Raw genomic sequence first — 54,324 nt, 5'->3', positions numbered from 1 at the left:
TCGTCTTGGTCGATGAACCATCTACCGGAGACCTCGCACATTCTTGATCACCGACACGCCGAGCACACCCAGATCACAACAACCACTTATGAAACAGGGCCTAGACTCCAAAGTTGCAGTAGAACCGTGTTCCGCTGTAGCGGGCGCGGCCTCGGGAGGGTGTTCCAGCACCCTTCCGGGGGCCCGCACGGCGCTACTCGCAGAAGATGCGGACTTTGGCGTCGGACTGTTCGACGTCGATGGTGAGCTCGTCGAGGTGTTCCACGAGCGACTCGAGCTGGTCGGGCTTGAGCTGTGCCAGGTCGACCGACACGCCTGAGCTGGTCAGTTCGGCGTTGGCGCGTTCGAGTGCCCGTGGCGGGATCAGCGCCGCCAGTTGTACGCCGGCCCGGAGCAGCTGCAGGGGCACCCGGATGTTGATCCGCCCGGGCTCGCCGTCCTCCATGGTTTCGGCCACCACCCGCAGGTACTTCGCCTTGCTCTTCGGCCGGGCGTCGAGGCTCGACACGTTCGGCGGCTGGTCTCGGTCGAGCGCGGTGAGGAGCTGGTCCGCCTCCGCCGTGGTGATCTTGTCCTCGGCCAGCATGTCGAGGATCTCCTTGCGCTGTTCGTTCATCGGAATCTCTCCTATCGGATGGTGACGAGGTAGGACGTACGGCCTTCCGCGAAGTCGACGCGGGTGCCGGGCAACGCCGAGACGATGCTCCAGCCGATGCCCAGTGCGCGCGTCACGTCGACGCGGTAGATGTGGCAGGCCACGATCACTCCCACGACGGCCAGGACCACGACCGGTGAGAGCAGGAGCAGGATCGGCAGTACGGGCAGCCAGATCCGGAGCGGGCGCCGGCCCGGGCGCATGACTCGTACGGTCAACAACTGCGGCATCACGCGCGACCCTCCAGTTCGGACACTGCCTGCTGTGCGGTGATCTCGCCGCGGCGCAACCGATCGATGATGTCGGCCCGCGACGGCGCCGGATCGGTCTCGACGAAGTCGAGCATCTGGGTGATCCGGTTGAGCCGTGACTTGATCGTCGGGTAGCTCACGCCGAAGATCCGCTCCATCTCCTTGATGGAGCCGTGGCACCGCACGAACGCGGTGACGAACACCTGATCCTCGACGTTGAGCTGGGCCAGTTGCGGTAGCTCGAACTGCCCCTCGATCGCGACGCCGTTGCCGGCCAGGCGCACTCGCTCGACGACGAACGGTTGCCCCCGGGTCAGGTTCGTAAGCTCCTGCCAGTCCATCGCCTGATCTGTCATATCCAAAGTTGTATCCGACGAAGAATCAATTTTCAAGAGGTTGACATTAAGATTTTTAAGATCGAGCCTCACGTGACTGAGCCGTCGTCGACACTGTCGACGACGGCTCAGGTCGTTACGGGCGGGTGTTCTGGTTCAGGTGGAAGGTGTTGCCGGGGTCGTGGACGCGTTTGACGGTCCGCAGCCGCGCGAGCTTCGCCGGCGGGTAGCAGCTGGTCAGCAGGCCGTCGCCGGGGTCGGCCACCGTGTTGACGTAGGCGCCGCTGGCGAACGGCTCGAGCCCCGCGGCGTAGCCCCGGGCGTCGGCGATCCGGTCGGAGTCCTCGGCGGGATCGGTCCACCCGGCCCCGGTGGTGAACTCGACGAGCGCGTCGCGATGGCTGTACGCCGACGCCTCGTCCGGCACGTCGGCTGTCGCGCCGCCGTTCAACGTCAGCCGGGCGTTCGGCCGGAACGGGTCGTCGCCCCAGTCGAGGAACGCGTCGATCGCGGCGTCTGGCAGCGACCGCAGGTAGTGCCCCTTGCAGTACCTGCGGAGCGCGTGTCCCTCGGCCTCGTCGTCGCCGGTCTGCAGGTCGAGGTAGCTCAGCTCCCGGACGTCGGCGCCGATCGGTGAGCCGACCCGGGCGTACGACGCGAGGAGCCGGCGCCCGGAGGCCGGGTCACCCACCCAGACGTATCCGATGCTCGCGACCGGGCGCCCGCCGAACTCCTCCCGCCGCCCGACCCTGGCCACAGGCGTCGCCGCCCGTGGTGCGGACTCGAGCAGGTCACGCCAGCCGCGCAGGGCGGTGCCCGCGTCGTCCAGGTCGTAGTAGAGGTTCGCGACCATCGCCCTGGTGCCGACCTGGTGCAGCCGGAACTCGAACTCCGTGACCACGCCGAAGTTCCCGCCGCCACCGCGCAGCGCCCAGAAGAGGTCCGGGTGCTCGGTACGGCTGACCCGCAGCACCTCGCCGGTCGCGGTCACCAGCTGATACGACGCCACGTTGTCGCACGTAAGCCCGTGCATCCGGGCCAGCCAGCCGGTGCCGCCGCCGAGCGTGAGCCCGCCGACGCCGGTGTGCGAGATGTTGCCCGCGGTCGTGGCCAGCCCGTACCGCTGCGCCGCCACGTCCAGCCCGCCGAGCAACGCGCCGCCACCGACCCAGGCCCGGCGGCTGCCCGGGTCGACCCGGACAGCCGCCAGACCGGACAGGTCGATCACCAGACCACCCTCGGCGACGGGATGCTCGAGGAAGCTGTGGCCGCCGCCGCGTACGCCGATCTCCAGCCCGGCCTCGCGGCCGTACCGGACCGCCGCCACCACATCCGCGGTGGTGGTGCACCGTGCGATCGCCGCCGGCCGCCGGTCGACGACCGCGTTCCACACTGTGCGGGCGTCGTCGTACCCGTCGTCGCCCGGCCGGATCAGCAGCCCGTCGAAGCCGCGAATGGTCAGCCCGGTCATCTCAACGCACCACCCGGAACCGCAGGTGTGTCACCAGCGGCGACGCGATCACGTCGGTACGCTCCAGCCGGACCGGCGCCGCGTCGAACAGGTCGAACAACCGGACGCCACCCCCGAGCAGGATCGGGACGAGGTGCACGAACATCTCGTCCAGCAACCCGGCCTGAAGCGCCTGCTGCGGGACCGTGGCGCCGTGCAGGGCGACGACCTTGCCCGCCGCCACCGCCTCGGCCTGCTTGATCGCGCTCTCCACGCCGTCGGTGACGAACGTGAACACGTCCGGCGCGGCGACCCGCTCGGGCGGCTGGTGCGTGACCACGAAGCACGGCACGCCGGCCACGGGTCCACCGTCGCCCCAGCCGCCATCGCCCTCGCACTGGTCGTAGGAGCGGCGGCCCATCACGACCGCTCCGGCGCCGCGAGCCATCCACGTCAACAGCTCCTCGTCCTGCTCCGTCCCGCTGACGATCCACTCGTGCAGAGGGTCGCCGCCGACACCGAGCGGGTGCTCGCGGCTGACGTTCGGTCCGGTCACGAACCCGTCCAGCGACATCGACATCGCAGAGCACACAGTCATCGCCGGACCGCCTTCCGAGCCAGCTCCCGTACCTCGGTCCGCCGGAGCCAGGCGACCAGCCCGGCCACGCATCCGAACGCCAGCGGCAGCACCGGCGACTCGCCGAGTACGACCAGGTTGGTGAGCACCGCACCGGCCATCAGGCCGATCAGCCCGAGCGCGGCCACGCCGCACAGCCGCGGCACCAGCAGGCCGATCGCTCCGGCCAGCTCGAGCCCGCCCACCAGGTAGCGCAGCCACTGCCCGGCGCCGATCTCGGCGAACATGGCCACCATCGCCGGGTCGCCGGACAGCTTCATCACCCCGGCGCCCACGAACTGCGAGGCCAGCGCGGCCTGCAGGACCCAGCGCGCCACCGCCGCCGGCCGGACTCGCCGGACTCGACGGACCGGGATCGTCGTACCACTCATCACGTCCTCCTTCGAACGCCTCGAACTTGATACGACGACGATCGCGACCGGCGGCACCGACACACATCCGCGCCGGCCACGGATCCACCACGGAACGGGTACGGAGCCCGCGCGGACTCCTCGGATCGGCGATGATGTGCCCGATGAGCGATGTGGAGATCTCGGCGCGCGAGGCAGAGGTGCTGGCGGCCATCGCCGAGCACAGGTCGAACGCGCAGATCGCCCGCGCGATGCACATCTCGGTGCGTACGGTCGAGAGCCATGTCTCGTCGCTGCTGCGCAAGTACGGCGTGACCGACCGCCGGGAGCTTGCGGGTGTCGCCGGGGGAGGGCGGGCGCCGGGGATGCTGGGGCTGCCGGCGAGCCGGACCACGTTCGTCGGGCGATCGGCGGAGACGGCCGCGGTGGCCGGTGCACTGCGGCAGGCCCGGCTCGTGACCCTGCTCGGTCCGGGTGGGATGGGCAAGACGCGGCTCGCGACCGTGGTCGCCGCCGAACTGGGGATACCAGGTGCCTTCGTCGACCTGGTTCCGGTACGAGACGGGCTGGTCGCGCGAGCGGTCGCGACCGCGCTCGGGGTGACCGAACGTCCCCCGCAGACGCTCGAGCAGGCACTGGCCGAGCGGTTGCGTACCGGCCGGACGCTGCTGGTGCTGGACAACTGCGAGCACCTGATCGAGGACGTGGCCGAGGTGGTGGAGCGGCTGCTGGCCACCGGCGCGGAGACCAGCGTGCTGGCGACCAGTCGCGAACGCCTCGGCGTGCCGGGCGAACACACCGTCGTACTGCCGCCGTTGCCGACCGACTCCGAGGCGGTTCAGCTGTTCACCGACCGGGCACGAGCCGTGGACCCGGCGTTCGGTCTCGAGCCGCACACCGACCCGGCGGCCCTCGCCGAGCTGTGTGCCCAGCTGGACGGGATGCCGCTGGCGATCGAGCTCGCGGCCGCCCGGACCGCCTCGCTCGGGATCGACGGGCTCAGATCCACGCTCGACGACCGGCTGCGGCTGCTGGCCGGTGGCCGGGGCACCAACCCGCGGCACCGCTCGCTCGCCGCGATGATCGGCTGGAGCCATGACCTGCTGGACGACGACGAGCGGCTGCTGTTTCGGCGGCTCGCGGTCTACGTCGGTGGGTTCGACCTGGACGCCGCGTGCGCGACCAGCGTGGAACGACCACGCGGCGACGTCGCCGACCTGCTCGGGCGGCTGACCGACAAGAGCCTGCTGGTCCGCCGCGGAACCCGGTGGCGGCTGCTGGACACGATCCGTGCGTTCGCGCTGGAACAGCTCGGTCCCGACGAGCTGGTGACCGCGCGCGAGCGGCACCTTGGCTGGGCGGCCGACGCCGCGGCCGCCCTGGAGAACGAGATCGACGAAGCCACCTGGCCGGCGGCGTACGACGAGGTGGTCGGCGACCTGCGAGCCGCGCTGGCCCACACGCCGGCGGCGGCCGCTCCCGTCGCGCACCGGCTGGCGCGGTCACTGGGCCACCTGGCGTTCGCCCGGCGCGAGTTCACCGAGGCGGTCGCGCACTACACCTCGGCCGCGGACCGGGCCGAGGACGGGGCGATGGCGGCCCGCGACCTGCGTGCCGCCGCCGACGCCGCGCTCGCGGTGGCGGACGGGCAGGCCGCCGTCCGGCTCCTGCTCGAGGCCGCCGACCGGGCCGTCGCCGACGGCAACGTCCGGGCCACCATGTTGGCCAGCGCCGTGATCGCGTACAACCGGCACCCGGCTGGGCCGCTGCTGCAGACGCCCGAGGCGGAGACGGCCCGGCTGCTGGCCGAAGCGGAGGACAGCGCTGTCACTGCTTCCGGGGACGCTCACGTCGAGGCGTTGCTGGCGACGGCCCGAGCCTGGGAACGCGGTCACGGGCGGGCCGTGGCCGACGCGGAGCTCGCCAGGCGGGCAGTCGAGGTCGCGCGCCGTTCCGGCGACCCGGTGCTCATCGCGGGGGCACTCGATGCCCGGCAGGTCGCGGCGGCTGAGGCGGGCCGGCTGCGCGAGGCACGCGGCTACGCCCTGGAGCGGATCCGGCTGACGGAACCGCTGCCCAGGCACGAGCCGTACGCCGCCGCCGAGATCGTCGACGCGCACCACAACACGTCCACCACGGCGGTGGCGATCGGAGACCTGCGTAGCGCGCTGGCCGATGCGCAGGCCGCGATGGCCGGCGACCCGACGGCCGATCATCCGTACATCTTGCTGCCGCGATTGATCCGGCTGTACGCGCTGATGGGCCGGTTCGACGAGTGCCTGTCGGAGGCCGACGCGTTGTGGGAACGCTGGCAGCGGGACGGCTCACCGCCGATGGAGTGGATGGCGTCAGCGCTGTCGGCGGCCGCCATGGTGCACGGCCTGCGCGAGGACGGCTCGTTCGGCGAGTGGCAGCAGCGGGCGCTCGAGGTTGCCCGGGTCTCCGATCCGGCGGCATCGCCTTCACTGGCAGCACCCTCCGCCTTCGCCGCGGCGAGGGTCGCGGTGCACACCGGAGACCTGGCAGGCGCTTCGGATCTCGTCACGCAGGCCTTCGCCGGCGTCGCGCGGGGCTGGTGGGCGCCGTACGCCCAGGCCTCGGCGGCTGAACTGGCTGTCGTAGCGGGCCTGCCGGACTCCGGGGCGCGGCTGGCCGCAGCCGCGCCCCTCGCAGCCGAGAACGACTGGGCAGCCGCCTGCCTGTCCCGAGTCGACGCCCGCCTCACCGGTGACGCGCAGGCCCTCTCCACCGCGGTCGACGGCTTCGCCCGCATCGGCGCACGGTTTGAACGTGCCTGCACACTGCTCCTGAGCAGCGACCCGGCCGCAGGCGCCGCCGACCTGAATGCCCTTGGAGTACCGCGCCGCTGAGTCCCGCGGTGAGCCTCTCCGTCGATCGGCCATGCTGCTGGGAGGTCTTGGGTGTCGGTGCGGAGGCTGTGTCCGCACCGGTTTGCGACTTGCAGGTCGGTGAGTCCGGCGGAAACCGCCCGGGTCCTGCACCCGCTGCACCCGCACAACCGCCACGACAAGTTCCCAGACCCTCTTCGGCATCATCACCCGCCAGGCCATCCGCCGCGGCAGCTTCGAATCCGTCGCCGACCCGACCGAGGCCATCGACACCTTCATCGACGCCCACAACAACCGCTGCCAGCCGTTCACCTGGACCAAGACCACCGACGAACTCGCGAAATCGGACGCCCCGCCCACACACAGCCGCAAACCAAACGTACGAACACGACATCTGGAGGGAGTGGACTGGGTGACCGAGACGTACGGATTGCCGCTGGACATCAGTGGGCTTCTCATGGATCTGCTGAAGGTCGACAGCCTGTCCGAGCTCAGCGTCGAGAGGATGTCGGCGGCGACTATGTCCGTGGTCTGGCGGGTTCGTCATCCCAAGAGTGCGGACAACGACCTCGCGGTTCGACTGACCAGGAAGCCCCGGTTGTTGATCGAACGCATTTCGGCTGTCGTGGATTCGGTCGGATCCGTGCCGTGTCCGCGGACGCTGGCCGTCGGGACAGCATCGTTCGAGCGGCAGGACTGGACGTTCCAGATCTGCACCTGGTTGCCGCATCGGCAGGACGAGACCATCCCGCCTTTTGATGTCGGGCGGGCGATCGCGTTACTCCACGAGGATCTGGCCGCCAGCACTGCGGACTTCTCCGATCGGCCGTTGAGCTTCGATCTCACCGACGTCACGTCATCGGGCCCGAGGCGGGCGTGGCGGCAGGTCAGGGACGTGTGGGGTGACTATTTCGCGTGCTGGCAGAGCGTGCACGAAAGTGGGAAGGAATCACAGGTCCTCCACGGCGACATGCATTGGGGGAACATCGTGATGACACCGACCGGATCCGGCTTCATCGACTTCGACAAGGTGATGGTCGGGCCGGCCGTGTTCGACCTGGCGAAGTTGATAACCACGGGAAATGTTCCGGACGGACGAGACCGGAACCGTGGCCTACCTGCATCGGGACGCACACCGACTCGTCGAGGGTTACCAGTCCGTGCGCGCACTGTCGACCGAGGCCTTGACCGCGGCCACCGGTGCCTGTGTCCTGGTGAACGAGGCCACCGGCCTGCTGGGCGAAACACACGGGACACCGGCTTTGACGCAAACGGCGGAGGCAGTCGGACAATGGTGGCTCGAGCACAACAAGACCGACCGCGAGGACCCGCTCGGGCTCATCCGCCTTGCCCGCGGCTGAGATCACAGGCGGCATAGCTATCCGCTCGAGCAGCCGGCCTAGACGATCTGTTCCAAGGGGTCGCCGGTCAAGCGCGCGGCGCATGGCGCCGCGCTGGGAAGGCGGAGGAGGAGCCAGGAGGGGCCTCCGGCGATCGACGACAACGCAGCCAGCGTGGATGCCAGGCGTCGCGCGTCAGGCGACCCCTTGGAACAGATCGTCTAGTGGGACCTCGTGGCAGCCTCGGGCCTCACCCAGCTCCGCAACGCCTTCGTATGTGATGCGCTAGCACACCTCAGCAGCCCGCTGAAGCGATAGACACTGAGTGAATCAGGCGAGCCTCACTCCCGTTTCTTGGATACGGGACGGAGATGTGCCGCTGACGGGAGGCCGTGGAGCGGCATCTCGCTTACCGAAGGTGAGCGCAACTCTCGGCGCACGAGGGTGCGCTTCGTAGATCAGTCGCGCCTGGTGTCGATCCCAAGCCGCCTGGGCCGGTCGCGCTCTGGCGTCGGCTTGGTGGGCTCAGGTGGGGTCTTCCACCACGCGCAGGCCGCTCGCCCTGAGCGCATCGGCCAACGGCTCGGGCAGTGGCTGCGGACTCCAAGTGGTCAACGCGAAGCCGTGCACGTCATCCGAGTCCGCCTCGACGAGCGCGGGGGCGAGCAACATTGCGAACAGCGCTCGCTCGTCGCCCTCGAGTTGAGTCTGGGCGAAGTCGTGCACTTTCGCCGCGAGGCTCCTTGCAGCAGTGGTCTCCATGCTCTACCAGTCGGGGCAACCGCATTCCGGTTACATTGATCACACCGAGTAACCACGATCGGTCACCGCTTACCGGGTTACCGGCGGCTTCCCGGAGTTCTTCGGCGGACAGGCAGGCTTGTCGGTGCTCGGACCTATCATGCGGAGCATGACACGCTACGTCGACGAGGATCTGCACGGTGCGGAGTTCCGCGAGTGCGACCTGACCGGGGCACGCCTGATCGGCGTCGTGATGCAGGATGCGGTGATCGACGGTCTCATCACCAACCTCGTGGTCAACGGCGTCGAGGTCACTGAGTACGTCGAGGCAGAGCTCGACCGGCGTCATCCGGTGCGGGTGCTGATCCGCTCGGACGACCCTGCCGATCTGCGGGAGGCGTCGCGTCAGCTCCATACCGCCTGGGCCGCCACGATCGAGCGGATCCGCAGTAGGCCCGGCATCGAGCGCCGCAGCGTCAACGACGAGTGGTCGGCGGTGCAGACGATGCGTCACCTGGTCTTCGTCCACGACTCGTGGTTCCGCCGCTGCTGCCTGGGCTCCACGGAGCTGTTCACGCCGATGGGCATCGGGACGACCGTCGGGCCCTACCGTGGGGCGCACGGGCTTGACCTCTCGCTCGACCCGGCCCTCGACGAGATCGTGAGAGTGCGTGCCGCACAGACCGCCGAGCTCGAGGCCTGGCTCGACGAGGTCACCGCTGAGCAGCTCGCAGCGCGAGCCCCGGTGCCCGATGACGACGTCTGGCCGCCCTACGCCAGGGGCCGCTCGGTGCGGCAGTGCCTCCGCACGGTGCTCAACGAGACCTTCGAGCACCACGGCTTCTGCGTCCGCGACCTCGACCTGATCGAGGCACAGGACGCTGAGCTCGAGGCACAGTCCGCCGAGTAGGGCCGGCGACGGGCTCAGCATCGTGCGGATGCGGGCGTCGCTGACCGGTTGTATCCCGACGCGGAGGTGCGGTGCGAGTCGTCAGCGTTGGAGCTTGCCAACGATGACGCGGGCAAGGTCGAGGGTGCGCACCAACTCGTGGGTTCTGCCGTTGGACGGGCCGCCGTAGAGGAAGAGGAGCCCGTAGTCGCCGGAGATGATCCAGACGGAGTTGTCGGTGGATGGAGGAAGTGAGTCGTCCGGAGTGATTGGCTGACTGGGTTGATAGCTGATCTCGCCGCACATCTGCTCGCCGAACTCGGCGGTCTCCGACGGTTTGATCAAGTCCGCTTTCGACTTCGCCATCGTCTGCTCGTTCCGGCAGGCGGCATCGAAGTTCTCCTTGTCGTCACCACTCTGGAGAAAGACCGAGAGATTCGCGCCCTCCGACTTGGCGGTACAGCTGACCGCGGATTCGCCGTCCTTGTGGGGCTGCAGCTCGGGCTTCGGCACGAACGTGGCGAGTGCTTCGTCGCCGATGAACGAGCAGAGATCCTCGGGAACCGCACTGGCACTGTCCTTCGGCCACAGGAGAAAAGCAGCTCCGGCCAGGACGACGATCGCTGCGACGATGGCGGCGATCCACTTGCGGTTGCCAGTCATGACCCCAGCTTCGTGAAGATCGCGTCCGCCAGCACGGAGTCCCGCTCGATCACGAGTTTCCTGTCACCTGGCTTCACGTCGTAGGAAATGGAGAGCCGATCGTTGGCCTGGACGACGTAGATGTCACCAGTGGCGCCGAGCTGGGGCGAGGCCGAGATCCAGCCGCACATCCGATCGCTGAACGTGGATTCGGCGGGCTTGACCATCTCCTCTTGCCTCATGTCCTCACGCGAGGCCATGCTCTGGCACAGCGCCTTCGCGCCGTCCGCACTGTCCTCACCTCGTGAGAGCTCGACGCGTAGGCGCTGGTCTCCAGACGCCGACTCCGCGACGCACGTGCTGTCGACACCCTCGATCTTGCTGTATCGCAGCCGAGGGCTCGGAACGAGCTTGGTGAGATTCTCCGTGCCGATATACGAGCAGAAGTTGTCCGGCAACTCCGGCTCGCCGTTCGGCCAGAGCAACGCGACTCCGGCAACAACGACGATCGCTCCACCGAGAACGACGATCCATCGGTTCCGGAGCCGTTGGAACAGGTTCACCCGCTGGGGCGAGGATTCGGCTTCTGGTGGCGTTGTCATCCTGACTCTCCTTCTCGATCGCCTGCGAGGGCGACGGTATCGGCCACGCGAGCCACTGCCAGGGCTTCGGTCAGCAAGAGGTCGTGCGACGTCATCAACGGGCCGCGGCTATCGAGCCTTGTCATCCCGCGACCGACGCCGACGGCGGGGAATCCGCCAGGCCAGTACGATCGCCAGCCCGCCGACGACCAGCAGACCCGCGCCCAGAACCTGGTTCGGCCCCACGAAGCTCGTCGCCGTCGCCCAGAGACTCTTGGTGGCCGCCGGCCTCGACTGAACCGGCGCGACGTCCGACCTCGGCGCCGGCCGGGAGCTGGTGGTCCCCTTGACGTACGCCTGACTGGCTGTGATCCGAGGCCAGCGGGACTCGAACTCGGCCTTGCTCACGCGCTGCTGCTCGATCCTACTGAAATCGACACCGCCGGAAGCGTAGCCATAGAGCGCTTCGCGCGTGCACGCCGAACGAGCAGGGCGTTCGATGCAGCCGCTGAATTTGTTGTAGTTGCTGACATACTTCTTGAACGTGTCGTCCGGCACCCACCGCTGGTTCGACTCCCAACGGGAGATGTCACCGCTGTCGATCACGTCTTCCAAACCGGTCGGACGAGCCTTCGCCCGCTGGCGGACCGACTCGGCGGCGATCCGGCTGTAATAGACCCGGCGCAGCGCCGCGAACTCAGCGTCGTTGTTCACGGCCTGATTGACTCCAGGCAGGATGAGCCGGTTGAAGACCTGCGAGTTGTGGCGATCGATGCGCTTCGGCTGGTGTGGGCACGTACCGTACACGCCGGTTCCGGTGTCCTGCGCATAGTCGGTCTCAGCTTGCACCTTCAACGGTGCGTCGAGGATGTAGAGCTGGTCGCCCTCGCTGTAGACCTTGGCGATTCCCGGCGTGATCCACATCCGTAGGGAGACGCACTTGCGACCCTGGTAGCTCTGGATCTGCCGCCAGAAGTCCTCCGCCAGTTTGGTGTCGCCGTAGACGAGCTTGCCTTCGATCTTCTTCAGGTCGAAGTCGGCGTCCAGCAGAATGCGGCCGGTTCGGGTGCGACCGAACTGCTTGTCCATGATCCGATCGGGTTCGTTGGGATTCAGGTTGACCCAGAACTTCGAACGGTCGAGCGCCAGCCAGATGTAGAACGAGTCCGCGGTGTCAACCAGACCCTGCAGATCCATCGGATTGGTTTGTGCGGAGCTCGGTCTCCCGACGATCCCGTAGTCGAAGCCCTGCTGACCATCGGGAGGCGTCGACACCTGCCGCAACTCGACCGTGCTGAAGTCGATCCCACCAGGATCGCCGATCGCCGCCTTCGCAGCCCGCTGCCGCAGCGAGCCGGTCCCTGGCGTAGCGGCATTCGATTTGCCACCGGATCCTCGTACCGGCGGTGGGTCGAACGGGCTGCCGCCTCCGTTCCGCCGCTCCCAGTCGATCTGACCCCGGATCAGCCCCTCCTTGATCCGCCTGAAGCTTCGCTTCTCCTCCGCGGTCGTGTAGCCGACCATGTAGCGCATGTCCTTGGAGTACCGGAAACACTTCGGCCCGGACGTGCTGCACGGTGCGAGCTCGGACTCTCCGCCGATGAACTGCGAAGGCGTGATGTCGACCCGGTTCTTGGGCGCCAGCTCCCTGTCAATCTGCTTCTCGGTGGCGCCTTCCGCGAGCCGTTTCACCCGGTATTCGTACTCTCCCGCCTTCCGGAGAATCACCTGCTCCGAATGCCCGCGGCGCGGCACGCTCCTGGCGCACGTTTGAACCACGACATCGCCGGGCCTCATACCGTCGCTGGTGAGCTCGGCGAACAAGTCCGGATCCGTCTGCTCGATCTCCGCCGCATCCCGCACGATGAACGACAACCTCGGCGTCGACTCGCCCCCCACAGCCAGCCGGCTTCGCGGCCCGAAGAAAGAATACGCACGAGACGACAGCCCGGCTCTCAGACTGACGGCTCTCAGAAACACGACGGCGTAGTTCGTTCCCGCCCGATTCACAGTCGCAGTCCCATCCGCGACCCGGCACTGCCAGATCAGCCTCTGGTATGGCGAGCCATAGGGCGGATTCCCTGACCCGGCCGGAGCCATCGCCGTCGAGGCCGCCGACGACAAACCAGTGAATCCAACCAGTCCAGCAAGCAGGACCACGAGACTGACCACACGCTTCGGCATGCCTCATTGTCGTATCAGCGGCATTCCACCCGTATCCGGCGTGCACACTCCTGCCAGTCAATGGCATCAACAGCGCCCGAAAGAACCCAACCTGCGAGGGAACTCCACGACATCGGATCCGCACCGGCGCTCGCCTACACGGGTTTCACCTGCCAGCCGTAGGACAGTCCGGCCGCACTGAAAGCCACGGCCCTCCGCGCAGTATCGAACGCCGCGGCAGCGAATTCCCCATCATCTCTGAGCCCCTGTCAGGCGAGATCAAGCCTGGCCATTTGGTCTTCATGCCCTCGCTCTTTCACGGGAGTTCATGCAGACAAGTCATATCCAGCGGGCGGTTTCAGGACGGTAACACTCGTCAGCGAGCGGTGTGACCAGCGCATCCGGGCCGTTGGTGTCACCGTGGCGAGGCCGGCCCGGTGGTCGTACGGACGACAAGCTCGGCCGGGAGCAGGATCTGCCGTTCGGTGACCGTGTCCGGTTCGAGCAGCATCAGCCCGACAACGCGACCGCGGTCGAGCATGGACTGGTGGACGGTGGTGAGCCCGGCGGTCGCGGCCTCGGGCACGTCGTCGAAACCGACGACGGACAGGTCGACCCCAGGAGTCAGTCCGCGTTCGCTTGCGGCGTCGAGTACGCCGAGCGCCAGGACGTCGCTGGTCGCGAGGATCGCCGTGGGCCGGTCGGTCAGGTCGAGCAACCCGTTCGCTGCGGCGTGCCCGGCGGCACGGGAGTTCCGGTCCGCCGCGACCGGCAGGAGTTCCGCCTCCGGCAGTGCCCTGCGGTAACCCCGGAACCTGGCCTGCGCCGACCGGCCCACGACCTCGAGCACCTGGTCGGCCGCCGTGCCGCTTGCGCCCGCCTGCGTGGCCCGGGGTTTCTGTCCTTGTGAGCGGTCGATGACCACGCCGACCCGGCGATGGCCGAGGCGTCCCAGATGCTCGCCGGCGGCGAACGCGGCCGCCTCGTCGTCGATCCCGACGTACGCGAGGTCGGGATCGGTGGGCGGGGTGGTGGTGACCAGGGGCAGGCCGCGGGCGCGGATCACCTCGGCGGCCGGGTGGTCCTCGTCGACGCAGTACAGGCAGAAGCCGTCGACCACGGCCTTGCGTACGGCGTCGACCGCCGTGTCGATCGGTACCAGCAGCAGGCTGGTCGAATGCAGTTCCGCGGTTTCGGCGAGGCCTTGCAGAAACCCGACGGCGTACGGATCGGAGAACGCGAACGACAGGGTCTCGGTGAACAGCAGCCCGATCGACCCGGCCTTGCGACTGCGCAACGACCGCGCCGCCGCATCCGGCCCGGCGTAACCGAGCCGCCTGGCCTCGGCGAAGATCCGTTCGCGCAGCTCCGCGGCGAGTTGCTCGGGCCGGTTGTACGCGTTCGAGACCGTCGTCCGAGATACGCCGAGCGCGTCGGCGATCGTCTGCAGCGTCACACCCGGCATCGCACGAGCACCTCCACCCTCTCCATATCCGTCGTCGTCGCGCGCGGCTCGATCTTATTGGCCGCGGCGCTCGCGGGGATCGGGCCAGGTCGGCGGGCGCTGGCTCGATTCTTCTGAATCGATTCTCTTGATCGGTTCACAAGAACGATAAAGTCGGCTAGGCTCCCGCTGCAAGCACATCGTCAGAAGCTCATCCAGGTCATCTGAGAGGACACCGATCATGCAGACCCTGACCCCGTTTCTCTGGTTCGACGGCCAGGCCGAGGAGGCCGCCAGGTACTACACCTCGATCTTCGACGACGGCAAGATCACTCACGTCAGGCGCCACCCGGAGGCCGGAACTGTGCTGGAGGTCGACTTCCAGCTGGCCGGCCAACAGTTCATGGCTCTGAACGGCGGCGGCCAGTACCAGTTCAACGAGGCCGTGTCGTTCATGATCCAGTGCGACACCCAGGACGAGGTGGACCGCTACTGGAGCCGGCTCACCGGTGACGGCGGGGCGGAACGCCCGTGCGGCTGGCTGAAGGACAAGTACGGCCTGTTCTGGCAGATCGTCCCGAAGCTGATGTTCCGGATGCTCGACGACCCGGATCCGGTCAAGGCCCAGGCCGCGATGGCGGCGATGTTGAAGATGCACAAGATCGACTCCACCGTTCTGCAGGCGGCGTACGACAACGCCTGAGGAGATTGACCTTGCTCCCGCTTGGGCCACCTTCGTTGTCTCGGCGTGGGAAGGTCTCGGCTGCTCACCGTGAGGTCGACCGCGGGCCAGCCAGGACTGGCCGGCCGGTCCCAAGAGCCTGCTCGACGATGTCCGCGGCACGCTCGACGCCGTTCAGGCCGGCCAGTTCGCGCTGGCACTCGCGGGCCTTCTCCGTAGGTGCGGACGAGGGCCTCCGCCCCCGCCGTGCAAGAGGGCCACCTCACCGGCGCGGGCTTACGGTTCTACTCCGTTCGTTCATGGGCGACGCGGTTCCGCGCCCGCATCCTTGACGAGGCGGTCGCCGACGTTGAGTTCCTTCCAAAGCCTGCGGTCGACCCGGATCTTCTCAGTCCCACCGGCATCCATCTCGATGGTGACCTGTCGATAGAGGTTCGAGCCGTCCAGCAGCCCGCGCGACTTCTTGACCACCGTGCCGCTCCAGGCGTCTTCACGTCCCATGTCGTTTCCTCCGTTTCGTTCGTCCCACCGAAGACTATCAGCGATAACCTTGCGTGCGAAACGCGATACTCTTCTGCCATGCCGTACCCGTCCCGAACCGACCGGCGGGCGATCGTGTCGGCCGCGATCACAGTGATGGACGAGCGCGGACTGGACGACGTGTCGCTCCGGGCGATCGCCACACACCTCGGCATCCGTCAACCGGCTCTTTACCACCACTTCGCCAGCAAAGCCGAGCTGCTGGACGCCGCCGCCGACGAAATCCTCGATCGCTGGCACACCGACCGCCTACCCGCTAACGGCGAGCGATGGGACGAGTTCGTCGCCAGGAACGCGCGGAGCCTGCGGCGGGCGATGCTCAGCGTCCGCGACGGTGCCCGGCTGATCGCGTCATCCGGCGCCCGAAGCCCTCGCCTGGACAACGCGATCGCTCAGGTGGCCCTTCTGGAAGGTGCCGGCTTCAGAGCGACGGACGCCGTCCTGGCTCTGATCGCGGTCTCGCGCTACACCATCGGCTCCGCGATCGAACAGCAGACGACTCGCGACAGCGGAGACATCGTCATCGACACCAACCGGGACGACGACGTGGCGGGCCACATCATCGACACCACACGGCAAGTCGTCGCACTCGGTCAAGACCACGAGTTCGAGACTGGTCTCGCCGCCCTCATCCGAGGACTCGACCCCACCACTTCTCGCTCGTAACGCTTGGGTCTGTCATCAGCGAGAGCCGTTACCCCTGTGTCATGGGGGTGAGGCCGAGGTCGGTGAGGATGGCGGTGCCGCAGACGGCGTGGTCGCCGCCGGCCAGGATCAGGGTTCGTGCCACCTGGTAACGGCAGCCGGCGGCGTCGAACGCGGCCGCCGTGGCCAGCAGCCGCTTCTGGTCGTTGTCGAGCAGCGCCGCGGCGCGTTCCACGATGGCGGCGGCGACCGGGTTACCGGCCACTGTGGTCCGGGCCTTGGCCAGCAGGTCGGCGGCTTCGGGGGCGCCGGCGAGAACGGCGGCCTCGGCGCGCAGCGCCATGTACCAGTGGAGCCAGATCCACGTGACCCATTTCCACACGTCGCCGGGTGCGGGGGCCAGCCGTTCCAGCGCCGCCGACGCGCGTCCCTTGTGGAGAAGCTTGATGGCGTCGAAGACGGCCAGGAAGCTGACGGTGTGACCGGGGAGGGGGTCGATGTGGGCCAGCACCGCATCCCATTCGCGGCTGGCGGCGGAATCGCCGCGCAGCTCGTGGATCATCGCCGTCCCCGCGGCGGCCGGGGCCAGGTGGCGTCCGGCCGGGCGGCCCGCCCGGCGCCACAGCTCCAGAAACCGGTCGCCGACCTCGGGTATCTCCTCGACGCCGCCGCCGAGCGCGTCGGTGACCAGCAGCCAGGCCGTCGGACGGTACCCGATCTCGGTCAGCAACGGATGGTCGGCGAGCCGCTGTACCCACCGCCGGGCACCGGCCAGGTCGCCCACGCCCAGAGCCGCCTCGATGGCCTGACTGAGCGCGTCCATGAGTTCCAGCGTGCGCTGCGGGCTTTCGGCGAGCGACGACATCAGTTCGATCCGGCGTCCGATCGTGTCGGCGGCGCCGAACGCGTCTCCGCCCCAGCTTTGCGCCCCGGTGAGCGCGTCGAGGGCGGCGGACTCGGCGAACGGGTCGCCAGTGCGGTGCGCGAGCTCGACGGCCCGTTCGGCGTGCGCCAGGGTGGTCGGCACCTGGTTTTCGGACGGGCCCTGCGCCGCGCCGAACGCGTCGTACAGCACTGCGGCCTCGGCCAGCGCAACCGCCGCGAGCGCGGTCGGGGCGTCACCGGCGAGTACGCGGGCCCGGTCGATGAGCGCGACCGCCTCGTCCAGGGACGGCGGCCGGCGGAACTCGCCGGAGAACCGGTACGCGTGGGTGGCGGCGGTCGCCAGGTCACGGGCGGCTCCAGCGGTGTCCCCGGCCCGCAGCGCGGCGTCGGCGGCCTTCTGGTGCAGGCGGTACATGTCGTCGCCGCGTAACCGGCACGCCGCGACGGCGGCGGCGTGCCGCAGCGTTACCGCTTCGTCGGCGGGGTCAGCTGCGAGCTCGGCAGCTTGCTCGTGCCGCTGCTGCGACTCGCCGATCAGGCCGCGAGCGAACGTCAGTTCCGCCAGCCGCTGTGCCAGTTGGCACGCGTCCGCGCGGTGCTCCGGCTGCTCGGCCGCCCACGCCAGGGCGGCGCGCAGGTCGTCGGCCACTGGGTCGAAGCGGGCGCGCCATTCGGTTCGCGCGTTCTCCTCGTCGGTGCGGTGGTCGTCGGCCGAGGGCTCGAAGCCGGTGTGCCGGTCCACTCCGGTGGCGGCCAGGCCCGCGGTGACGGTCAGGCACCAGCGAACATGCCGGGACCGGACGTCGTCCAGCTCGCCTGCCGTGGTGAGGTGCTCGATGCCGTACTGACGGATGGTCTCCAGCGCCCGGTACTGGGTGCCGCGTGTCGAGGACGTCATCACGAGCAGGTTCTGTTCGGCGAGCCGGGCGAGTCCGTCGGCGACGATGCCCGGTTCGGCCCCGGTCAGCCGTGCCGCGGCCGCGACGGTGAACGGCGACACGAACACCGAGGCCAGGTGCAGCAGCCGCCGATCGGCGGGGTCCAGCAGGGCGTGACTCCAGTCCAGTGCCGCCCGTACCGAGCGGTGCCGCTCGTCGGCGCGCGAGCCGCCGGACAGCATTCGCAGCGGATCCGCCAGCGCGGTGGTGACGCCGTCGAGCCCCAACGCCGGATACCTGGCTGCGGCCAGCTCGATCGCCAGCGCCATGCCGTCCAGTCGCTCACAGATCGTGGCGATGTGCTCGCGCAGTGCGGTATCAGGTGCCGGGCCGCCCGCCGCCGCCCGGTCCAGGAACAGCGCTACCGCGTCGCCCTCGCCCGTCAGTGACAGCGGCGGCACCGGATACACCCGTTCGAACGGCACCATCAGCCGGGCCCGGCTGGTCGCCAGTACCGTCAACCGTGGACACGTAGTGAGCAGTCGCTCCACGAACAGCGCCACCCCGTCGCGGACCTGCTCGCAGTTGTCCAGCACCAGCAGGGCGCGCTGGTCACCGAGCGCTGCGAACACCGACTCGTCCCGGTCGCGGCCGGGCTGTTCCCCGAGGCCCAGCGCGTCGGCGACCGCGTCGGCGACCATCTCGGCGTCGGTGGTCGGGACCAGGTCGACGAACCAGATCCCGTCGGGGAACTCGCTTGCCGCGTCGGCCGCCACGCTGAGCGCAAGCCGGGTCTTGCCCACCCCGCCGGGGCCGACCGCCGTCACCTGCCGGTGCGTCGCGATCATCTCGATCAGCTCGTCCCGCTCCCGTACCCGGCCGACGAACGAGGTGAGCGGGGTCGGCAGCACCGCCACCGCACCGGAACCGTCGACGTTGTCCGGCTGTGACGCGCGTCGGGCGAGCGCCCGCCGATCCGGCGCCCCAAGCTTGCGCAGCAGCGAGGAAACGTGGCTTTCAACTGTGCGCACCGAGAGGTACAGCCGCGCGGCGATCTCGGCGTTGCTTAGGTGCTCGCCGACCAGCGCCAATACCTCGGCCTCCCGGCTGGAGATCTCCGTCGTCACCGTCTCATTGTGCCGCGCTCGTGGGTGTCGGCTATCCGTGCTTGCTTTCCGTGGTCGGCACGGATGCGGATCAGTAGTGCCGGCGGCGAGGCTGGCAACACGTTCCCAGCAGGAACGCGAACACCGGGTCGAGGTGACCCGCGGACAGAGGAGAAACCATGTCTACCCAGGGAATCAAGACCGTTCTGCACCCCGTGGCCGACCTGGCCGCGGCCAAGGCCGTGTACACCGCGCTGCTGGGCGCCGAGCCGCAGGTCGACGGGCCCTACTACGTCGGCTTCGACGTCGAGGGTCAGCACATCGGACTGGTGCCCGGCGGCGGCGCGCAGGGCATGACCTCGCCGGTGGCCTACTGGCACGTACCCGACCTCGCTGCGAAGCTCACCGAGCTGACCTCGGCCGGTGCCGCGGTCAAGGAAGCCGCTCACAACGTCGGCGGCGGACGGCAGGTGGCCACCGTCATCGACACCGACGGCAACGTCCTCGGCCTGATCCAGGACCAGTGACACCGAGCGTCCGCTCACGTTCTACCGGCCGCTCGTCCTGGAGCGGCGCGCCCGACCGTTGGTGATCGCCACCGAAATCAACCCGAATCAACGCTACGAAAGAGATCAGTCATGTCCTCCATCGAATCCGTGACCCTCGAAGTCCCCGACCCGCAAGGCGCCAGCGCCTTCTACACCGCGGCCTTCGGCCTGGGCGACCGAATCCGGGTCCGTGCCTCTCAGGCACCCACGACCGGTTTCCGCGGCTTCACGCTGTCACTCGTGGTCGCGCAGCCGAATATCGTCGACGGTTTCATCGGCACCGCTCTCGACGCTGGAGCGACGGTCCTGAAGCCCGCCACCAAGAGCTTCTGGGGCTACGGCGGTGTCGTCCGCGACCCGGACGGCGCTATCTGGAAGATCGCGTCGTCCTCGAAGAAGAACACCGGCCCGGCCAACCGACGGGTCGACGAGCTCGTGCTGCTGTTGGGCGTCGCCGATGTCGCCACGACCAAAAGGTTCTACGCCGAGCGCGGCTTGCCGGTGGCCAAGAGCTTCGGCCGCAAGTACGTCGAGTTCGCCACGGAGCACATCAAACTGGCGCTGTACGGACAGCGCACTGCCGCCAAGGACGCCGGTGTTTCCCCTGAAGGCACCGGATCCCACCGGATCATCGTCAACGGCGACGCCGGGACGTTCACCGATCCGGACGGCTTCCGGTGGGAGACCACCACAGCCTCGTCTGGGCGGAGAGACAACGTAGTCGCGCGTGCCGTCGACGCTGAGATCTCCGGATAGTCCTCATCGGCCGGACGGTGGGTCGCAACCACCGTCCGGCCTTCGTCCTGCGCCCGACGACCGACTCACAAAGGTGCCGTGATGCTTCAGTCCCTCGTCCCCGCCTCGTATCGGCAGGTGCTGGCCAACCGGGTGTTCCGGCGGCTCATCGGCGGCTTCGGGGTCTCCTACCTCGGTGACGGCATGACCTTCGTCACGGCGGCGTGGCTGGCCATCGAGCTCGCTCCCCGTGACTCCGTGGAGTTGTGGGTCGGCGGCGCGGTCGCCGCGTACACGCTGCCGGGCGTGGCCGGCGCGCTGGCGTTCGGCCGCAAGCTGCGCCGGGTCCCGGCCAAGCGCCTGTTGCTGGCGGACAACATCGCGCGCGGTTTGTGTCTTGGTGCCGTACCGCTGTTCTGGCTGGCCGGGCTGCTGACACCGTGGCTGTACGTCGTCCTGCTCGCGGCCTCCTCGCTGCTGCACGCCTGGGGCAACGCGGGCAAGTACACGTTGCTGGCCGATCTGCTGCCCAGTAACCGGCGGCTCGCCGCCAACACGCTGGTCGGGTCTCTCCAGTTCGCCGCCACCATTGCCGGACCCGCGATGGCGGGCGTACTGGTGACCTACATCAGCTCCGCCCTCGTGCTCGGCCTGGATGCGCTCAGCTACCTGTTCCTCGCCGTGCTCGTCGCCCGGACCAGGTTCCCGGAACCGAGGCACGTCGCACCCGTCGATCAGGAGGTAGCGCGCGGCGGGCTGGCGATGCTGCGATCTCATCGGGAACTGCTCGGGCTGTTGACGCTCACCTGGTTCTTCAACTTCCTCTACGGCCCGGTCGAGGTCGCACTTCCGCTGCACGTGACGGGTGACCTGGGTGCCCCCGGCACCCTGTTGGGCCTGTACTGGGCGTTGTTCGGTGCCGGCGCGGTGGTCGGCGGTCTCGCGGTCGGTGCGCTGAAACGACTGCCGCTGTGGCCGGTGACGATCGGCATCGTGATCGGCTGGGGGCTGATGCTGCTGCCGTTCGGTTTCGGCGTGCCGACGGTGGTCACCGTGGTGTGCTTCACGGCCGGCGGTGCGATCTACGGGCCCTTCGTGGCGCTGTCGGTGACTCTGATGCAGGAGAAGGCACCAGCCCAGTACCTGACCTCGATACTCGCGGCTCGTAGCGCTGTACTGCTCACCGCGTCACCACTGGGTACCGCGCTCGGCGGGCCGCTCACCGCGGCGCTGGGAACACGCGCGACACTCAGCGGCTCAGGGCTGGCCACCGTCGCGCTCGGGCTCGTTGCGGGCGTCCTTCTGCTGACCCGGCGCCGGCCGAACTCTCCTGCTGATCAGCAAGGAAGGCTGGGGCGGACAGGCTGACCTCCTGCTTGCTGGACTGGTTGGATTCACTGGTTTGTCGTCGGCGGCCTCGACGGCGATGGCTCCGGCGGGTCAGGGAATCCGCCCTATAGCTCGCCGGACCAGAGGCTGATCTGGCAGTGCCGGGTCGCGGATGGGACTGCGACTGTGAATCGGGCGGGAGCGACTACGCAGTCGTGTTTCTGAGGGCAGCCAGCTTGGCTTCGTAAGGACTGCCACCTGCCCGAAGAGGGTTGGGGTCTGATCACCTTTTCGCAGGCACGGGCCCCAGAGCGAGAAGAGATTCACCGACACATGCGGGCACCGAACCGGCCGACCGCATATGTGAACCACATCAACCACCTGTACATCCCCACCAGGGCCGGAGCGTGCGCCGGTGTCAGTGGCGACGTAGAGAAGCTGACCGGCCGGCCCCCCGCGCACCTTCCGCGCCTACGCCGAGGAGACGTGGTCAGTGTCCGACGACACGCTGCCGCGTTCTCAGGACTATTCGACATTCCTCTCGGCCGGCGGTAACTAGACTGGACTTTGGGTCAAAGGTCGAGTGGAGCGAGTCATGGATAGCTCTGAGCAGACTCTTTCGATCGGTGAGGTCGCCGAGCAGACGGGCCTGAGCGTGCATGCGCTGCGCTGGTTCGAGCGCGAGGAGTTGTTCTTGCGACCGATCCCGCGCGTCCATGGGCGACGTGTTTTCGAGCAATCTGATGTGGCATGGCTCAATCTCTGCGGTCGGCTTCGGGCATCCGGGATGCCGATAGCAGACATCCGGCAGTTCACGGCGCTCGTCCGGGTCGGCGACGGTAACGAAGCCGAACGGTTCGCGTTGCTCGAGGCGCACGAGCAAAGGGTCCGCGTTCATATCGCGGAGTTGCGGGAGTGCCTAACGATCATCAACGGCAAGGTCGACGTCTACCGCCGACATCTGGCGGAGGGTGTGGCGGCTGGCCTTTGGGCCCCGACGACGTCGGGCGACGGTCGCTGGTCAACTCAGTACTCGACCGGATGATCGACACCGGATCAACTTCTAGCCACTGGGGCAAGCTTGGCTGCCGGCCCTTTGCCCCGTGAACATACTCACCTCAGTTCCCCAACCAGATCGTGAGATCGCGCCGCTGCCGCTCGTCACCTGAGCCGCAGGGCGTCGATGGCGGCGATCTCCTCGGAGGAGAGCGGACCGGCCGCCTCGGCGTCGAGGCACTGTCGGAGTTCTTCTCGGTTTTTTACGCCCAGGATCACTGTGTCGACGCCCGCCATGCTCAGCGCGTAGCGGTGAGCCATCGTCGCTGGGTCGGCGCCCCAAGAGTCGCAGATGGCCCGAAACGGCGCGGACCGGTCGAAGTCGAGGGCTTCCGGCGCTTCCGGCGGGAGCGTGCGGTCGATCCTCTTCGTGAGCGCGCCCGCCCCCACGGCTCGGATGCCCATGACGCCGACACCGTTCTGTTGGGCGGTGGCGATGATTTCCCGCGCCAGCGACGGACGAAATTCGCTGAGCCCACCGGGGCTGTCGAGGAGGTTGGTCACCGCCTGAACTGCGCCGGGCCTCGGCTCGTGCTCGAGCGCGGCGATGATCGACTGCGCGACCGCGCTGCCGGTGAGGCCCCAGGTACCGATGAGCCCTTCCCGCATGAGCCGTTCCATGGCCGGCACGACCGCTTCGAGATAGGTCGACCACGCCGTCTCCAACTGGGACCGCCGCTCGTTGTCCTCGGGGAAGGTGAAGTCGTCCGGATAGATCTGGCTGTGGAGGAAGAAAATGTCCACCCGTTCGAGGCGCATTACTGCGAGGCTTCGCTCGAGCGAGGCGCGAAGCCGCGGATATACCTCCTCGGCCGGCGGTGTGCCGAGGCCGCATTTGGTAGTGATCCGCACCCCGTCGGGCAGGCGGCCGCCGAAGGCCGCACCGATGAGCTCCTCGCAGACCTTGTAGCCCGGAGCGGCGTCAATGAGGTCGATGCCGGCATCGACCGCCATCCTGAGCGTTGCGATCCCTTCCTCTCGACTGGTGCTCCCCCAGACCTGGCCGATACCACCTCCACCCAATGTCAGGCTGCTCACCTGGCCGATCGCGCCGAGCTGACGCTTCTGCATCTCCAGTCTCCATTCGTTTACTGTCCCTATCGGGTTTCTGCGGCTCGGAGGCCCGACGGTCGGCCCGACGAGCGGGACTCCGAGCTGGAACCGCCGGTCCTGAGCTGGAACTACGCTGGCGGCTTGTCGCATGCAGTTCGTCGTCCCACACCAGCGTGCGAGCTTCGCCCGCTCGTCCTCGAGACGTCCGCGAACGAGCGAGATGCATCTGGTGAATGGTGGCCCCTAACGAAGCCACCATTGGCTCATCGGCTGTTAGGGGCCAGGAAGGTCCATGACACCAGCGGGACGGAAGATTCGTTGTCGACGTGATCACGCACCCCACAACGACCGCGCTTCGACGTCCGTGAGCCGATCGTTGAACGTTGCCATGCCGCGGACTCTAGCTACTAGAGTGCACTCTAGGTCAAGCCCAAGGCTTCAGCCGGGGCATCGCGGATCGATGCCATTCGTGTGCGGTGTACGGCCAGGCATTCATAGTCTGTGCCGTGCGGAAGCCACGGGTGATCGTGCCTTCGCTCGTGTCCTGAGGCGGATTAGCTGTGTCGACGAGCAACTCGTTCAGCTCGTCCGCATCATGGCCAAGCGCCTCCGCACACAGCACAATCGGTCCTCGTTCGGCCACCACGCAGCCACGCACGGCGTCGATCCGTGGGTCGGGGTGAGTCCATCGCGGTTGCATCGGTAGCACAAGCCGAATTTCCTCGCCGACTGCGAACGGTCGCTGAATTGCCAGCCGGCGGCCTGCCGGGGCCGGCTGGTCCGCTCCCCTGGGACACTGAGAACAGCGCCGGTTACCCATTGCGGTACGCGCAGCGACAGCGTCCAGGATCTGCCGTCAGTCTCGGTGATGCGTACCGTGACAGTGCCTTCCTCCGGATGGCCCGTGCTCACCGTTAGCCCGACCGGCCGCCCATCCGGGAAGTTGGTGCGCAGGTCGGCGTCGACGTACTGGTGAATCTGGAGGCCGTCAGCGTCGGCGGCGGCGACGTAGGCGGAAAGGCTGGCCAAGGTCCGGGCGATGTTGGGAAGGCCGCAGGACACCTCGAACCATTGCACTCGTGGCCCGTCACCGAAGCTGAGCACTTCCCGCTCTGGGTTGAGTTCCGCTGTCGGAACTCGATGATGGTGGGCGTTGGCGTAGAAGAACGACTGCCCAGAATCCACCGGTGATGCGGGTCTCGTGCAGGCCTAGCGGACGCAGTGCACCCCGTCCGGGTACGACAGACCGGCCTTCGGTCGGATCGATGGGCAGATCGGTCATTGATCTCGTCCGTTCGCGGCTCTAGAGCTCACTCAGACGGCTAGGTTGACATCAGCGAGGACCTCTCGGAATGACTTCGGCTACAGCCTACGTCTCTCGACGTTGAGGCCAGTTGCGCGCGATGATCCACTGACCGACGATGTATGTAGCAGCGATCATGACATCCTGAAGCGGAAAGTGATGATCGGCCAATCCGAGACCGATCGTCACGTCGGATACCACGAACAAGGCAGCGCCCACACCCAGACGGCGGCTTGTCGCAGCCGCAGCGACAGACATGCTGAACAACAAAGCGCCATAGGCGCAGATCACGAGACGCACCGATCCAAGTTGTGGCCACAGCCACCAGGCGGACAGGCTGTAGAGTGCGTACCACAAAAGCGGTCCTCGCCTCGTCCTTAGTGACCGTCCGGCGCCGTACTTCAGAAATCCATAGATGTAGCAGAGATGCGTGCAGCTGAACATTGCAATACCTGCGAGCAGAGCTCGGCTGCTTCCGAAGAGTAGCGCCGCGTCACCGGCGGCCGAGAACGCCAGCCCGGTGAACAGTGGTGCAGCATTGGCCCTATGGCGGTGTGGAGTCGCATGAAGCGTATAGGCGGCCAGCCAGATCATCATCGTCGGCTGGGTGACCAGCCTAAGCCAGTCAAGATGGACTGTCACCGAGGTGAGATAGCCAACAACACAAAGCGCTCCCGCAAGCCAGATGGCGTAGCGAGCCAAACCAATACGCACCTTGCCATATGGTTCGTCGTTCTCGGTATCTCGCCTAGGGCCAGTAGATACATGGCTGCCCGGCCTGATCAAGCTGAAACCTTTCTGGAAAGCCGCTTCCTCCGCCAGGCCACGGCAAAACGTGATGCCTGTCTGACAATCGCGATGTTATCGACCGCCTGCACATATTTCGCATGAGTGAGGCGTCGCCGCCGACGACAATCCTGGGCTCGCCAACACATCAGAGGGCCGACGGATCGGTCAGACCTGCAACCGGCACCCGCGTTCATGCTTGGCCGATGACGGCCACAGGCGAAGACTTCTGGCTGACGAGAGCCCTGTCGCAATCGTCCCGAACCAGCGGGTAGATCATTTTCCCGGGAGCTGCGCCTGAGCGAAGTAGGCAGCCGCGCGGCGCAGGGTCTCGTTCGCCGGGTGACAGGCTGGCGCCCAGATAGGGCAAGCTGAATGATGTGGGCTGATGCTTGTCGCCCTCGGACCGGCCGGGACCTGTCGACGTGAGAAGTCCGTCCGGGACGCGGCGGTCTGGGTCAGTCGACGTCGCCAATCCAAGCGTGTCAACGGCCAGTGCCCCCCGTGGGCGGCCAGCAGGGAAACAAACGACCGCCCACTGGGGAAGTCACTGGCCATTGACACCAGCGGCCTCGTATCGTGCTGGCCGGACACAGGTCCACCTCCAGGCACGCGACACCAACGGCTCTTCGTTCGGGCTCGGGTCGAACCTGTTCGTTACAGGCGACGCAGGACGAAGTCGGTTGCCGTGCCGCCGGCGGTGAACTTGTCGAGGCGGCCATCGACCACGTAGACGCCGTACGGAGTTTCTGTGGCCGTGGTCGGGGCCGGGTCCAGCCATGGGGTCGTACGCAGCGGGACCACCGCGTTTCCGGCCAGCGCCAGTTCGTGCACGGCGGCCTCGCTCCCGGCCAGGCCGGTAAGCGAGTTGGTGACCACAACGAGCGTGCCGTCGCGCCGTAGGACCAGGCCGTCGGCGCCCACCAGCGGTGGTGCCTGTAGCTCGGTCAGATGTCCTCTGGACAGGCGGTACAGCTTGCCCGTGGTGTAGTTGGCGATCACGAGGTAGCCGCGGGGGTGCCACACGATCCCGTTGGCACCCGGCGACAGCCTCGGGTCGCTCACCAGCGTGGTCTTGTGACCGGTCAGGTCCACCTGGTAGACCGCGCCGGCGCCGATGTCGGTCACGTACGCGTTGCCGGCCGGATCCAACGCCACGTCGTTCGCCGCGTGGCCTTCGCCGGACAGGTCGACCAGGTGCTCGCGTGCACCGGTACGCAGGTCGTAGATCCCCAGGTAACTTGGGCCGGGCGCGAACGGGCTGCCGTTCACGGCGAGGATCCGGTTCCGGGGCGCGTCGACCTTGAGGCCGACGAAGTTCACCAGATCGGGATCGGTCACCACGGTTCTCACCTCGCCGTCTCGGTCCACTGCCGAGATGGTGGCGGGCTGCTGCCACGAGCCGACCAGCAGTGACTGCCGGGTCGGGTCCCAGGCCACCCCTTCCGGAAACAGGTTGTTGGCCGCTGGCGTCAGCACCGGCGGCAGGCCGGGCGTCGTGGCCGAAGCACCGGCCGGGACGCCGACCAGGCCGGCCGCCAGAGCGGCGGCGATGAGTAGCGAACGCATCGTTCTCCTTTAGGTCGTAGGACGGAATGTCGAAGGACTGGACCGATGCTGTCCCGGTCGCGCCCGCTTATCCAGCCGCCTGCTGAACCATGGGTCCGACAGACCCAGGCTCAGAAAGCCCTGGACGGGCATACTCGACAGCATGGATCGCAGATCGGAACTGGGGGACTTCCTCCAGTCGCGGCGGGCCCGCCGGCAACCAGAAGACCTGGGGCTGACGCCGACCGGCAGCCGTCGGCGCGTCCCAGGGCTCCGCCGGGAGGAGCTGGCCCAGGCCGCGGCGCTGTCTGTCGACTACTACGTACGCCTCGAGCAGGGCCGCCTGCGCAACCCGTCCGCGGAGGTGGTCGACGCCGTCGCTACCGCGCTCGCGCTCGACCCGTCCGAGCGGACCTACCTGCACAATCTCGCCCGACCGCAGCGGGCCGCTCCGCCATCTACCAGGCCAGCGGTGCCCATCACCATCCAGACGTTCCTCGACAACATGAACGTGCCGGCCGCGCTCTGCAGCCATCGGACCGACGTCCTCGCCTGGAACGCGCTGACGTCGGCACTGCTCACCGACTTCGACGCGTTGCCGCCCGAGGAGCGCAACATGGCGCGGCTCCTGTTCCTCGACACCAAGGTCGCGGCCCGGTTCGTCGAATGGGAATGCAAGGCCCGTCACATCGTTTCGCATCTGCGAATGGTGGCCAGCCGGAGCCCCGGCGATGAAAAACTCGTCACGCTCATCGGCGAGCTGACCGCCCACAGCCCCGACTTCGCGCGGCTCTGGGCGACGCATCCTGTGCACCAGAAGGCCCGGGGCGGATATCGCTATCGCCACCCGGTCATAGGCGAGTTCTTTCTGCGGTACGAAGCCTTCTCGCTTCCGGACGCGCCGGACCTCTCGCTCGTGGCGCAGATCGCGGACCCGGGTAGCCCGGACGAGCAGGCGTTGCGGCTCCTCGCGTCGTGGACTGCCCAGCCCACCCCGGTTAACACCCAGCCCAGGTAACCTCGTGAACGACGAAGGGGTGCCCTGCGCCTCTGCGGATGACGGAGCCGCGGAAGGTCGGGCAGGTCGCGTCTGATGGCGCGGGGTCGGCGTGGATCTCGACTCGGAGTTCTCGGGGGTCGAGTGTGAGGGCCTTGGTGGGCTTGTGTTTGACGGTGACGTTGACCTTTGCTGTGCACAGAATCCTCGGCTGCCCTGGTGCCTTTGTATCGGCGGGAGAATTGTGTGCCTGCCGACACAGATTCCTCTAGCCTGGTTTGTGCGCTCAGATTTGGCGACGACTCTGCCGGGTGGTTTCCGTAGTCGATTCTGTCGATTCGATTTGGTCTCCGGCCTATGCATAGGGCGCGTGGGTGCCGCTGGCGGCGTGGTTTCGCCGTCGAGGCGCGAGGGTGGTGATGGTGCCGCCTGAGCAGTCGGCGGACCTGCGCGCGTATTACGCCAAGCACACCAAGTCTGACCGGCTCGACTCGCGGATCCTGGCTCGGCTCCCGCTGCTGCACCCGGAGGGATTACACACCACCGAGGACCTCGGCCCGGGCGAACCGCCTGCGGCGGATGGTCAAGCTAGGTTCGAACCTGGTCAAGCGACGCACCAGCGTCTTGTCCAGGCTGGACGCGCTGCTGGAGATTCTCGGTCCGGCCTGGCATGCCGATGCTTGCGCGTAGCCGCCGCAAGAAGCACCACCACTGTGATTCACGATGCTTGGCGAACCATGGCGTCGCAGGCGTTGCGTCGTGGTCACAGGCGCACCAGCCGTGCTCGCGAGAACCGCGTCTGGCGCCGGGAGGTGACTTCTGAGTTGTGAGGCCCTTGCTCGCGTCCAGGTCCCGCAACCTATCCCTGTTGGGGCAGGGAGTGTGGTCCTGGTCGCCGACGGCGTGCAGTACGCCGCGAACCTCGGCACGCTCCTGCGTACCGTCGACGCGGCCGCGCGCAGGGCGACGGGCGAGGAGAACTCAGAACTCATCCTTACCTTCCTCGACGTGCTCGGCTCGCTCCGTCCCTCCGGCGTCGTGCGGAACGCGAACGAGATCGCAGCCCGCGCGATCGCTGATGCCAACCGGCTCGGCGGACGGCACGACCTCCTCGCCCCGTCCGGCCTGTACGCCCAACTCGTCGCTGTCGGCTGCGCCGACCGCAACGACCAGCTCCGGCTGGTCGAACTCACCAGAACTGACGTTCCCTGCCTGGATGAGCTTTCACTCCACGACATCGTTCGAATCAGGCAGGCCAGCGACACATTGGACCGATGGCGACATCACCTGAGCATCGCGCTGGAGCGGCCGGCCAACTGCGCGTAACGGCTGGCCCTGACGCGGAGACGAGCAATGCCGTGCGAGACGCGATGGCCGAGCCCCGCGCTCACGTACTCGGCGAGACGGGGCGTTCGGATCTACCGGGGGATCGGCGGCGGCAGTTCCTCAGCTTCGCCACCGGCATCCTCGGCGGTGCGGTCGGCGGCGCTGTCGGTGGTGCGGCCGGAGGCACGACCGGAGCGGCAGCGGGAGCGGCGGGAGGTGTGATCCCGGCGCTGTTCAACGCCCTGACCGGCCGATGGATCCGCCCTCCTGGCCTTCCTGCGGCGGCACTATCTCATGTTCGAGCCGAGGGCTCAGAATCGGGATGAGGAGTAGATCAGAACCGGTTACGGAACTGCTCGACGTACAATTCCGAGCCGCGAATCAGCCCGGTTTCGATCGCCGCTGGATATGCGGTGTCGTCTTCGTAGAGCAGGTGCCCGAAGTAGAAGGCTCCCGGCGTCTTGGCTGCTTCGCGCTCCATCGCTCGGTAGCGTCTGCCTTGGTCGGACCGACCCTGGTTCAGGTCCCGGTCCTGTTTGAAGATGTTCGGCCCGAACTCGCCGCCGGACATGTGCGGGATCAGGTGACCTCGATCCACGTCGCCAGCCCACGTCTGCGAAAGCGGAAAACCGCGCTGGTACGACTTGTCGCGCTTACTGACGGCAGCGGGAGTGACGGCCCATGCGGCAACTGTACGGTCTTCCTGCTCGGCGCCGACCGCGCTCGCCTGATCGAAGAGGTACGTGGCTCCAGCCTGTTCGAACTCCAGCAACAAGCACCCGGGATGGCAACGCTCATAGCGTTCGGCCAGGGCCTCTAAGAGCACTGCGCCGACATCTTCCGCGGTAAGGGGAATCGCAAGCCCGCGCACGAGCTCCGCGTAGTTCACCGACAGCTCGACCATGGCAAACCGTACCTCGCGCGTTGCGTCGACGACGTTGGACGAGTCTTCACAACCATCTGTGAGTGGTCAGGACCTGGCACCTTGGGACGACCTTGCTCGGAGCCATCGCCCCTTGGTTTGTCTCGCGATCTCCCGCAGCGGACGCTGCAGGTGCTCCAGCCGGATCCCCCAGTGCAACGAAGATGGGGTCCAGAGGCCATTGAAGTCTTCCCACGGAGGCTCCCAGTCGGGGCGAGTTGGCACGGTATCCGTCAGGATCGGGCGTATGCCGGGCCAACGGCGGTCTCGAATCGCCCTGATCAGTCGCTGCGCACTGGTACCGAGGTTGTCGCGGACGGTGACAGCGTGCATGGTCGCGCAGAACAGGACAAAAAGCAGGAACGTAAGTCTCTGGACAGGGTGTAGGGACCAGTCGGACAAAAGGAGCCACCAGATGGCAGGTAGGGAAGCGGCCACGCTGAGGCCGGCCAGAATGCCCCATTTCAGCCTTGTCCGAATTGGCTCTGGTTTGGCTGCGTACGCCGGTGTGCGGTTGGGCGATCGGTGGAGAACCTCCATGGCATAGCGGTTGACCGCGGTGACATGACCGTCGGTGTGCAGAAGGAAGAGCGCCAGCCGGGCGTCCGGATCGTCCGCCCACGTGCTCGCAGCTCGGGTGTAGCCCTTCCTGGTGAAGAACAGCGCAACCTGCCCGGGTTTGGCTGCGCCGACGATGCGCTGGGCATCCTCGATGCCGGCGTTGCTCCGTTCCCACCATTTGACCTGTGCGACGGCGCCTGTCGCATAGACGTCGATGCCGTCATCGCTGCCGGGGAGCGTCAGCCCGGCGTCGGCGTATCCAAACCGCCGAGTCCACAATGCCGCCACCCGCTCGGCGTCGCGCCAGTCGCGTACGAGGTACCCCTGAGGGGAGGCGGCGGAGCGGGTGCAGTACGGCGACTCCCAATCGATGAGCTCCACGCCTACAGTATGAGCGGCCCCACCGACAGACACGGTCACGAAAATGGCCCGGCGACCATGGGCGGGTGCGTTCGGTGGCGAGTCGCGATTACATCCAGGTCTTGTGCTCGTTGAGGAAGCACGGCCACGGCTTGGTTCCGGCGGGTGCGTCTCCGTCGAGGGTGAGGGCTACCTGTCGGCTCCAGGTGCGCAGGTCGATGAGTTCTAACATGAGGCCGGCGATAGCTTCCCGGTTCAACGAGCTGAACCGGAACTGGTCGCGGGTGGTGACGGCGACGCGTAGCAGCGGCTTGCTCCAATCTTGAGAGCCGTCAAACGGTTGCAGCCACTCCGATTGGACACCGGCCTCCGCGAGGTGATCGACGATCTTGTCTGAGGACATGCAGACGAAGAAGAGCATCGCGTCGGCGATAAGGCTCGCGGCGAAGTCTGGTGCCACAGGATAGATCGCCCACGGCGGCCGAGTCGGCCAGCGAGCGACAGAGTCCAGGCTGGTCATCGTCAGACCGTGGTCAGGCGAGCTGACGCCAATCTTTCGACGCATCCGGTTGAGCTCGTTCCCGAAATGCTCCGCAAAAGTGTCCGCACGATAGTGGCGAGGGGCGGTGTATCGACTTGCGGCGACGATCGCGCGTCCAGGTGAGATCACGCCGGCCTGAATGCCCGTGCGCTCGTGTGCAAGCGTCAGGACGTCGCGAAGGCCACGCAAGTCGGTGACCAAGGGGACTTCGGTGCGGATAGGGGTAAAGCCACTGGGCAGTATTCCCTGCTCGGCCAGAACTACTGAGGTCTCGGCGAGGAGCTGGTCTTGCTCCTTGATTCGGCGAGTGTTGTTGGTTTTGACCTCCTGGAGCAGGACGCTGCCGTCGGCGCGGAATACGCTGAGGTCTCCAACTCGTAGCGCGGTGGTGAGGTCGTGGTGCAGCACGAACTCGCCGTTCTCGCTCCAGGCGGTCTCGATGAGTTCACGTTCCTTCACCAATCCGTCCTTGCCATACATTAGCCCCGGCGCTGCGTTGCGGGAGAGGGCCACGATGACGCGACGGTCGTATCCGAAGGCTCGCCATGCGAGCGCGTCACCGATCGATTTGAACTGCCGCCAGATCCGTTCGTAGACCTCGTCTTCCAGAAGCCACGAGTCGAGGTCAGACGGATCCCGGTCGGTGCCGAGGTCGGGTGCGCCGACGGGTAGCGTCCCGCCTGGCTTCTTGAGCCGCTTGATGATGCGACTGATCTCGCTACGCCGCTGCTCGGTGTCCAGGACTAGCTGGAACAGCCGCTCCTGGAAATCGTGGAAGTCAGAGTCTGTCCGGCAACAACGAAGATCGGTGATTAGTCCGATGATCGTACGTAGGGCCTGCCTGTGGTCGGGGTGGGTGAGGATGATGTCGATCTGGTTGTCCGGCACCCGGTCCATCAATGAGTTACGCATGTTGCTCCGCAACGGTAGTCAAGGTGGGCGCCCTCGTCGGTACATCGGCACGGGGCGAGTCCGCTGTACAGGGTAAATGTGCGCACTGACCGTCGAGGCGGAGTGGATCTCGCACGCGGGAGGACTTCGTTGCGCTCCTGTCAGATGATCTGCGTGTTGCCGATCAGCTCGTTGATCTTGTGGAACGCGTCGCGAGCAGAAGGGTCTTTGATCTTCTCGCCGCGTCGGATGACTTGGAACGTGGGTTCGGCGTCAGACTTTGAGAAGTCGACGCCAATCACAAGCTCGGAGTCCTGCCACAGCGGCGCGTCCGGCTGCCAGTTGCGCGGCGTTTTGCCCTCGCTCGGCTTGCGGCGCGTAGCGACACCGATGCTGACCTTCCGCGGACCATTCTTGACACGGAGCCGGTACCAGCCATAGCCGTCGCCTTCGGTGTGAACCACCCACACGTTGTAGCCACGCCGGACCAGCTCGCCCCAGGCGACGCTGTACCCGTAGGCACTGATGCCGTCCGTATGCAGCTCGTCGAGCTCCTGCCGAAGATCCCTCGGCGCCTCCTCGGTCATCTTCGACCGCCTTCCCCGCACTTGTCTCGGGCGACGTACGGAACTGTACGCCCATCCCCGACCCGGCGCGTGCACTGCGCCGGTCTCGCCCACACCAGCGCCGGCTCCTGACCCGAGCGCTCCGACGGGGCCCGTTGGCGCAGCTTTCAGCTGATGGCGTTCGCCACCTCGTCGACGGTGCACCTCCCGCCGTGCGGTCCCCGGCTGTGTCGCCCATCATGCCCTTCCGCGATACTTGAACTTCGATCAACGAACCGGAACGGCGGTCCAACTGCCGGCGTTGGGAAGAACGTGAAACGCGACGACCTGGTAAGTGCCCTGCGGGGTATGGAGGTTGCGCCGAGCGTCCTGGAAGGGCTCCCCGAGCTGCCCGCGGATGTCATGGGCGTGCTGGTCTATGGCAGCCAGGCACGCGGGGACGCGGTGCCTGGTTCGGACCTGGACCTGCTGGCCTTGGTGCCCACCCCTCGGCCCAGCAGCCACAACGGGGACACGAACGTCAGCTTCTACACCCTCGACCAGCTCTCTACCGGCATCGGCACCCTCTTCGGGGCACATCTCAAGCGCGACGCCAAGGTGATCTGCGACAGACACGGCCAGCTGGCCCGAGCTGTCAACGCCATGGGCGAGGTCGACACGGACCGGCTCCTGGCGCGCGCACAGAAGATGTCGAAGCTCTTCTCCAGCCTCCAGCGGGACCTACCGAAGTACCTCCCAGGCCTCCTGCGCGAGGCCCGCTATCTTCTGCGCAGCTGCCTCTACGCGCAGGCAATCGCCGCCGGCGACCCCTGCTTCTCCGTACGCGAACTCGCCCTCCGGCACAGCGACCCGCACCTGGCACAACTCCTTGCCTCGCGGCAGCCAGATGATCCGACCGCCGCCGACCTGGGGGACTGCCTGTCCCGGTTGCGCCCGATCGTCGGCAGCTTCCCGCCCAGCGAGCACGGCTCCCTCGAGGCAACCATCGTCAACGAGTGGGGCAAGCCGAGCGACCTCCTCTCCATGGCGTTCATGGCCCTAGGCAGCACCGGGAAAGGTACCGACTACGCCGAAGTGGAGAAGATCCTCCTATGAACGTCGATTTCGCGTTCGTGGGCGATGTCCATGGCAACCTGAGCGCACTCCGAGGGCTCGCCGACGTCCTCGGCACTCACGGAAAGCCGCACATGGTCTTCCTTGGCGACTACATCAACAAGGGCACGCAGTCCGCCGAGGTGATGCAGGAGCTCCTCTCGTACGCGCGAGCCGGACACGCGACCCTCCTCAAGGGAAACCACGAAGCAGCCCTGCTGGAGGCGCTGGAGACCGAAGACCTCGCAGCCTTTCTCAAGATGGGCGGCGCGATGACCATCCGGTCCTACGTTGGCGCAAGGGTCGGTCCCGATGTGCTCGGCGAGTTCCGGTCCAAGTTTCCAACCGAGCACATGGACCTACTGCGCCGCATGCCGGAAACCTACGAGTCGGATCAGCTGATCGCCCAGCACACACCGCCGACTAAACGGACCCACAAGTTCCGGATCAGTGCTCACATCCAGACTGGCAAACTCCCGCGAATCGGTAGCAGTTCGGCGCAACTGGACACCGGATGCGGAGCAGAATCAGGACGGCTCACGGCGCTGCTGTGGCCCAGCCTCGACTACGTCCAGATCGACGCCAGGGGCGCCATCATGGTCGGTTGAGCCGTGAAAGGTTGGCCCAGTCAGGTTGCCAACTGATCCAAGATCCGCTGCGCCTGCCGCACGCCACCCTCGTCGCCCATCGATTCGTTTACCTCGAGGCAGGCGCGCGCATACTCTTCCGCTTCGGTATTCCTACCGACCGCAGAGCAGCACTGGGCCAGCAAGAGCAGAGAAATGGCCTCACCGTGCCTATTCGCCAGCTGCCGGTTCATTGATAGCGCCCGCAGGGCGTACTGCACACCCTCATCTGGCTGGCCTTGGCGGCGACGGATCTGCGCGATCAGGACATGGGCATTGGCGTAGAGCGCGGACGGCGGCGTCCCCCGCAGCGTCATCATCACTTCGTCCGCCTGTGCAGCCGCGACATCCAACTGGTCAATGCGTACGTTGAGCCTGGCAAAGTTGATCTGTGATTGGCACACGCCCAACTCGTCCTCGAAACGGCGTCGAGACTCGTGCGCCTTCTCGAAGTTGCTTCGAGCGGAGTCGAGTTCGCCGGTCTTCTGGTGGGCCAGTCCCAGGTCATCCAGGATCTGGCAGCGGATCTGTCGCGCGACTGCCTCACGCTCATCGAGGAGGGTCAACGCGTGCTGGAGCAGCCCGATGGCATCAACGTCGCGTCCCTGCCGGCGTAAGAGTCTCGCCTGGGAGGCAAACGCATCAGCCGCGAGCGGAGAGCGCAGGCCCGCGCTCCCACCCGTGAAGTGGTCGATAGCACGCTGTATCCAGTCCCTCGCTCCGTCGAGGTCACCGTGTCGGGACAGAAACCTCGCGTAGGCAAGGTACTCGTCTGGACCGCCTATGGCGGCGGCTTCCTTGAGTGCGGACCTGCCAGGCTCCGCCTGACCGAGTTCGACTAGCTTCTCGCCCTTCAAGCGCAGGTTGGCGGCTCGGAGAACGTCTTGGCCGGACGACGGCAATAGGTCGATGTGTCGGACGGACTTGGCCCCAGCTAGCGCCTCCCAGCCCTCAAGACGATCGGTCAGCTTCGCTTTGAGGTCCTGAATGTCGGCGATGGACTCGTACATCATCGAGTGCTGCCGAGCCATCTGCTTTCGGAGCTGCACGACCTGTTCGGCCGGCGAAGGATGGTCAAGGAAGGCGACCCACACGTCGCGCATCGGCTGCTCGGGGCGGCCCAACTCGAGCAGACCTGTGAAGAGCTCCTCCTCGGTGCCTGAGGTGTATCCCCAGGGACTGCCCGGCTCGCTGCCCCACCGTTCCCTGAACAGTGCGACCAGGAAGTGACTTTCACCGATGAGCTCGTTGATCGCCTCCTGCGGACGCCGAGCGGTCCCTCGTACGCGTTCCCACCCGACGACTTCATACGTTACGTTGCTTTCGTCCTTGCGCCGGTTGTTGCGCTCATTCACGCAGGCGCGAACAACCTCGCGCTCGTTTCCGAGGTCGCCTGGCGAGGCCAGAAAGATGTGGAGCGGCAGTGCGTCGGCCATAGGGTCCGACGATATCCGTCCTCTTGCGTTGCGCCGCCGAGGGCTCCGCGGCTGCGGCGCAGGGTACGTGCTCCGTCACCTGGCGACTCAGGAAGCGACGGCGCGCCTCGGGTTTCCGTACAGCGGCGACGGGCGGGCACAGGCGATGTCTCTGTCCATCGTGAAAGGTGACCGAGTTCCTTGGGCGTCGAGATGGCGCTGGGTGCCGGCCCCGTCCCGGCTCGATCGTCGGTAGCAGGCCGTACGGCGGCGGCGTTCCCAAACCTCTCGACCTGTGTAACCCTTGGTCGTGCCGATCGATCGGTCAAGCGGAGGGCATGGGGTTCCGGATGAGCGGGAGCCCGGTCGCGACGAGGCAGTGGATCAGCCTCTCGAGACCAAAGCTTCGGCAGGCGACTCCGCGAGGAAGGGCCGGTGGCTGGACCTCGAGAACGAGCCCACGGAGAAGCTCCTGGCGTTTCTGGGGCTCGACCGCACCGAGGACATCTCGGACAACGACCTCGGCTAGTCATCGGGCCGGCGTTCGGCTGATCGCGGGTCTCCCGCCGAGGGCGGTGCGGCCGAGCGGTCTGAGGGCGACGTGGAGGACGCGCGGTCGGCTCCGGAGCTGACCGAAGGCGAGCTGAGGCACTACCAGGACCAGGTCCTGCCGCCGGTTGAGGATCCTCGGGAGCGCGGTAAACCGACGACGGCAGCCGTGTTCGATGAGACCGGGTTCCGGGGCCTCGAAGTTAGCGGACGGGATGATCAATGGTCGGACCTCGTCGAGGACTGGATCGACGAGTACGGCTGGTTGCCATCGCGCGATCGGATCGAGACGCATGTGGAGGCGAAGGTGGTTGCCAAGATGGTCCGCGGTGAGCTGCCCGAGCACATCACGCTGGTCCTGAACAACGTCATGTGCGAGGCGTCGGATCCTCGCGTCGTATCCTGCAGGTCATTCGCTGATGAGAGCCTGCTGCGCGGGATGAGCCTGCGGGTCTACAACAATGACGGGTCGGAGCCGTTGTATATCGAGGGGAACGCATGAAGATCGACATGGCTTACCGTTACGAGTCGGAGCGGCCGATGGTGACGGTTGCGGACCCCTTCGAGGCAGAGCGGCTTCTGGATGCGGAGCGGGAACGCTCCATCAGCCTCAACGTCCCGATCATCGCCTTCACGATCTTCGAGGCCGGTGCCCCGCGAACCGCGGCTGGGCTCGAGGTCGGGATCAACCATGACCGGGGCTACCTCCTGTACAGCGATGCCAAGGTTCAGGGGCAGCGCCGCCAGACCTGGGAGACGGTCGGCGACCAGGAGGGCCCGGAGGTCCCGTACGACTACTTCGAAGGCAACTACAGCGGCGACGTGCCGGCAAGCAGTGAGATCTCGTTCGAGCAGATCAAGAACGCGGTCGTCGAGTTCATGACCACCGGCCAACGTCCGGCATGCGTAGCCTGGCGGAACATGCGGTAAGGCGCTGACTCAAGCAAGAAGCGCCTCCTGCCGCGGAGGCGCTTCGGTTCGGAGCGGAGGTCTCTTCGGGCGGGATGGACGCTACGAGAGCCGGTCAACTCGCAGTACTGAAACGAAGGCTTGCCACTCGGACAGCTCAAAGCTCAGCACGGCTCCACCCGGATCCTTGGAATCGCGCACTGCCATCGCGGACGTTCCTGCTCGAGCCACCTCAACGCAGTTGCTGGTAGGCCCCTGGGAGAAGCTGGCTTTGCGCCACACGACACGATACAAGTCATGCTGGTCGATCACTTCGGAATGTCCTGGATAGTACGTTTGATCAATTTGACTGATTGTTCAGGACTCAGTGCGACAGCGTGCATATGGTTGTAGATGAGCGTAAAGCGGGCAATGTCGTCTTCTTCCTCAAGGAACAGGTTGCCTGCTTGGCTGTCGACGAAGACGACAGGCGTACGTTCCTCGAACTCCCAGATCATAAAGCCGCCCGCCGTGCCTGGGTGTGGTCCGACCTCGAGCGGGACGATCTGCAACGGCCAGCGCTTGCCGATCTCGCAGAGATGCGAGAGTTGCTCGTGCATCGCGGCGGCACCGCCAACAGGCCGGCGGATCGCGGTCTCTTCCAAGATCATCCACATCTCGGGTGTGGCCTCGGCGAGGTTCTCCTGCCGGGCGACCCTCAGCTGCACGTACTTGTCCAACTCCTCATCGGACAAGCCTGGAGCCAGAGCCGCCATCATGGCGCGGGCGTAGGCCTCGGTCTGAAGCAGACCTGGCACGACGGCCTGTTCGAACATGCGGACGTTCGTCGCCGCGGACTCGAAGCCCAGCAACGTCGTAGTCTCCTCCGGCAACCGTCCGAACCGTGACCACCATCCGGGCTTCTTGCCACGCGTCTGCCACTCGATCAGGCGTTCGCGTACGCCGTCGTCCGTGACCTCGTAGAGGATGAGCAACGATGTGAGGGCCGGCCTGCCGATGCCGGTTGTTCCAGCCTCATAGCGGCGGATCGAGCTGGCGGACAGGCCCACTGCCTTGGCGACCTGCTCGTAGCTCAGCTGCTTGGCCTCCCGCAGCTTCGTCAGCTCCTTGCCGAGCTGCCAACGCGGGATGGTGGGCTGGGAGGTTGCACGGACCCTGGCCTGGCCGCGATCGCCAACAGCCTGTTGGTGGCTATCGGGGAAGGACCAGCCCCGTCACCGACTCCCGGCCACTCCCGGCTCGCAAGGCTGGCTGCACTTGGCCGGGCGCTCACCCCGCCCTCCGGAGCGCTCACTGCTCAGCCCGCATTACTCGAGCGCCACCAGATTCTGTTGCGTGCCGCGTTCATAGACCTGATCGGCGACGCAGTGCACCTGCCCCTCCTCCCACCGGCCCTGCCTTGGTCCGACTCCCGCACCGAACTGGCCCACACCCTCGCCACCAGCACGACCTTCGCCCTTACCGATGCTCTTGACAGCAACCGACCGGGACACTGACGACGAAGCTCCAACCAGACACCGGCACGACGTAATGCAGTAACCGACGGCTGTGCATCCCGTCCCGTTGATGTACGCCATGGGCGTAGACGACACCTACAGCTCGACGATTTCGCCAGCAGCCCTCCGTGGGGAGGTAGCAGATGCAGCACCGCACCTTGATGTGGCAGGTCGGCAAGTGGTTCCGGGTCGCCGCAGTAGCGACGCTCGTATGCGGCACAGCGTCAGTGTTTGTGTGGATCTTCCGTATCGGTGGTCCGTCGAACAACGATACGGTACTGCGGCTAACCAATGCGGTCACCATCGCAGGCTTCGCCCTAACGGTGATGTTGGAGCTCGTGCGGACGTTGGGTGGAATTCGCTCCTTGTCTGACACATCACCTTCAGCGATCGCCGCGGCTGCGGCCGCGCTAGCAACGGAAGTGCGAAACGAAGGGCAGAACGAGCATATCCGACTGCTCGGGAAACCCGGCGAAGATATCGATGTCTCGTTCGACGTGATATCGGGACCTGCGCCGAATGTCGCGGGCCGGCCGGGTAGTAGGAGTTTGAAGGCAATAGCGGCCTTCTACAATGGGCTCGATACCAGGAGGCTCGTTGTGGTCGGTCCGCCCGGATCCGGTAAGACCGTGCTCATAATCAAGCTTGCCCTAGACCTGCTGACCCCACGCGCTGACGGCGAGCCGGTCCCGATTCGTCTCTCGCCGGCTACGGGTTGGAGTGACGCGGAAACGATGGAAGTATGGATCGCTCGCCAGTTGGCGGATACCTTGAGCCTCTCACCGCCGCTGGCGGAGGCATTGGTCGCCGATCGTCAGATTCTTCCCGTCTTTGACGGGATAGACGAATTGGATCCAAAAGGATCGACTGACAGAGCATGCAAAGTCATTGCGGAACTCAACAGCTACAGGCATGGGTCTCGCAGGGCCCCGATCGTAGTGTCGTGTCGTGCGGATGTATATGAGGAGCTGTGCGCGCGTGGCCAGGGCGTCAAAGATGCAACTGTCATACATCTGAACGCAGTATCGCCTGACGCAGCGATCGCGTACCTGGAAAAGTCCACAGTAGCGGCAGACGTTCTCTCCGCCATGCGCTCCGAGGACAGCATACTCAGTGGGACACTTACGACACCATGGTCTTTGGCCCTCACCTCGAATATATCGGCAGAAGATGGCGATGAGTTGCGGCGCCTACTGCAGGCGCCGAATGGCGTCGCAGTGAGCGATGTCCTTCTAGATAACTACGTCGCGTTGCATGCAAAGAAGGACGTTAAGCGCGCCGAGAAATGGTTGAGAACATTAGCTATACATCTTGAGGAGAATGTTGCCACTCGGAGAATTGTTGGAGGAAGAATTCTGTCGGGAAGTGACATCGTTCTTCACCGGTTATGGCCAATTGCCGGATCGGTTTTGCCGCGAATAATTGATCTGCTTCTATGTCTGCTGATGTCGCTGCCCGCTTTGGCGTGGGCAGGATTTCTCGCGTATCGGCGTGGTGCCCCGTGGGTATTCGTATTTGGGCTAGTCCTTCTAGCTTACCTCGCGGCGCTTGTCCGGGCGAGCACTGCGTCATGGCTTGAGGCGCATAGGATTGATATTCGCCTGATCTCATTTAGAAGTGTGTCTCTGCAGTTGCTTCTTGGAGGGTTCGCCGGACTGCTCGCAGGGCTACTATTTTCATTCGGTGCAGGGCTTGTGGTCGGTGTCGTCGTGACCATCGTAAGCGGCCTATCGACTCGATTGCGGGGAAGTCTGGTTGCGCGCTCTACGATTAGCGCCCACTCGCCCACCAGCGTTCTCCGGGAAGACTATTTGGTCTCCCAGGTCTCCGGAATTTTGGGCGGATCCATCTGTGGGCTCGCATTCTCGACAAGCTTTGGTTCAGTCCGAGGCATGACACTGGGCCTCGTCTATGGCCTGATGGTCGGCGCCACCGTGGCGTCTGGGGCGTGGCGTCGCTATCTAGTGATGCTTATTTGCACGCGAGGGCGACTTCCACTGCGGTTATCTAGCTTCCTAAGCGAGATGCGCAGCTCAGGAGTGCTTCGCATATCCGGCATTGCATACCAGTTTCGACACGTTGACCTTCAGCGTCGGATTTCTAAGGTGTGCCCCATGCATGACGGACCGCTTATCCATCCTCAACACTTTGTCTCGACGCCTCATCGAGGCGCAGCCGTGCAGCCGTAACAACAACGATCCGGCCGTACGCCACGCACTCGGGGGCACACGAATGACAGCGGGTCGAGACTCCGGCGGTTCGAGCAGGTCGGACAGGCGGGGCAGTTGAATCGCTCCTCTGCCCTGCGTCGCCGCTCGCTCGCCCCACTTGGGCTGCCCAGGGAAAGCTCCCTGGGCTGCTCACCTTACGGCATCAGGCGTTGGGCGGCCAAGAAGCACATCTGTTGCAAGTCCGGCGCCGTCTCTGCGATCGTTGGACACGTGGATGTCGAGGGCGTCCGTGAACCATACCCGCGTACCCTTGAGGACGTTGGCAATCATCCATGCAAGGCCGTGGCCACCAGCGACGATCGGGGCCGCATCTCGCTCCACTTCGCCGACGGTCGCGCAGACTTCACTGATGCGGGCAATGGTCTGACCGTTCAGCGTCAGCACGGCTGGCGGTAAGAATTTCCGGGTAACTGGTCGCAGCGGGGCGGGAGGATCCTCGAACCCAGTCAAGATGCCGTCCCACAGTAGGTCTTGCAGGAGAATGCTCCTGCCATCATCCAGGAGGAGGCCTAGCCTGTCGGCGCGGATCTGCCCTCGAAGGGCCTCGGCTGCTACCTCTTGAGTGGTGACGCGCACGTCGCCTATGAACGGTACCCGCATAGTTGGAGTTACCACAATCTTCATCGCCCGATTCTTCAGATCATCGAGCGTCGGCTCGCGCAACTGCAGAATTATGACGCCATATGTGTGCGCTACGTCTTTGGCGCCGGACTGGTAGCCGGTGAGCGTGACCATGACGCCCGTAGCGGGGAGTTCCTGGGTTGCTATGTCAGTGACTACACCATGAAACGCGAAGATGTCCTTCTGTTTGAGCGCTTTTCGGTAGTGGCGGCACTCGATGAGGACGCGCCGTGGGGATCCATCAACGTCTTGAAATTCCCAGAGCACGTCGATCTGGTGGCTGGTACTTCGGCCCTGGAGCTTCACATTATGCTCCAGCCTGCTGGTGGTCAGCGGGGAACGTTTGGAGATGAGCCGCAACAACCGCTGGGTAAGCAACTCATACTCGGTTGGAGTCATCTCGTCGTCCATCGAGAAAGTCTACCCTAAGAGGCCCGGCTGCGCCGCTTCCGTGCTGACCTAAGGGGCTGATGGGGCGCCTCACGCAAGCGGGCCTCGGCGACAGATGCGAATATTGCTTCTGACTTCGAGCCGATATGCGCCAAGTCAGCTAGGAAGCAGGCTCTGTCTGTCGCAGGCTGCGACAGACAATTGACGTTCAGGGTCCCGGGTGGGTAGCTTCGTTGCATGCACACAGGAAATGCGCTTGTGTGCAACGTCAGCGGGTTCAAGTCCCCTCTCGAACACCGAAATGTGGTGTAGCTCCCACGAAATGGTGTGCGTGTTCAAGCGCACTCTGACACTCCATCCTCGTCAAGTCGAGTAACGCCCTGTCGTCGGTTCGCCCTGGGGAGGATCGGCATCACCACGGTGCTTCCCTCTGGTCATCCCTCCCGTGCACCGGTCCGGACGGCGCGGCAGCGCGGTCGGCTACGGCGCGCGCGGTAGGGGGCGCTGGACGGCCTCGGGTCAGGTTGCTGTGTCGTCTGCTGCAGCCTAAGCGCATCCAGGCACCGGCTGCGCACCTTCTTCCCGGAAGGACAGCCCTACGGGCGAGTTGAGGGGTCGGGATGAGCGCGTCGCATTACCTCACCGTTGACCAGGCTCTGGCCGAACTGAACGCGGATGTGCCCGCGTCGGAGCGGATCGCGCGGTCGACGTGGCAGCGGTGGCGTGCGGTCGGGAAGGGCCCGAAGGTCATCAAGCTGCCCAACGGCAAGATCCGCATCCGCCGCGCGGACTTTGAGGCCTGGTTGAAGGCGCTCGAGCATGAAGCCGCCTGATGTTCACCCACGACGTCGCGGTTTGGGGTATCCGTCCGAGCCGCAGTAAGCGCAAGTCCTACGAGCTCCGTTGGAGAACGGACACTCAGTCGCACTCGAAGTCGTTTCTGACCACGGCTCTTGCTGATCAGTTCAGGTCTGACCTGCTGCAGGCCGCCAAGAGAGGTGAGCTGTTCGAGGTTGAGTCCGGCCTACCGAAATCGATGCTTGAGGAGGCCGAGCAGGCACAGCCTGAGCGCGAGGGGATGTCGTGGTTCGAGCTGGCCCGCGCATACGTTGCGGAGCGGTGGGACGAGGATGCCGCCAAGACCAGAGAAGGCATCGTCGACGCGTTGGCCACCGCGACACTCGCGCTGCTCGACGCAGAGGCCAAGAAGCTCGACCGCCAGGTGGTCCGGCCTGCGATGCGGTGGGCACTGGTACCGACAGGGTTGGACGACCACCCGGACAAGTACGGCAAGACCATCGCCGTCCTGTCACGTCACACCCTTCCAGTCGCTGAGCTGGCGACCCCCGAGGTGGCCAGGCGCCTCCGCAAGGAGATCGGCCAGACCGTCGACGGCGCGAGGGCCGCCACCGACACAGCCAGAGGTCGACGGCGCAAGCTCAACACCGCCCTCGAATATGCCGTCGACCTTGGCGAGCTGGCCGAGAACCCGCTCCACACCGTCGAAGGACGGAAGGTCAAGGAGAAGAAGGTCGCCCGCGATGTCGCGATCGACCCGCGGGTCGTTGCCAACCCTCGTCAGGTGCGCGAGCTTCTCACCTGCGTCTCCTACATCGGTTCGTATGCCCGGGCGCGTGGCCGGCGCCTGGTCGCGTTCTACGCCACCATCTACTACGCCGGCTGTCGGCCGTCGGAAGCCACCGCGCTACGGCGCAAGGACTGCCACCTACCCGACAACGGCTGGGGCCTGATCACCTTCTCCCAAGCCCGGCCCCAGAGCGAGAAGAGATTCACCGACACCGGCAAGCTCCACGACCAGCGAGGGCTCAAACAGCGAGAGGCCGACGCTACGAGATCCGTGCCGATCCCGCCGATCCTCGTCGCGTTCCTGCGCCAGCACCTCGACACCTTCGGCATCGGGCAGGCAGGCCTCGTGTTCCACACCGAACGCGGATGGCCGGTCGGCAAGAGCATGTACGCCAAGGTCTGGCGTGAAGCGCGGAACCTGGCCCTCAGACCAGAGCAAGCTGAGAGCCCTCTGGCGGCCGTTCCCTACGACCTGCGGCACGCAGCGCTGAGTCTGTGGCTGAACAGCGGGATGGATCCCACCGACGTCGCCGAACGGGCCGGGGACAGCGTGGAGATCCTCTTCCGCTGGTACGCCAAGTGCCTGGACGGTCGCAAGGAGCGCAACAACCGACTCGTCGAAGCCGCGCTCAACAGCTACGACCCCACCACGCCAACCCCAGCGACCAAAGCCAGCCCGAAGCTTCAGCTCTGAATCCATCCCACAAATACCCCACAGCTGGTGAGAAACAGCGGTCATTGGTGACACTCAGTGAGATAGACCGAAGTCCGGCCGAGGAGGCATACGTGCAGGTCAGAGGCCAAGTTGCCTGGTGAAACGACTGCGCCCCCGGCAGGATTCGAACCTGCGCTCCCGCCTCCGGAGGGCGGTGCTCTATCCCCTGAGCTACGGGGGCTCCGGGCGCCAGAAAGAGTATCAGGTCTCCTCCGGTCACCAACGCGGTAGGGACGCCGGCTGCCAGTCCGGCTCGGCGGCGCGCATGGCGGAGGCGTCGTCGCGGGCGCGGAGGGTGGGATGGCGCTCCCACCGTTCGTTGAGGTGGGCCAGCGCGTCGCGGTCCAGGGTGATGCCGAGGCCGGGGGAGTCGGAGACCGCCAGCGCGCCGTTCACGAACGAGTGCGGGGTCTCGATGATGTCCTCGGTCTGCCACGGCCGGTGGGTGTCGCACGCGTAGGAGAGTTCCGGCACGGTCGACGCCACGTGGGTCATGGCTGCCAGGGAGACGCCGAGGTGGGTGTTGGAGTGCATCGACAGCCCCACGCCGTACGTACGGCAGATCGCCGCCAGGTCGCGGGTTGCCAGCAGGCCGCCCCAGTAGTGGTGGTCCGACAGGACCACCTGCACGGCATCGATGGCGAAAGCCGACGGGATCTCGGCGAACGAGGTCACGCACATGTTCGTCGCCAGGATCATGCCGGTACGCCGGCGTACCTCCGACATGCCCTCGGAGCCGAGCGTCGGGTCCTCGAGGTACTCCAGCTCCCGCTCCAGCGACTCCGCCACCCGCACGCTGGTGTCCACCGTCCAGCCGCCGTTCGGGTCGAGCCGAAGGGGCCGCCCCGGAAACGCCGCGGCCAGCGCCTTGATCGCCGCGACCTCCTCCTCTGGCGGGAAGACGCCACCCTTCAGCTTGTACGACGAGAAGCCGTAGAGGTCGGTGAACCGCTTCGCCTGCGCCACGACGCCATCCGGATCGAGCGCCGCGCCCCAGTCGTCGGGCTCAGCGTCGGGATGCGCGGCCCACTTGTAGAAGAGGTACGCGCTGTACTCCACGGAGTCCCGCACCTTGCCGCCCAGCAACGCGTGCACCGGCAGTCCGACGGTCTTGCCGAGCGCGTCCAGCCACGCCACCTCGTACGCCGACGCCACGCTCGCCCGCAGTTTCTCCCGGCTCCGCACGCCCCGCAAGCCGCCGGCATCGAGCGGCCCGACCGGCCCGGAGGAGGACGACGACTCGCCGAGCCCGGTCCCGTGCCAGCGAACGCCGTTGATCCCCGTCAACGGCCTCCCCACCAGTTCGGGAGCCCAGGCCCGCGCCAGCTCGAGATAGTCCGGATCGCCGTAGGTCTCGCCCACGCCCGTCACGCCGTCGGACGTCTCGATCTCGACGATCGTGCGCGGTGTGTACGGCTGGTGCACGCCCTGCACGTTCAGCAGCGGCGGATCCGCGATCAGGATCGGCGTCACCGTGGCTCGACGAATCACCGGTACGTTCACGCGTTCTCCTTCTCCACAAGGGAAAGCCCGGTCGAGATCAGCTTCGACAGGACCTCGAGCTCGTCCGGGTTCAGGTCCACCAGCGGCGGGCGCACCGGCCCGACCGCCTGCCCGCGCAGCCGCGCCGCCGCCTTCACCAGCGAGACGGCGTAGCCCTTCTGCCGGTCTCGCAGCTCGACCAGCGGCCAGTAGAACTCCCGCAGCAGCCGTTCCACCACGGCGTCCTCCCCACCCACGAGAGCCGCGAAGAACGCGTGCGAGATCTCCGGCGCGAACGCGTGCACCGCCGAGGAGTAGGCCGTGATCCCGATCGAGGAGTACGACCGCGCCTGCATCTCCGCCGTCGGAACCCCGTTGAAGAAGAGGAAGTCGTCGGGTACGGCGAACCGCAGCCGCTGCAGCTGGTCGAGGTCACCGTGGCCGTCCTTGAGCCCGATCACGTTCGGGATCGTCGCGAGCTCGGCCACCGCGGCCGCGGTGAACTTCACCTGGTCACGCTGGTAGACGATCAGCGGCAGGGACGTACGCGCGGCCAGCTCGCGTACCTGCGCGACGATGCCCGCCTGCGGAGCGCCGATCAGATAGTGCGGCAGTACGAGCGCGGCGTCGGCGCCCATCTCCTCGGCGGCGCGGGCGAACAGCGCGCCCTGCGCCCATCCGTACCCAACGCCCGCGATCACCGGCGTCCTGGACCGCGACGCCTCCTCGACCGCGACGCCGACCAGCTGCTCGTACTCCGGCAGCGACAGCGAGAAGAACTCACCCGTCCCGCAACAGGGGAAGATCGCGCCCGGGCCGGCGGCAAGCTGGCCTTGCAGGTGAACGCGATAGGCGTCCAGGTCCACCGCGAGTTCCTCGGTGAACGGCGTCAGGGGGAACGACAGCACGGCCTCGCGCATCCGCGCCCGCAGCGAGCTCGCGAACTCCTCGTACGACATTTCTCGGACGCTACCGGGCGTCGTGCACTCACTGCGAACGATGTCCGGGCTTGGACGACGTGAGCCTGCGCACCTGCTCCTCGGTCAGCGCGAGCTCGCCGGCGGCGACGTTCTCCTCCAGGTGGTGCGCCGAGCCAGTGCCGGGAATTGGTACGAGCGCGGGCGAGCGGTGCAGCTGCCACGCCAGGGCGACCTGCACGGGGCTGCCGCCTGTCTCGCCGGCGATCTCCTGGAGTACGCCTTGCGAACGCCCGGCGGTCGCCACGGGATACCAGGAGACGAAGGCGATCTCGTGCTTCTCGCAGTAGTCGACGACGTCCTCGTGCCGGCGGTCGTCAACGTTGTAGATGTTCTGCACGCTCGCGATCTCCACGATCTCGCGCGCCTGCTCCAGCTGCGCGACGGTCACCTCGGAGAGGCCGACCAGGCGGATCTTGCCCGCGTCCCGCAGCTCGCGAAGTGCGCCGATCTGGTCCTCGAACGCGACCTGCGGGTCGACGCGGTGCAGCTGGAAGAGGTCGATCCGATCCTGGCGCAGGCGACGGAGGCTGAGCTCGGCCTGCTGCTTGAGGTACTCCGGGCGGCCGAGCGGCGCCCATCGCAGGCCGGGGCGGCTCTGGCCGGCCTTGGTCGCGATCACGAGGCATTCCGGGTACGGATGTAGGGCGTCGGCTAGCAGTTCCTCGTTGGCGCCGAGGTTGTACGAGTCGGCGGTGTCGACGAACGTCACGCCGAGCTCGACCGCGCGGCGAGCGACGGCGATGCCGTTCCGGCGTTCGGCCTCGGACGGCCAGTGGTCACCCGGAGTGATCCGCATCGCGCCGAAGCCGAGCCGGTTGATCGTCAGCTGCCCGCCGAGAGTGAGGGTCGGATTGATCGTCATGCGGCACACCTTCGCCGAGGTCCATCTGGTGGCGCGATGAATTTAGACTGGGCTAAATGCTCGAGCTGCAGTTCTCCGCCCAGGACGTCGCGCTGACGAGGTTCGCCTACTCGCCGGCCTGGGAGCTGGTGGCCAGCGTCCGGATCCTGAAGTTCCCCGGCGAGCACCCGATCCACCGCTCGTGGGTGGAGCAGGTGCGCGAGCGCGTTGCCGCCACCCGGGCCGACCTCACGCTGCTCGCCGACCTCGTACCCGTGCACAACCTGATCCCGGCGTTCGTCGCTCCTCCTCCGCGTACGACCACGCCCGATCTGGAGACCGAGCTCGCCGCGATGTGCGCCGTATCGCCTGACCAGGTACGCGCGAGCCTCGACCTGCTGGAGCCGCCGCGATCGGATGCGGTCGCCGCGCTGTACGGCGACCCACCCGCCGGCCTGCGGCACCTGGCGGAGCTGATGCTGACCTACTGGGACGCCGCGCTCGCGCCGTACTGGCCACGCCTGCGCACCTTGTGCGACGGCGATGTCGTCCATCGTGCCCACCAGCTCGCCGAGGGTGGAGCGGTGCGGCTGTTCAGCCACCTCCACCCGTCGGTGAGCTGGAAGAACGACGCCCTGCGGATCCAGCATCGCCGCGTCGACCGCCGCGACGACCTGGCGGGGCGCGGGCTGCTGCTCACGCCGTCGGTGTTCGCACCCCGCGTCTTCACGATGACCAGCGGCGACTGGCAGCCGATGCTGCGCTACCCGCCGCGCGGACTCGCTGAGTTGTGGACCCCGCACCGCCGATCGCCGGGTGCGCTGGCCGGAATCCTCGGCCGTACGCGGGCCGCGTTGCTCGCCGAGTTGGACACACCGGCGTCGACGGCCGAACTGGCGGCGCGCAGCGGGCTCACACCGGGTGCGATCTCACAGCATCTAGGCGCCCTGCACGCCGCGGGCCTGCTGCAACGCCACCGCGCGGGCCGCTACGTCCTCTACGCCCGCACGACCGCGGCCGAAGCGTTACTGGCGGCGCCTGCCAGCTGAGCGGAGGCGCCGACGCTGACTTGGCAGCATCGACCCCGTCGGGTTCACGCCACGACGGTGGTTGCCTCGGCATTGTCGAGCAGGTGGGACGCGATCCTGGTGGCTGCTCGCCACGCCAGTGCGACGGTGGTGAGGGTCGGGTTGGCGGCGGTCGCCGTGGGGATGACGCCGTTGCCACCCACGTAGAGGTTGTCCACGTCCCAGACCTTCAGGTACGGGTCGCAGACCGATGCGCCGTTGTTGTGGGTGCCCATGCGGACTGTGCCCTGGTAGTGGAGCGAAGACCCGCCCGCTGCGAGCGCGGGCTCCTCCGCCAGAGTGCCGACGCGACTGGCGCTGCGGTAGGCGTTTTCCTTCAGCTGTTGGATGGTGGCCAAGTCCCGCGCGGTGTGGGAATAGTGAATGGTCATCTTCGGCATGCCGTAGAAGTCGGTCTCGGTCTCGCTGAACTCCACGCGGTCGCTGAACTGAATGTCCTTGGCGCCATACCACGGGAACGCCACCAGCCGGGACGCCAGGGCCGCGTCGCCGATGTCGAGGCTGTATGGCGAGTTCAGCAGCGGGATGATCCCGCCCTGCACGGGACGGGCGTCGGAGAAGGGGACGAGCACGTAGCCGAGTTGCCCGGGATCGTTCTCGTGGCGGGCCGGGTCGAAGGAGTCGTTCAGGTATCCGAACGCGCTCACCTGGAAGTGCTCGTTGAGGAAGTGCCCGAGAGCGGTAGGACGGATCCCGGACGCGAACAGGACCTGCGGCGTACGCAGTCCGTCGGCGCACACGACCACGTGCTGGGCGCGCACCCGGAAGCGTTCCCCTGACGTGCGGTCTTCCAGGACAGCACCGACGGCCACGCCGGCGTCGACGATGACGTGCCTGGCGAGGGTCTCGGCGCGCAACTCGAATCCGGGGACGGTTGCCTCCAGGTCACCGAGGATGACGCCGGTTCCCGACAACCGTGGCCGGCCGTCGTTCCAACGGATAGCGCTTGGCATGAAACCAACGGGGGACAGGCCGGGTCCGTCGAACTCGTCGGCCATCTCCTGCCGGATCGCTTCGGCCAAGCCCGTCCCCGGTGCGTCCCATTTGGTGACGCCGAGGAGGTTCTCGGCGTGGTCGAGGGCGGCGTCGAGCTCGTGCACGGGGATGAACGGGATCCGCTCCGACTGGTGCGGCCGCGGACTTGAGGTGCCCCAGTGGATACCCATTCCGCCGACACCGCTGGCCATGCTCGCCGCGGGCAGGCCGGCCTCACCCTCGGCGAGCCTCGGACGCGGATCGAGAAAGAACAGCCCGGGCAGGATCGTGTGCCGGAACTCCAGGCTCGGATCGAATCCCTCCGCGATGCCGGCCAGAGCCTTGGCGCGCTCGACACCGGCTTCGGGTCCCTGGGTGAGCAGTTGCGCCTCGGTGCGAGCTGCTTCGCTCATGTTCTGCGTGTGCTCACCGCGGGCGCCTGGGACGTGCGGACCCACCTCGACCATCAGGATCCGTGCCGTTGGCACGGAGTCACCGATGGTCCGGGCGTAGGTCGCGCCCGCCGGGCCGGAGCCGATGATGAGAACGTCGACGTCACTGGGCCGGGTCGGCCGGGCCACCTCAGCGCCCGTCCTCTACGGTCGTACTCGACGACTCGAGTACGGATCTGGCGACCTCGAGGACCCGTGCACTCTTCGCCCACGGATCGCCGCCGTGACCCTCGTACTCGACCGAGAGCGGACCTGCGTAGCCGTGCGCGGCGAGAATTCGCAGCGCCCGTTCGAGGTCGACAGGTCCGACCGCACCGGCTTCGGACACGTAGTGCGCCTTCAGGCTGACCAACTCGGCGTGGTCGGCCAGCGCCTCGATCCCTTCGTACACAGAGGAAAGATCGACGCCCGCGAACATCTCAGCCGGATCCGGTGGGCCCGGCCGCTGTCCCGCCGCATCGGCGAAGAAGGTCGCCGCCACCCGCTCCGTCAGCGCGTCGAAGTTGCCGAGGTCGAGCAGCAGGCCGCACGCGTCGCGTCCCACCGCGTCCAGCAGGTGCCGCATCCACACCGGGTCGCTGCTCGGCCCGCCGTGGTTCTCCACGAGCAGCCGGGTCCCGAGCCCGTTCGAGAACGTGCCCAGCCGCGCGAGCGCGTCGATCAGGTGCCCAGGTGGTGTGTCGGACCTGTGCGGGCTGAACGGCGAGCCGGGGTTGACGCGTACGAACTGCGAGCCCATCGCGGCGAACCGTTCGATCCACCGCTGGATCAGCTCGGTGCCGGCGGAGCGCTTGTCGACGTCGGGCTCGAGCAGGTCGCCGACATCGATCGCGATGTTGAGCAGCCGAACGCCGGATTCGACGAGTGCGGCGGCGAACTCGTCGATCTCCGGATCGTCGATTCCGCCGAACTGGAAAGCGACCGTCTCGATGGTGTCGACGCCGAAGCTGTCGACGGCCCGCTTGGGGAACTCAGGCAGCCGTAACAGCTTCGCGTACGGAAGCTCGACGTGTACGTCGTTGCCCTGAGGATCGACGAAGTCGAAGACGAGCGGGCCCAGCTGCTCGCGCATGCTGTACGAGGACACAGAAAGCCGGTTCATGAGATCTCCTCCGTACAGCCCCAAAAAACGGTAGTGACCCCCATAATGTAGCTACGCCGCCAAGGTGTCAACACCGCCTGGCGTCCGAACCCCGCTATGCTCCAGCCATGGGAGTGCGCGAGCTCAAGGCCGCCCGAACCCGGCAGCAGATCCTCGACGTGGCGCTCGACCTGTTCCTCGAACAGGGATATGACGCGACGACCATGGAGCAGATCGCCGAACAGGTCGGCATCGGCGCCACGACGCTGTACCGCTACTTCCCCAGCAAGGACCTGCTGATCCTGCACCCGTTCGAGCGATGGATGGACCTCGCCACGCCACTGCGTGAACGCCCCGCGGAGGAGCCGCTCGACGTCGCGCTCGGCGTGGCGATCCACGAGGTGTGCGGAGCCTTCGACGACAAGGCCGGGCGCCTGGCCGAAGTCCGCGGCATCGTCGACAACGCACCCGTACCCCGCGCCCGCCTCTGGGACCTGGCCGCGCGGTCCCAGGGCGACCTCGAGTCCGCGATCGCCGAACGCATGCGACGCCCGGCCGGAGACCTGCAGGTGGCGATGACCGCACACATCACCTTCGCCGTCTACCAGATCACAGTCGAATCCTGGTGGGCAGGCGACCGCCGCGCATCCGCCGCCGCGACCGCCAGGAAGCTGCTCCGCAAGCTCGGCACCCTCGACCTGGTGGTCCCGGCTTCACCAGCGGACACCGCGGCCCGCAGCCGCAGGATCCGATAGCGCCGCGCACGCGACAAGACACGCGTTACGCCCGGACCGACACGTCGTCGATCTGGAACGCCGGGCCGGTCGTGCCGGCGTTCCACGTGAACGTCCAGTCGACGCGGGTCGCGCCGGCGGGCGCGGTGTACGTGCCGCCCGCTTCGGTCCAGCCCGTCTGGCGGGCCAACGACACAGCATCGGTACGCAGGACGGTGCCCGACTCGTCGCGCCAGCGGACGTTCCACGTCACGGCAGGCATGGCGGCAGTGGAGGACTCAGCCTCTCGGTACCACAGCGACACGGCATACGACGTGCCTGCGACCACGCCGGTGAAGCCGGGGTAGTTGTCCAGCTGCACGGCGCTGCCGAACGCCACATCGGTGGTCATCAGCAGCGAGCCCGTGCCGCCATGTGCGGAGCCGGTCTGGTGCGCCACGGTCGCGCCGTACCACGGAACGTACGGTGCGACCGACGACTCGAAGTCGTGCTCGACGACGGCGGGCGGGACGGGTGTGGTGCCGTCGAACGTGCTGCCGGCGTCCTGGCCGTACTGCCCGCCGACCCATTGCGCCGGCGGGACGAGGTTGCCCATGTCGGTGACCTTGAACTGCCACGGCCCGGTGTAGGTGTTGTCGTGCCAGGAGTTGTTCGACCCGTGGACGATCGACTGCTGGATCACGCCGCCCATGTACGGCGACCAGGACGGGTACGTACCCCAGTTGGACAGCAGGCCCATGTGCCCGCAGTACTGCGTCGGGCAGCCACCGTTGACGTCCGCGGGGTCGAACGCGAACGTGTTGTGGTGGATCTCGACGTTCTTGGTCCACCAACGGCAGTCGGTGTAGAGCGGCTCACTGGCGATCGCCGGCGCTGAGCACTGCGCGGTGTTCGCCGGCCCGACGATCAGCGTGCAGTCGCCGGTAGTCGAGGCGGGGCTGTTGCAGAACCGGTCGGCGTTCGCCCACGTGGTGATCCCGCCCCAGTTGTCGTCCAGCAGGTTGCCGGTGATCTCGACCTTGCCGGTACGCGCCGGGATGCGCGGCTCGCCGTCGGTCTCGGACAGGTAGATCGCACCGACCGGGAACGGGTCGCCCTTGGCTGCCTTCTCGGCGCCGGCGGCCCAGGCGTTGCCGCGGATGGTGTTGTCGCGGATCACGACGTTGTAGCTGATCTCGTAGAAGATCGCGTGCGACTCGTTGCCCTCGATCAGGTTGCCCTCGATCAGGAAGTCGTTGTTGTTGGTGTCCGCCCACACACCGGGCCCGTGGTTGCCGTGGATCCAGTTGCCGGTCACGTCGGCGCCGTTCACGGCCCAGAACTTCATGCCACCGGTGCAGCCGCAGCCGGGCTCCTGGTGCTCCCAGTCGTCGGTGTTGTTGCCGGTGAACTCGTTGCCCGCCACCACCAGGTCGGTGATCGTGTTGCCGGACTTGTACGCGTTCAGGCCGTACTGGCCGTTGTCCCGCAGGCAG

At 66.7% G+C, this 54,324-nt stretch carries 55 protein-coding genes, 1 tRNA gene and 1 pseudogene (1 of these 57 only partly in view); 24 read left to right on the top strand and 33 right to left on the bottom strand.

What is annotated here, in order from left to right:
- Positions 1-193: 193 nt before the first annotated feature.
- From ACYVF6_RS17295 to ACYVF6_RS17270, 6 genes are read right to left on the bottom strand one after another with little or no spacing between them, the layout of a single operon-like run.
- Complete coding sequence (locus ACYVF6_RS17295; RefSeq protein WP_460522373.1) at positions 194-616, bottom strand: SHOCT-like domain-containing protein; 423 nt, start codon at positions 614-616, stop codon at positions 194-196.
- 11 nt (positions 617-627) lie between these two features.
- Positions 628-885 (bottom strand): hypothetical protein, encoded by a 258-nt coding sequence (locus tag ACYVF6_RS17290; RefSeq protein WP_460522371.1) that lies wholly within the window; start codon positions 883-885, stop codon positions 628-630.
- On the bottom strand, positions 885-1,334 hold the full coding sequence (locus ACYVF6_RS17285; RefSeq protein ID WP_460522369.1) for a DUF2089 domain-containing protein: 450 nt from the start codon (positions 1,332-1,334) through the stop codon (positions 885-887). Before ACYVF6_RS17285 ends, ACYVF6_RS17290 begins: the two co-directional genes overlap by 1 nt.
- 43 nt (positions 1,335-1,377) lie before the next feature.
- Positions 1,378-2,712, bottom strand: coding sequence for an FAD-binding oxidoreductase (locus ACYVF6_RS17280; RefSeq protein WP_460522367.1), 1,335 nt, complete (start codon positions 2,710-2,712; stop codon positions 1,378-1,380).
- Position 2,713: 1 nt separating this feature from the next.
- Positions 2,714-3,289 (bottom strand): dihydrofolate reductase family protein, encoded by a 576-nt coding sequence (locus ACYVF6_RS17275; protein WP_460522365.1) that lies wholly within the window; start codon positions 3,287-3,289, stop codon positions 2,714-2,716.
- Positions 3,286-3,699, bottom strand: a complete 414-nt coding sequence (locus tag ACYVF6_RS17270) for a DoxX family protein (RefSeq protein ID WP_460522363.1) — start codon at positions 3,697-3,699, stop codon at positions 3,286-3,288. Before ACYVF6_RS17270 ends, ACYVF6_RS17275 begins: the two co-directional genes overlap by 4 nt.
- A 143-nt stretch (positions 3,700-3,842) precedes the next feature.
- Here ACYVF6_RS17270 and ACYVF6_RS17265 point away from each other — a divergent pair, with 143 nt between their 5' ends.
- The 3 genes and pseudogenes from ACYVF6_RS17265 (at position 3,843) to ACYVF6_RS17255 (ending at position 7,888) form a co-directional block, all read left to right on the top strand.
- Entirely contained in the window at positions 3,843-6,548 is a 2,706-nt protein-coding gene (locus ACYVF6_RS17265) for a LuxR C-terminal-related transcriptional regulator (RefSeq protein WP_460522361.1), read from the top strand.
- Positions 6,549-6,984: 436 nt separating this feature from the next.
- Positions 6,985-7,563, top strand: a pseudogene (locus tag ACYVF6_RS17260) (aminoglycoside phosphotransferase family protein); the annotation flags it as partial.
- A 46-nt stretch (positions 7,564-7,609) separates the two neighbouring features.
- Positions 7,610-7,888, top strand: coding sequence for a hypothetical protein (locus ACYVF6_RS17255; RefSeq protein WP_460522385.1), 279 nt, complete (start codon positions 7,610-7,612; stop codon positions 7,886-7,888).
- 504 nt (positions 7,889-8,392) lie between these two features.
- On the opposite strand, the gene ACYVF6_RS17250 is transcribed toward ACYVF6_RS17255, so the two are convergent.
- On the bottom strand, positions 8,393-8,629 hold the full coding sequence (locus tag ACYVF6_RS17250; RefSeq protein ID WP_460522360.1) for a hypothetical protein: 237 nt from the start codon (positions 8,627-8,629) through the stop codon (positions 8,393-8,395).
- A 148-nt stretch (positions 8,630-8,777) separates the two neighbouring features.
- On the opposite strand from ACYVF6_RS17250, the gene ACYVF6_RS17245 reads away from it, so the two are divergent.
- Positions 8,778-9,518: a DinB family protein gene (locus ACYVF6_RS17245; protein ID WP_460522358.1), complete on the top strand. Its 741-nt coding sequence runs from the start codon at positions 8,778-8,780 to the stop codon at positions 9,516-9,518.
- Positions 9,519-9,599: 81 nt separating this feature from the next.
- Here ACYVF6_RS17245 and ACYVF6_RS17240 read toward each other — a convergent pair whose 3' ends face one another.
- The 4 genes from ACYVF6_RS17240 to ACYVF6_RS17225 form a co-directional block, all read right to left on the bottom strand.
- On the bottom strand, positions 9,600-10,160 hold the full coding sequence (locus ACYVF6_RS17240) for a hypothetical protein (RefSeq protein WP_460522356.1): 561 nt from the start codon (positions 10,158-10,160) through the stop codon (positions 9,600-9,602).
- Complete coding sequence (locus tag ACYVF6_RS17235) at positions 10,157-10,741, bottom strand: hypothetical protein (protein ID WP_460522354.1); 585 nt, start codon at positions 10,739-10,741, stop codon at positions 10,157-10,159. Before ACYVF6_RS17235 ends, ACYVF6_RS17240 begins: the two co-directional genes overlap by 4 nt.
- A gap of 108 nt (positions 10,742-10,849) precedes the next feature.
- On the bottom strand, positions 10,850-12,583 hold the full coding sequence (locus tag ACYVF6_RS17230; protein WP_460522352.1) for a hypothetical protein: 1,734 nt from the start codon (positions 12,581-12,583) through the stop codon (positions 10,850-10,852).
- Positions 12,584-13,298: 715 nt separating this feature from the next.
- Positions 13,299-14,348 (bottom strand): LacI family DNA-binding transcriptional regulator, encoded by a 1,050-nt coding sequence (locus tag ACYVF6_RS17225; RefSeq protein WP_460522350.1) that lies wholly within the window; start codon positions 14,346-14,348, stop codon positions 13,299-13,301.
- A gap of 220 nt (positions 14,349-14,568) precedes the next feature.
- Here ACYVF6_RS17225 and ACYVF6_RS17220 point away from each other — a divergent pair, with 220 nt between their 5' ends.
- The gene (locus ACYVF6_RS17220) at positions 14,569-15,030 is read left to right on the top strand and encodes a VOC family protein (RefSeq protein WP_460522348.1); all 462 of its coding nucleotides are present in this window, start codon (positions 14,569-14,571) and stop codon (positions 15,028-15,030) included.
- 276 nt (positions 15,031-15,306) lie between these two features.
- On the opposite strand, the gene ACYVF6_RS17215 is transcribed toward ACYVF6_RS17220, so the two are convergent.
- Entirely contained in the window at positions 15,307-15,510 is a 204-nt protein-coding gene (locus tag ACYVF6_RS17215) for a DUF7489 domain-containing protein (protein WP_460522345.1), read from the bottom strand.
- A gap of 78 nt (positions 15,511-15,588) precedes the next feature.
- Here ACYVF6_RS17215 and ACYVF6_RS17210 point away from each other — a divergent pair, with 78 nt between their 5' ends.
- Entirely contained in the window at positions 15,589-16,215 is a 627-nt protein-coding gene (locus ACYVF6_RS17210; protein WP_460522343.1) for a TetR/AcrR family transcriptional regulator C-terminal domain-containing protein, read from the top strand.
- Positions 16,216-16,243: 28 nt separating this feature from the next.
- Here the strand turns inward: ACYVF6_RS17210 and ACYVF6_RS17205 are convergent, their stop codons facing one another.
- Positions 16,244-19,084, bottom strand: a complete 2,841-nt coding sequence (locus tag ACYVF6_RS17205; protein WP_460522341.1) for an ATP-binding protein — start codon at positions 19,082-19,084, stop codon at positions 16,244-16,246.
- Positions 19,085-19,242: 158 nt separating this feature from the next.
- Here ACYVF6_RS17205 and ACYVF6_RS17200 point away from each other — a divergent pair, with 158 nt between their 5' ends.
- From ACYVF6_RS17200 to ACYVF6_RS17185, 4 genes are all read left to right on the top strand, one after another.
- Positions 19,243-19,590, top strand: coding sequence for a VOC family protein (locus tag ACYVF6_RS17200; RefSeq protein ID WP_460522339.1), 348 nt, complete (start codon positions 19,243-19,245; stop codon positions 19,588-19,590).
- Positions 19,591-19,701: 111 nt separating this feature from the next.
- The gene (locus tag ACYVF6_RS17195; RefSeq protein ID WP_460522337.1) at positions 19,702-20,367 is read left to right on the top strand and encodes a glyoxalase; all 666 of its coding nucleotides are present in this window, start codon (positions 19,702-19,704) and stop codon (positions 20,365-20,367) included.
- Between the two features lie 81 nt (positions 20,368-20,448).
- Positions 20,449-21,714 (top strand): MFS transporter, encoded by a 1,266-nt coding sequence (locus ACYVF6_RS17190; protein WP_460522335.1) that lies wholly within the window; start codon positions 20,449-20,451, stop codon positions 21,712-21,714.
- A 556-nt stretch (positions 21,715-22,270) separates the two neighbouring features.
- Positions 22,271-22,720, top strand: a complete 450-nt coding sequence (locus tag ACYVF6_RS17185; RefSeq protein WP_460522333.1) for a MerR family transcriptional regulator — start codon at positions 22,271-22,273, stop codon at positions 22,718-22,720.
- Between the two features lie 116 nt (positions 22,721-22,836).
- Here ACYVF6_RS17185 and ACYVF6_RS17180 read toward each other — a convergent pair whose 3' ends face one another.
- From ACYVF6_RS17180 to ACYVF6_RS17160, 5 genes are all read right to left on the bottom strand, one after another.
- The gene (locus ACYVF6_RS17180; RefSeq protein WP_460522331.1) at positions 22,837-23,802 is read right to left on the bottom strand and encodes an aldo-keto reductase family protein; all 966 of its coding nucleotides are present in this window, start codon (positions 23,800-23,802) and stop codon (positions 22,837-22,839) included.
- Between the two features lie 406 nt (positions 23,803-24,208).
- Positions 24,209-24,427: a hypothetical protein gene (locus ACYVF6_RS17175; protein WP_460522329.1), complete on the bottom strand. Its 219-nt coding sequence runs from the start codon at positions 24,425-24,427 to the stop codon at positions 24,209-24,211.
- Entirely contained in the window at positions 24,364-24,861 is a 498-nt protein-coding gene (locus ACYVF6_RS17170) for a hypothetical protein (RefSeq protein WP_460522327.1), read from the bottom strand. The genes ACYVF6_RS17175 and ACYVF6_RS17170 overlap by 64 nt, the downstream gene beginning before the upstream one ends.
- A gap of 292 nt (positions 24,862-25,153) precedes the next feature.
- Positions 25,154-25,801 carry a lysoplasmalogenase gene (locus ACYVF6_RS17165; protein ID WP_460522325.1) on the bottom strand — a complete coding sequence of 216 codons (648 nt, stop codon included), beginning with the start codon at positions 25,799-25,801 and terminating at the stop codon, positions 25,154-25,156.
- A gap of 729 nt (positions 25,802-26,530) precedes the next feature.
- Positions 26,531-27,442, bottom strand: a complete 912-nt coding sequence (locus ACYVF6_RS17160; protein ID WP_460522323.1) for an SMP-30/gluconolactonase/LRE family protein — start codon at positions 27,440-27,442, stop codon at positions 26,531-26,533.
- Positions 27,443-27,584: 142 nt separating this feature from the next.
- Between ACYVF6_RS17160 and ACYVF6_RS17155 the strand changes: the two genes are divergently transcribed.
- From ACYVF6_RS17155 to ACYVF6_RS17140, 4 genes are all read left to right on the top strand, one after another.
- Complete coding sequence (locus ACYVF6_RS17155) at positions 27,585-28,439, top strand: helix-turn-helix transcriptional regulator (protein WP_460522321.1); 855 nt, start codon at positions 27,585-27,587, stop codon at positions 28,437-28,439.
- Positions 28,440-28,792: 353 nt separating this feature from the next.
- A complete protein-coding gene (locus ACYVF6_RS17150; protein ID WP_460522319.1) occupies positions 28,793-29,248 on the top strand; it encodes an IS110 family transposase in 456 nt (151 codons plus the stop codon).
- A 52-nt stretch (positions 29,249-29,300) separates the two neighbouring features.
- On the top strand, positions 29,301-29,744 hold the full coding sequence (locus tag ACYVF6_RS17145) for a hypothetical protein (RefSeq protein WP_460522317.1): 444 nt from the start codon (positions 29,301-29,303) through the stop codon (positions 29,742-29,744).
- A gap of 32 nt (positions 29,745-29,776) precedes the next feature.
- Positions 29,777-30,070, top strand: a complete 294-nt coding sequence (locus ACYVF6_RS17140; RefSeq protein ID WP_460522315.1) for a hypothetical protein — start codon at positions 29,777-29,779, stop codon at positions 30,068-30,070.
- A gap of 8 nt (positions 30,071-30,078) precedes the next feature.
- On the opposite strand, the gene ACYVF6_RS17135 is transcribed toward ACYVF6_RS17140, so the two are convergent.
- From ACYVF6_RS17135 to ACYVF6_RS17120, 4 genes are all read right to left on the bottom strand, one after another.
- A complete protein-coding gene (locus ACYVF6_RS17135) occupies positions 30,079-30,648 on the bottom strand; it encodes a hypothetical protein (RefSeq protein WP_460522313.1) in 570 nt (189 codons plus the stop codon).
- A gap of 66 nt (positions 30,649-30,714) precedes the next feature.
- Positions 30,715-31,608 (bottom strand): restriction endonuclease, encoded by an 894-nt coding sequence (locus tag ACYVF6_RS17130; RefSeq protein WP_460522311.1) that lies wholly within the window; start codon positions 31,606-31,608, stop codon positions 30,715-30,717.
- A gap of 88 nt (positions 31,609-31,696) precedes the next feature.
- Entirely contained in the window at positions 31,697-33,040 is a 1,344-nt protein-coding gene (locus ACYVF6_RS17125; RefSeq protein ID WP_460522309.1) for a hypothetical protein, read from the bottom strand.
- Positions 33,041-33,180: 140 nt separating this feature from the next.
- Complete coding sequence (locus ACYVF6_RS17120) at positions 33,181-33,606, bottom strand: hypothetical protein (RefSeq protein WP_460522307.1); 426 nt, start codon at positions 33,604-33,606, stop codon at positions 33,181-33,183.
- A gap of 153 nt (positions 33,607-33,759) precedes the next feature.
- On the opposite strand from ACYVF6_RS17120, the gene ACYVF6_RS17115 reads away from it, so the two are divergent.
- Entirely contained in the window at positions 33,760-34,680 is a 921-nt protein-coding gene (locus tag ACYVF6_RS17115; protein ID WP_460522305.1) for a nucleotidyltransferase domain-containing protein, read from the top strand.
- Positions 34,677-35,285 carry a metallophosphoesterase family protein gene (locus tag ACYVF6_RS17110; RefSeq protein ID WP_460522303.1) on the top strand — a complete coding sequence of 203 codons (609 nt, stop codon included), beginning with the start codon at positions 34,677-34,679 and terminating at the stop codon, positions 35,283-35,285. Before ACYVF6_RS17115 ends, ACYVF6_RS17110 begins: the two co-directional genes overlap by 4 nt.
- A gap of 20 nt (positions 35,286-35,305) precedes the next feature.
- On the opposite strand, the gene ACYVF6_RS17105 is transcribed toward ACYVF6_RS17110, so the two are convergent.
- The gene (locus tag ACYVF6_RS17105; protein ID WP_460522301.1) at positions 35,306-36,739 is read right to left on the bottom strand and encodes a tetratricopeptide repeat protein; all 1,434 of its coding nucleotides are present in this window, start codon (positions 36,737-36,739) and stop codon (positions 35,306-35,308) included.
- A gap of 358 nt (positions 36,740-37,097) precedes the next feature.
- Between ACYVF6_RS17105 and ACYVF6_RS17100 the strand changes: the two genes are divergently transcribed.
- From ACYVF6_RS17100 to ACYVF6_RS17090, 3 genes are all read left to right on the top strand, one after another.
- Positions 37,098-37,247 carry a hypothetical protein gene (locus ACYVF6_RS17100; protein ID WP_460522299.1) on the top strand — a complete coding sequence of 50 codons (150 nt, stop codon included), beginning with the start codon at positions 37,098-37,100 and terminating at the stop codon, positions 37,245-37,247.
- A 72-nt stretch (positions 37,248-37,319) separates the two neighbouring features.
- Positions 37,320-37,769, top strand: coding sequence for a DddA-like double-stranded DNA deaminase toxin (locus tag ACYVF6_RS17095; protein WP_460522297.1), 450 nt, complete (start codon positions 37,320-37,322; stop codon positions 37,767-37,769).
- On the top strand, positions 37,766-38,197 hold the full coding sequence (locus ACYVF6_RS17090; RefSeq protein WP_460522295.1) for an Imm1 family immunity protein: 432 nt from the start codon (positions 37,766-37,768) through the stop codon (positions 38,195-38,197). Before ACYVF6_RS17095 ends, ACYVF6_RS17090 begins: the two co-directional genes overlap by 4 nt.
- Positions 38,198-38,278: 81 nt before the next feature.
- Here the strand turns inward: ACYVF6_RS17090 and ACYVF6_RS17085 are convergent, their stop codons facing one another.
- A complete protein-coding gene (locus tag ACYVF6_RS17085; protein ID WP_460522381.1) occupies positions 38,279-38,458 on the bottom strand; it encodes a DUF397 domain-containing protein in 180 nt (59 codons plus the stop codon).
- A gap of 26 nt (positions 38,459-38,484) precedes the next feature.
- On the bottom strand, positions 38,485-39,306 hold the full coding sequence (locus ACYVF6_RS17080) for a helix-turn-helix domain-containing protein (RefSeq protein WP_460522379.1): 822 nt from the start codon (positions 39,304-39,306) through the stop codon (positions 38,485-38,487).
- Between the two features lie 509 nt (positions 39,307-39,815).
- Between ACYVF6_RS17080 and ACYVF6_RS17075 the strand changes: the two genes are divergently transcribed.
- Positions 39,816-41,861, top strand: a complete 2,046-nt coding sequence (locus tag ACYVF6_RS17075) for an NACHT domain-containing protein (RefSeq protein WP_460522293.1) — start codon at positions 39,816-39,818, stop codon at positions 41,859-41,861.
- 171 nt (positions 41,862-42,032) lie between these two features.
- Here ACYVF6_RS17075 and ACYVF6_RS17070 read toward each other — a convergent pair whose 3' ends face one another.
- Complete coding sequence (locus tag ACYVF6_RS17070) at positions 42,033-42,935, bottom strand: restriction endonuclease (protein WP_460522291.1); 903 nt, start codon at positions 42,933-42,935, stop codon at positions 42,033-42,035.
- 599 nt (positions 42,936-43,534) lie between these two features.
- Between ACYVF6_RS17070 and ACYVF6_RS17065 the strand changes: the two genes are divergently transcribed.
- Positions 43,535-43,747, top strand: a complete 213-nt coding sequence (locus ACYVF6_RS17065) for a helix-turn-helix transcriptional regulator (RefSeq protein WP_460522289.1) — start codon at positions 43,535-43,537, stop codon at positions 43,745-43,747.
- Between the two features lie 203 nt (positions 43,748-43,950).
- The gene (locus ACYVF6_RS17060; RefSeq protein ID WP_460522287.1) at positions 43,951-45,195 is read left to right on the top strand and encodes a tyrosine-type recombinase/integrase; all 1,245 of its coding nucleotides are present in this window, start codon (positions 43,951-43,953) and stop codon (positions 45,193-45,195) included.
- Positions 45,196-45,325: 130 nt separating this feature from the next.
- Here the strand turns inward: ACYVF6_RS17060 and ACYVF6_RS17055 are convergent.
- The 4 genes from ACYVF6_RS17055 to ACYVF6_RS17040 form a co-directional block, all read right to left on the bottom strand.
- Positions 45,326-45,397 (bottom strand) — tRNA-Arg (locus tag ACYVF6_RS17055).
- A gap of 35 nt (positions 45,398-45,432) precedes the next feature.
- Positions 45,433-46,719 carry an enolase-like domain-containing protein gene (locus ACYVF6_RS17050; RefSeq protein ID WP_460522285.1) on the bottom strand — a complete coding sequence of 429 codons (1,287 nt, stop codon included), beginning with the start codon at positions 46,717-46,719 and terminating at the stop codon, positions 45,433-45,435.
- Positions 46,716-47,657: a 5-dehydro-4-deoxyglucarate dehydratase gene (locus ACYVF6_RS17045; RefSeq protein ID WP_460522283.1), complete on the bottom strand. Its 942-nt coding sequence runs from the start codon at positions 47,655-47,657 to the stop codon at positions 46,716-46,718. The genes ACYVF6_RS17050 and ACYVF6_RS17045 overlap by 4 nt, the downstream gene beginning before the upstream one ends.
- A 28-nt stretch (positions 47,658-47,685) precedes the next feature.
- Positions 47,686-48,540 (bottom strand): aldo/keto reductase, encoded by an 855-nt coding sequence (locus tag ACYVF6_RS17040; RefSeq protein ID WP_460522281.1) that lies wholly within the window; start codon positions 48,538-48,540, stop codon positions 47,686-47,688.
- 56 nt (positions 48,541-48,596) lie between these two features.
- On the opposite strand from ACYVF6_RS17040, the gene ACYVF6_RS17035 reads away from it, so the two are divergent.
- Complete coding sequence (locus tag ACYVF6_RS17035) at positions 48,597-49,568, top strand: ArsR/SmtB family transcription factor (RefSeq protein WP_460522279.1); 972 nt, start codon at positions 48,597-48,599, stop codon at positions 49,566-49,568.
- Between the two features lie 44 nt (positions 49,569-49,612).
- On the opposite strand, the gene ACYVF6_RS17030 is transcribed toward ACYVF6_RS17035, so the two are convergent.
- Together ACYVF6_RS17030 and ACYVF6_RS17025 are read right to left on the bottom strand one after the other, a co-directional pair.
- Positions 49,613-51,163, bottom strand: coding sequence for a GMC family oxidoreductase (locus ACYVF6_RS17030; protein ID WP_460522277.1), 1,551 nt, complete (start codon positions 51,161-51,163; stop codon positions 49,613-49,615).
- 1 nt (position 51,164) lies between these two features.
- Positions 51,165-52,136, bottom strand: coding sequence for a sugar phosphate isomerase/epimerase family protein (locus ACYVF6_RS17025; RefSeq protein WP_460522275.1), 972 nt, complete (start codon positions 52,134-52,136; stop codon positions 51,165-51,167).
- Between the two features lie 107 nt (positions 52,137-52,243).
- On the opposite strand from ACYVF6_RS17025, the gene ACYVF6_RS17020 reads away from it, so the two are divergent.
- Positions 52,244-52,870 (top strand): TetR/AcrR family transcriptional regulator, encoded by a 627-nt coding sequence (locus ACYVF6_RS17020; RefSeq protein WP_460522273.1) that lies wholly within the window; start codon positions 52,244-52,246, stop codon positions 52,868-52,870.
- A gap of 25 nt (positions 52,871-52,895) precedes the next feature.
- Here ACYVF6_RS17020 and ACYVF6_RS17015 read toward each other — a convergent pair whose 3' ends face one another.
- Positions 52,896-54,324 carry the 3' portion of a right-handed parallel beta-helix repeat-containing protein gene (locus tag ACYVF6_RS17015; protein ID WP_460522271.1) on the bottom strand. 542 nt of this gene lie beyond the right edge of the window, so 1,429 of the gene's 1,971 nt are visible here — the last part of the coding sequence; its start codon lies off the right edge, out of view; the stop codon is at positions 52,896-52,898.

The sequence above is a fragment of the Flindersiella endophytica genome (assembly GCF_054779015.1).
This window is presented reverse-complemented; position numbering and strand designations above follow the sequence as displayed.

Excerpts from the sequence above, each read along its gene's own strand:
- ACYVF6_RS17295 (WP_460522373.1), bottom strand. The coding sequence starts at position 616 with ATGAACGAACAGCGCAAGGAGATCCTCGACATGCTGGCCGAGGACAAG.
- ACYVF6_RS17290 (WP_460522371.1), bottom strand. The coding sequence starts at position 885 with ATGCCGCAGTTGTTGACCGTACGAGTCATGCGCCCGGGCCGGCGCCCG.
- ACYVF6_RS17280 (WP_460522367.1), bottom strand. The coding sequence starts at position 2,712 with ATGACCGGGCTGACCATTCGCGGCTTCGACGGGCTGCTGATCCGGCCG.
- ACYVF6_RS17275 (WP_460522365.1), bottom strand. The coding sequence starts at position 3,289 with ATGACTGTGTGCTCTGCGATGTCGATGTCGCTGGACGGGTTCGTGACC.
- ACYVF6_RS17270 (WP_460522363.1), bottom strand. The coding sequence starts at position 3,699 with ATGAGTGGTACGACGATCCCGGTCCGTCGAGTCCGGCGAGTCCGGCCG.
- ACYVF6_RS17265 (WP_460522361.1), top strand. The coding sequence starts at position 3,843 with ATGAGCGATGTGGAGATCTCGGCGCGCGAGGCAGAGGTGCTGGCGGCC.
- ACYVF6_RS17255 (WP_460522385.1), top strand. The coding sequence starts at position 7,610 with ATGTTCCGGACGGACGAGACCGGAACCGTGGCCTACCTGCATCGGGAC.
- ACYVF6_RS17250 (WP_460522360.1), bottom strand. The coding sequence starts at position 8,629 with ATGGAGACCACTGCTGCAAGGAGCCTCGCGGCGAAAGTGCACGACTTC.
- ACYVF6_RS17245 (WP_460522358.1), top strand. The coding sequence starts at position 8,778 with ATGACACGCTACGTCGACGAGGATCTGCACGGTGCGGAGTTCCGCGAG.
- ACYVF6_RS17240 (WP_460522356.1), bottom strand. The coding sequence starts at position 10,160 with ATGACTGGCAACCGCAAGTGGATCGCCGCCATCGTCGCAGCGATCGTC.
- ACYVF6_RS17235 (WP_460522354.1), bottom strand. The coding sequence starts at position 10,741 with ATGACAACGCCACCAGAAGCCGAATCCTCGCCCCAGCGGGTGAACCTG.
- ACYVF6_RS17225 (WP_460522350.1), bottom strand. The coding sequence starts at position 14,348 with ATGCCGGGTGTGACGCTGCAGACGATCGCCGACGCGCTCGGCGTATCT.
- ACYVF6_RS17220 (WP_460522348.1), top strand. The coding sequence starts at position 14,569 with ATGCAGACCCTGACCCCGTTTCTCTGGTTCGACGGCCAGGCCGAGGAG.
- ACYVF6_RS17215 (WP_460522345.1), bottom strand. The coding sequence starts at position 15,510 with ATGGGACGTGAAGACGCCTGGAGCGGCACGGTGGTCAAGAAGTCGCGC.
- ACYVF6_RS17210 (WP_460522343.1), top strand. The coding sequence starts at position 15,589 with ATGCCGTACCCGTCCCGAACCGACCGGCGGGCGATCGTGTCGGCCGCG.
- ACYVF6_RS17200 (WP_460522339.1), top strand. The coding sequence starts at position 19,243 with ATGTCTACCCAGGGAATCAAGACCGTTCTGCACCCCGTGGCCGACCTG.
- ACYVF6_RS17195 (WP_460522337.1), top strand. The coding sequence starts at position 19,702 with ATGTCCTCCATCGAATCCGTGACCCTCGAAGTCCCCGACCCGCAAGGC.
- ACYVF6_RS17190 (WP_460522335.1), top strand. The coding sequence starts at position 20,449 with ATGCTTCAGTCCCTCGTCCCCGCCTCGTATCGGCAGGTGCTGGCCAAC.
- ACYVF6_RS17185 (WP_460522333.1), top strand. The coding sequence starts at position 22,271 with ATGGATAGCTCTGAGCAGACTCTTTCGATCGGTGAGGTCGCCGAGCAG.
- ACYVF6_RS17180 (WP_460522331.1), bottom strand. The coding sequence starts at position 23,802 with ATGCAGAAGCGTCAGCTCGGCGCGATCGGCCAGGTGAGCAGCCTGACA.
- ACYVF6_RS17160 (WP_460522323.1), bottom strand. The coding sequence starts at position 27,442 with ATGCGTTCGCTACTCATCGCCGCCGCTCTGGCGGCCGGCCTGGTCGGC.
- ACYVF6_RS17155 (WP_460522321.1), top strand. The coding sequence starts at position 27,585 with ATGGATCGCAGATCGGAACTGGGGGACTTCCTCCAGTCGCGGCGGGCC.
- ACYVF6_RS17135 (WP_460522313.1), bottom strand. The coding sequence starts at position 30,648 with ATGGTCGAGCTGTCGGTGAACTACGCGGAGCTCGTGCGCGGGCTTGCG.
- ACYVF6_RS17125 (WP_460522309.1), bottom strand. The coding sequence starts at position 33,040 with ATGCGTAACTCATTGATGGACCGGGTGCCGGACAACCAGATCGACATC.
- ACYVF6_RS17120 (WP_460522307.1), bottom strand. The coding sequence starts at position 33,606 with ATGACCGAGGAGGCGCCGAGGGATCTTCGGCAGGAGCTCGACGAGCTG.
- ACYVF6_RS17115 (WP_460522305.1), top strand. The coding sequence starts at position 33,760 with ATGGCGTTCGCCACCTCGTCGACGGTGCACCTCCCGCCGTGCGGTCCC.
- ACYVF6_RS17110 (WP_460522303.1), top strand. The coding sequence starts at position 34,677 with ATGAACGTCGATTTCGCGTTCGTGGGCGATGTCCATGGCAACCTGAGC.
- ACYVF6_RS17105 (WP_460522301.1), bottom strand. The coding sequence starts at position 36,739 with ATGGCCGACGCACTGCCGCTCCACATCTTTCTGGCCTCGCCAGGCGAC.
- ACYVF6_RS17090 (WP_460522295.1), top strand. The coding sequence starts at position 37,766 with ATGAAGATCGACATGGCTTACCGTTACGAGTCGGAGCGGCCGATGGTG.
- ACYVF6_RS17075 (WP_460522293.1), top strand. The coding sequence starts at position 39,816 with ATGCAGCACCGCACCTTGATGTGGCAGGTCGGCAAGTGGTTCCGGGTC.
- ACYVF6_RS17070 (WP_460522291.1), bottom strand. The coding sequence starts at position 42,935 with ATGGACGACGAGATGACTCCAACCGAGTATGAGTTGCTTACCCAGCGG.
- ACYVF6_RS17065 (WP_460522289.1), top strand. The coding sequence starts at position 43,535 with ATGAGCGCGTCGCATTACCTCACCGTTGACCAGGCTCTGGCCGAACTG.
- ACYVF6_RS17060 (WP_460522287.1), top strand. The coding sequence starts at position 43,951 with ATGCTTGAGGAGGCCGAGCAGGCACAGCCTGAGCGCGAGGGGATGTCG.
- ACYVF6_RS17045 (WP_460522283.1), bottom strand. The coding sequence starts at position 47,657 with ATGTCGTACGAGGAGTTCGCGAGCTCGCTGCGGGCGCGGATGCGCGAG.
- ACYVF6_RS17040 (WP_460522281.1), bottom strand. The coding sequence starts at position 48,540 with ATGACGATCAATCCGACCCTCACTCTCGGCGGGCAGCTGACGATCAAC.
- ACYVF6_RS17035 (WP_460522279.1), top strand. The coding sequence starts at position 48,597 with ATGCTCGAGCTGCAGTTCTCCGCCCAGGACGTCGCGCTGACGAGGTTC.
- ACYVF6_RS17025 (WP_460522275.1), bottom strand. The coding sequence starts at position 52,136 with ATGAACCGGCTTTCTGTGTCCTCGTACAGCATGCGCGAGCAGCTGGGC.
- ACYVF6_RS17020 (WP_460522273.1), top strand. The coding sequence starts at position 52,244 with ATGGGAGTGCGCGAGCTCAAGGCCGCCCGAACCCGGCAGCAGATCCTC.